Here is a 46,035-nt window from a genome sequence, read left to right on the forward strand (position 1 = left end):
TATTAACCACCGCTCGTTTTTTCTTCATTATAAACAAAAATACCCTATAAGATGACCTTTTTGAAAGTGTCTATCTTATAGGGTACATTTTAAAAAACTGGTTAACCTTATAATACGAAAGCACCCCGTTAGCCATCCATGAAGCGCAAAAATCTGCTCTTCACCACAGAAAATGAAAGATGATTAAGTTCTTTCATGGGAGTACAACAAGATTTCATTTTAATTGTATTCCACAAAATTAACGATATTTTTTTGAAACAACTAATTCAGTAATAGGCATTGTTATCCAAGCAAGTCCAATTACAATAACAAGCGGAATATTCTTTATATCATTCATTGCAGTTACTTTTTCAGACACCATTAGAACAATTAGCATCAAAAACAATAATAAGTAATAGCTTATTTTAGAACTTAAAAGTGTAATATGCTTTTCCATCTCATCTTTTTCGCCCTCATGTTTTCCATCCATTTCACCCCAAGTTAAGGATTGAAATAAGAAACCAATTCCTAAAAAAACAAAGAATAGTGTAGAAGCATTAATTATCTCTTTTGTAATCCACTCATGAATACCATAACCACCAATTGAAATAATAAGAACTACAGAACAAAATATACTAACTTTTTTTACAGTTATCATTTACTCCCATCCCCTTCATACTTAAAAATAAATAATTCTTCAATAGAAAGACCTAAAACATGAGACAAAGTAAATGCCAATTGTAAACTTGGGTCATACTTATCGTTTTCAATAGCATTAATTGTTTGTCTGGACACTTTACATTTTTGTGCAAGTTCTTCTTGTGATAATCCTTTCGTTTTCCGATAAGCTTGAATTTTATTTTTCAATATATTCACCCGCAATATGTAAAGAAGATTTTACATTTAAGATACCATAAATTAGAAATATGTAAAGAGACCTTTACATGAAATTTAAAATAATTCTCATATGCGCTTTAACAAAATGTTAAAGTAACCTGCACCGTTAGTTTAAGTACATTTCTTCACAATCTCCAAAGTAATATTATCACCTAAATTTCCAATAAATAAATCTCACCTTTAAAAATCTATAGAGGTGAGATGTTTTTAATCAAACTTTATTACAAATTATCAATTTTTATTATAAATGATCAAACTTTTTTACAAAGCTACAAACATGTAGCTTTGTAATAAAGTTTGAACTAAAATATCTTATAAAACTGCATATAACGGCATATAAAAAGAATCTATTTTGTAAAAAAGTTTGTTCAAAATAGATTCTTACTTGTTATTTCCAATTTAGTTTTCGTAAAAAAATTTGATTGTTTTCAATCATTTTAACCAGTATATTGATTTCAAATCTTTTTCCAACCACGCATATATTAAATTTGTTACTGGCGTATCTCCATATATGTATGGCATTTGTCAGTACGGCTTAATCCGGATAACAATACCCTTTTTCCATATAGACAAGGCGTAAATGAAGCTTCACACCTGATTTCGTTTTACGGAATTTCGCCCACGGATGATTCGTTAGATTTAAAGGCAATGTACTCGAATCAGCGATTTTTAGTGGTGTCGTTGTTTTTCTTCGTGTTTGAAAGTCTGTTTTTTGATGGATTTGGCCCACTAAATGGTGAAAAATCGCTTGAAAAAAGGCGGTTGGTAGCTGGCTTAACCGACGTCCTAACTGTGAAAAGCTAATCGAGTCTAACTGGGTTGCCTGTTGCAGTTCTTCTAAAAATACGCAATCGCTTAGTGCGCGTAAGCTCTCCGTTTCATGGGGCTGTGCAAATAACAGTAATTTCATAAATGAAGCTGTGTAAAGCTTTTTGGTATAGACGTCTAATTGATAGTGTTTTACCAATTTATCAAATAAATTATCTGAAATCGGTGATAACCATTGTTTAAATAATGTTTTATATGGTATCTTATCCATGTGTTTGTCCCTTATGTTGGATTTGGATTGGTTACTACCGCCAAACCATTATAAAGGATTTTTTTATGGAGAAATATAATTACAGAAAATTCAGACTCTAATTGAAACCTAAGCTATTTTAATGCGACGCTAGTGTCTTGATATAAATGAACAATAGATAACATTAATTCTTTGGGATGTTTATAAAAGGCCATACAAAGATGCCCCCAATTAGATAAGATGAATTTTTTTATTTCATCTGTCTACCTAATTGGGAGCATATCAATAATAGCTGTCTGTTTTCTTAATACGTATAATTAAAACAATAATTACTTTTTAAACAGTTATTTATAGTAGAATTAATAATAACGTTATTGTAAGAAATGGAGTGAATAAAGTTGGGAAGGGAAGAAAAGAAAAGACAAACTAAATTAGCTATAACAAACGCTGCTTTCAAATTATTTTCGGAAAACGGATATGAGTCGACAAAGGTTGAAGATATTGTGAAATTAGCTGGAGTTTCTAAGGGTACTTTTTTTAATTATTTTCCGACAAAAGAGGCAGTCATAGAGGATTTCGAAAGAATTTCAATCTATTCAGAAGCTGAAAAATTAATGAATATCACAAGTCCAGTAGTACCTAAACTACTCTCTTCGTTAATTAATATCGTACATAATTTAAACTATACAAGGTCATTAAGAAGAGCAACTTTAATGGCAACTCTCTCAAGTGCTAATAATTTAAATAATCACATAGATAATATGAATAATCTTCGTGCTTTATTGATTCCAATTTTTAAGCATGGACAAGAAACGGGGGAATTTACACAAAAATTATCCCCTGAAACACTGGCAGACTTAACTATTCAAATGTTTATTGGTGTATTAACCCACTGGTGTCTTGGTGGAGGCGAAGATGATCTTATTACACAACTTATGATGAGTTTTGATGTTTTCTTTAAAGGAATATCTTCATAAAGATCCTGTTGATTTCCAAAGTACTCCTGCGAGAATAGCCTGGGTTATAAAAACTCGCAGGAATGTTGTCAAAGAGAGAATTGGAGACAAGCAGAGAACTAATATATACTCTTCTTATTAAATTTATCGACTAAACTTTGAGAACGTCTATGATTTGTACCAGAGAATAGTAGACTAATAATCGGTAATTTCCGAATAATAAAATACGATATTAAATGGCTAAAGACAATCCCCAATAGTGATGCTAATACGAATTTTATATAGCCTGAAACAGGTACACTAATTAAAATATATTGAATTCCAATTAAAACCGGAATATGAATAATGTAAACACAAAAGGAATTTTTAGCTAGCGTCTCAATCCATTTTGATTTTCTATTTAATTTACGTTGAAATAATTCAATTAAACCAATTGAAAGTCCTGTACATAAAAAGGTCTCATAGATTGCATAAATAAGTGAACTACTATCCCATCCACCCCTTGAATGTGGTACAAACCCAATGACATTTAAAGCAATTAATAAAACCCCTATAAATAACCATAAATTACCAACACCTTTAGGGATATGATAAATCCAGTTACTATTAGCAGCTGTTATTCCCAAAACTACAAATGCTAAATATTGAGGAAAGTGTGCATACTCCATTTGGATAAAACCTAGTACACCAATCCATTCATCAATCGAATAACTTGTTCGAACTAAAAAAGTGATTAACGATACGATAATAACAAATATAAAAATATGTTTATGTGTTGGGGCAATTGAAATTTTTGGTAAATTAATATTTTTAAAAAGATTCATTAATAATAGATATATCAGTGAATAAATAAGAAGATGTTCAATAAACCAAAGATGGCCAAAATTTAGGTCTGGCCAAGATGGTCCTGCCCAATTTAATGGTTTTTCACCAAATCCTAGATAAATATTTTTATAGTATTCATATAACGATAGGTTAGGGTAACCACGAAATTCATTATAATAAAAGTACATTATTAAAGGAATTATTACTATAAATCCAAACAATAAAGGTATACCAATTCTCTTCAACCGATCTTTCAAAAAACCTATATTCCCTTTGTGTTTATACGCAAGAGGAATAAAATAAGCAGAAAGAAAAAAATAAAGACTCATATTAAAGGCAGAGTTTATCCCAAAAAAAACGCCCAAGTCAGAATCGACACCCAAATCTCGTACATACCAAAAACCATTTGACCCGCCATAAGGTTGACCTGCATGGTGGACGATTACAGTGCAAGAAAGAAACACTTTTAAAAAATCCATAAAATGAATACGTGTATTAGACAACTTACATTTCCCCTTTTTTGGAAATAACCACTAAACTATTTATAATACTTTTTAGACTCACGGTCAATATTTATCTTATTATTTTATTGATTAAATTTTAGAATATTTATTTTACAATCATCATTTATGACTACGGGTCAATTTATATATGGTTAATTACGTGGAATTTCACTTTAATATAAAATGTTTAGTGCAAAATAAAAAAGGAGCAGAATGTAACTGGAAATTCTAGCAGTTATGGGTCCTTTAAAACGTAAAAAAATATCATTGTCCGTACCCTTCAAATCTACTAACCTTCTAATTGGCAAAAAAGTCGATTAGGAGGAATGGAAAGGATGCTTACAATGATACAAGCTCATCATATCAAATTTTTGTATGAGGAGAAGGGTTATTCCTTACGGAAAATAGCAAATGAAACGGGACATGATTTTAAAATCGTACAAAAATACGTGGAGCAACAGGATTTTAATCTGAAACTAGAGAAGCGTAAAACCGTGTCAAAAAAGATAGATGTATATAAAGATGAAATCATGGATTGGCTGATAGCGGACTTAGAAATGCCAAAAAAGCAGCGTCATACGGGAAAGCGTGTGTTTGATCGCTTAAAGGAAAAGTGGATCTACATCAAGTTTTTGGACACATCTCGCTTAAGTTTTCTTCTTGGGCAACATCCCGAATGGATTATTCCACATCCCACGTAGCCCGTCAAAGTGAAAAGAGCCATTGACCGCCTACTTGGGATGTAACATCAACTGAACAGGTTGATGCTCGCTTTTATTGTTATTTATTAATTGTAATAACTTATATTCTCCGCAAAACTGGACTTTCTATTTAAATGAACTTAATTTAGGATTATTAGTGCCCCCTCACAATACAGCTGCAAACAATTTACCTTTCTCTATTAATTATGAAGCAAAATAAATCACTAATCATATCATTATCAATATGATTAGTGACTTATTCAAAAACCGCACTTACTTATGATACGGTTCACCGCAATTAATATAAACTTGTATATATAAATATAATCCATTCCTCCACATTCTGGCCCTTTTCATGAAGAAAGACGCTTTCCTTATTTCAGAAAAGCGCCCTTTAATGGAGTTATGTAGGATCATTTATTAGCTCGACTAGTAAAAGAAAAGATGTTTTTCAGGTATTAAAAAATTTACGATAAAATAAATCTCAAGCTATACTGACTTGAATAAAAACAAAAAGGCTGTTCAATCGGAGAACGTTTTGAACAGCACTCTTCTTATTCCCTAAGCCATTTCAGTTTTACATCATCCTCTAAACAACCGAGTTGATCGAAATGGCTTGCTATAATGCCAAAATACATATTTTCATCTACGCTTACATCGACTTTACGTAACGCATCATTAACAATATATGCAGCATCCTCTCCTAGTGCAAAAATTGTGTTGAAGGCACGTACTCGTATATTTTGGTCTAAATCAAACATAGCAAATAACAACTCATCAGTCGGAATAGGCTCACTCAAATGAGCATATGGATCTTCATAAGTAGCACAATAAATTCGCTCTCTTGCCTCCTCAAAGGTATCACCTAGTAATACCCCTCCAGCAAAAATCCCATTATCCGTTTGCGAAAGATTAACCAAATCAATCTCCACAAAGTGCTTATCTTTTACAATATAGTATTTGTCATCTAGGTCTAGCGCAATAACATAATCATCCCACGTAGCGACTTCTCCCGGTTCAATATAAACTGCAGGACGATACAAGTATTTTGCTGTCACATCTTTGAAGAAAATCGTCCATTCAGCATAAGAACTACCAAAACTAGATAAAACTCGTAATGCAAATCTACCTTCGATCTTTATTAGTTCGTCATACACGTAATAGCCTTCAAGATTACCTTCTGTTTGTGCATCATGAAAAACTAACTGCACAATTGACTCGACTGTAAACCCGCCACTCATATCTAATAGAAGCGTAAAATTATTCCCTTTTTGCTCAGCATTTAAAATTTCACCATCATGAAATGATTGTGAAAAAACGGTTTGTGCAGACGGATTAAAGCGTTCAACAATTGCTTCACGCTTTTCATAAATAGCATTACTCTTAGTTGTGAACTGCTCAATTGTCACATTGCACCATTCTTCAAATTCTTCCATTAAAGTATCATTTCGAAATAAAGTTCGTTCAATAATTCCCGACTGAAACTTTTGTGGTAAGACATCTATATACTCGGCTAAACGTCAGCAGAAGAACTAAGCAATTCCACAAGTCAACCATCCGAGTTTACAGATAATATCGTTTATTATGATACTGACAAACAGGATATATTAATCACGGATGAAGTTATTATCAGAACAATCGAGCCAAGTGAGTCTTTACTAAAAAGAACCAATCGTTTAGGCATAAATACACTAAATAATGGCGTATGGGATTTACTTGGATATGAAACGGTTTACTCAAACTCCAGCATTCGGCATTCTACTGGGGGAGATTTTAAAGTAGAAATAGAGCAAACTGATTTCGGTCCAGTTCTTTATCAATTAAGGGAACAAGATCCATATGTTGATGATAATGTAGGGAAACAATATTCAATTTCCGGCTCTAAATATTTCGCATTAGAATATCGAGGTATTTCAGGTTATGTTGATGATGATGGTGTAAAAGGTGCTGCTGAATTTTATATGGCAAAACTAACGCACAAAAGCAATGGATACTTTATGGCTTTTTATGATTAAAAATATAGGCTGTTTTCTCAAAGATTGTTGCTGTTAAAACATAAAGGCAGATTTTATCTACAAAACGTGTAGAATAAATCTGCCTTTTTATTGATGTTTTGTGAATCGAAAATATGCAAATAGATACATATACTTTATTCACATGTTAGGGGAAAATGCACTTTTCTAAAATTCTGGGATAATAGCATTCAAAAAGTAAATTATAATAACGATTATAGCCAGAATAATAAACTCTTTTTTATCGAAATCCTTATTAATCCTGTTTTGGTTTATTTTCCGCCTGTAATTTCCCTGCACCTTTTTTTGTATACTTTTTTTATTTTCTGACATAACCTCGTCCCCTTTTTTTCAATCGTCTTCTTGGATTTTACTTTAATGATAGAAGTTATTACGGTCATTATCTTTATTGCATATAACTAATATTCTGAGCCCTCATAAGCCGTTTAAACCTTACAAAAATTCGAGCGAAGTGTGAACAAAATTACTTAAAATCAATAAAAAAATTTTACTTTAAAAATGAAGTTGTTTCACTAATTACGGCTAAAATCTTATATAATTTCATAGTTGCACCTCTAAATAAAATTATTTACATTCTATATTAATATTATTTACCATCGCAATAAAGTTCTTATTGAACTATCACTCTCTCACGGGAAGCGCTCATGGGAGATTCATCCTACTCAGGTTGCTGCACCAACCTCTAATTTGATTGGCCGTAGAAAGGATGTGGATGTAGTATGGATATTCATAAGGATTCGATTACCACATGTATGGTAATATCCATTTTCTTATAAAAGTCATTTAAAATCTCTTTTGCTATATTTTCATTCAAATATTTATATTTAGTACAATAATCAGCAATCATTTTTCGGTCTGGATATCCACCCTCATAAAATTTCGAAATTAAAGAGTCGTTATTTTTTTGTTGTGTTAGCTCATGTACCTCTATAACTTCTACATTGCTTAAACAAGCCAATGTAGCTCCTTCTGTATTAGCTCGCACCTCTCTTAAAAGATTCTTTGTATTATCTTTTTGCATATTTCTTTATTTTTACTATTGTAACTAATACTGCAACTGTAGAATTAAAAGCTTGCTTCAATCCATATTCTTCATGAAAAAAGTGAATTAATTCGTGCCCTGCAAAAGATTTAAAAGAGTTGATACAGCTGTAAAAAAGAAGGGATTGAATAGACAGAGTGATGTATTGTCGCTTTGCATGGTAAGAAGGTTTATAAACTTTTTAGAAATTGTTTAACAAAAAATTTTAAAAAGTGATTTTTAAACCATTAATTGTATTGTATTACAGTGAATTAACTTATTAATTTAAAAATTCAGAAAAAATTGGAGAAAAATATGAAGAAAATTATTACTATATTGTTTCCAACTCTATTTATTTCTTTAACAGCTTTTGTATCTAATTCTTACGCTTCTGAAATTGATGCTACTAGCTATAGTCAAAAGAAAGAAGTAATTATGGCTAATGACTTTAGCAATGCATCAAACTCTCAAATTATTACAAACTTATCATTCTATAAAAAACAAATTCTTAATTTAACTGATGAAGAGTTTGATAGATTTATGTTTAATGTCGTAAAAGATAATCAAAATAATCTTGATGAGGTTAAAGCAAATTTAGAACTAGTTGGCGTTACTCTAAACATAGATAATAAAGGTGCGGATGTAGGAATTGAACCAGCAGCTATCAAACCTTCTCAAATGACTCTAACAGCTTATTCAACTAAAAAATCAGGAGATTCTTTCTGGAGATTAAATACTAGTTGGACTACTAATGGAGTAAGTGAAGTTTATGCATCAACTATAGACGTAGTATCAATTGAATGGAACGCTAATGATGGTACTTATTATGATGCTGCTGTACCAGGTAGTCCTGTGTCTAAAAGAGATGGTAGTAAAAGTAGTTCTGGTGTCTACCTATTTAACGTAGAAGATGATAAGCTAAATTTTGATTCTTATGCAACTGTGTATATAAATAAAAAAACTAATAATGCTTTAAGTTACGGAACAAAATATATACACACTTATTCGACAGTTAGGTGGTTCAGCAAGCGTTAACTACGAAAAAGGAAATATAACAGGTGGCCTTTCATTTGACGTTAGTATAAGTACTAATCAACAAAAGTGGTCGGTATGGGATGATAATGTATTATACTGGTAAGTAGTTATTAAAGTAAGGTAAATTAATAAGTTAATTCAATCGTAATTGATGATAGAAAGACAATAACCTATGCTTGAGCATTAAGTTATTGTTTTTCTTTTTAAGTAGGAGGGATATTTTGAACAAAAGTCGGTTCATAGTTGTTCTTTTGCTAGTTTTTTTAGTAGTCGGCGTAGGTACTTATACGTATTATCGCTTTAACCCAATAATTAATATTAATACTAAAATAATTGAGCTTGATGAAAAGTCTCAGGGAAAATACAATAATATAGATAAATCTCAGAAAAATAACTTTAAAAAACTAGAATTTACATTAAATATAGATTATTCTGACAATATAGATGATTTAGAAATATACATACCCTATTCATTTCGTGAGCTATTAGGGGAAGACGTTTATTGGAACGGTTCTAGTTATCAAGATAAAGATCCAGAAAAAAATAAGATAGAATATAAAGACGAAATCATTATAAATTATAAGCAGCTTGAAAATAAGGATATCAAAGATTTATTGAGTAAAGGAACAATCACAATAACATGGAAATTGGACGGAAAGAAGAAAAGTAAAACATTTAATCTTGGAGAAACCATTACATTTTCCAAGACATAGAGTGTAGGTGATTGTATTAAAAACCTGGCGGAATGAACGGCGAGTTTTTTTATTTTTTCGTAAACATCTCATTAGAGTATACCCTTTGTAAAGGACATTTTGAAAAAAAGCAGCAACCTTTTGAAGCGGCTGTTTGTATTTTGCAGGCGGTAACCTTTTCAAGTTCCATTGCCCTCGATAATGGTTGTAATACATCATGTTTTTATCCAACAAATAAGAAAACATGATGTTTCTTATCTCTTAATTTAAATGATGTTCTTTCATATCTAAACCATGTTACAACTTTATCTTTGACCGTTTTAATATGTAAAAAGACCAGGTACTCACAATTAAATGAGTGCCTGGTTATTTTTTTACTTCTTCAAGGACTTTATCAAAATTAAAACCTTTAAAGGAAAAATCCTGCATATAACAGGATTTTTAATCAAACTTTTATAAATTATCATTCTAAGATCTAAAAAACAGTTCATCTTTTTTATAAACGATATAACTTTTTTCAAAACGGTACAACTTTCTTACAAACGGTTAAACTTTGTTTTAAAGATACAACAAAAGCCTGTGAGTTATAACTAATCCTGTCACAAAATTTGTATGTATTTACGCCTTTTTATAATATAACTTTGTCATATATTATATTTACATTTGTCATAATCCAGATTAATTATAACAATAGCTGTCACAAACTATTTTTGATAATTCTGGTCATATTCAGCTACTGTCTTTTTAATCAATTGTCCTAGTCCTTTATATATTCCTTGACCACTTTCTAAAGTTTTTACAGACACACCTAGATGTTGACTAAGAATGGTCTTTTCAACTTCCCCATATTCTTTGTAAATTTCTATGATTACCTTTACTAAATTCTTTCTCCGTATTTCTTTTTGTTTAGATTTACTTTTCTTAGCTAAATTTGAAATCTGATCAGCAATATCAGGAAAATTATTCTTTATATATTTTGGAGTTTTTCCAATGAACTCATATATATCATGAGCAAATATTTGCTGCTCACGTTCCTTCTTATCGTTAACAAAAACAGCTATTTGTTCAATAATAGTCGCTTTTTCCTCAATTCTATCTAAAGAAAATTTTGTATATTTTTTATTTATTATTACCTTATTTAATTTATGGTATCTTAAATTTTCTTCCGGAACATTTAATGTAGCTGCAACCTCCTTTAGAGAAATCTCCATATTACTTTTAATTAATTGTTCAATAGTTTCATCTATTTTATGAAATAAACTTTGATGAATAATTTGATTTGTTTTCCTCTTATTTTGTTCTAAGTAAATATACTCTTGTATCTCAGGATGCCAATAGTAATAATACGTTGTAATTCCATCCCACTTAAACAATTTTGATGCTTCTCTAGCTAACATTTGATAACTACGCCAATATGGTTTTAATAAAATAAAGTTCTGTATTAATGTTTCTACATCAACATTCTTTTTATCTAAATCTTTAATATTCTCTTGCTGAAACCTAGCTATATACCCTAGATAATATTGGATTCGATATCTATCTATTTTCAAACGTATACCTATTTGTCTTAGTGAAAGACCACTATGATAAAGTTCTTTAATTTCATTTAATAGTCTATATGAAATATTTATTCCTTCCCATTCGTTATTTTTCTTATGAAAACCCATCTGCACATAACAATTTGTACAAACATAAACAGAGTTATATAAATGAGAATTCAATATATATTTCCCTTTTGAGAAAATCTTCATATCTTTCATTGCACTAGAAGTACCATAATACTTACACCAGTGAGACTCACAAGTCTTATTAATTTTATTTTTTTCTTTTTTATTTTTTATAAATTTGCAAAAAGAAAAAGGAACTTTTTTCAAAAAAACATCTTTTAGTTCAATATTTAAATTTCTTAGTGTATTTAATACAAAACTTAGATTTAATCTTTCATCTTCAATCTTATTTCTCGCTAACATCAATAATTTTTTAGCCTGAGAAGGTATAAAAAACGGGTGTTTTTTGTAATTAACAGTACCCTCTAGAGGTGTTGTAAAAAATAATAATAAAATAGCTATATGATTATGGATTCTCTGAGGATTTTTAAAATAATGAGTTGCTTTTACAATTAAATCCCCAAAGATATAATTCCAATCTCTGAGGATTCTCAACTGTCTTTGTATAAAAACTGTTTCTAATGAGGATTTTACTATATTATCGAATAAATTATTTCCACAATTATCACATTGAAGCTGATTTAAATACTTTCTATTTCTGTATGGCTGATGGTCCCCACAATTAGGACATTGTGACGTAACCATCATTAAGTGTTTTTCACACATCTCAATTTCCTTAACCTGCCACTTCAACTTGTAAACACCGGTTTCTTCAAGGCATTCTCTACAAAAACGTCGGTGTTTAAGCTCAATCTCTTTTCCAAAAATCATTTTACCTGCTGATCCAGGATAAAAAAGACTTACAATTGGTTCAAAAGAGTGTTCTTTTAACTCATTTTCACTTTTGTTTAAAAATCCCCCAAGTTTAGTTATTGAAGCAATATCACTTGGATATAAATCAAACTTATATGCAAACTGCCTATCCACTTTGTATAAATTTCCTTCTTTTACTGATTGCCATAGTTCTGAAATATTTGCTATTCCATTTGCGTTTACAACTCTCATTAAATAGCTTAATAAAGACTCTCCTTCATGTAGTTTCGGTCTTATTGTGAAAGTTTCACTTCCGCACATAAATCCCATCCCTCACATCAATATCTCTTCATAATTTTTCAAAGTACCTAGTTTATATGCAATATACCTTGTCAATTCTTTGTCTATTCTCCATAATACTGTTCTTCCTATTTCTATATATTCATAAAAACCTGTTGCAGATATTTGTTCTGATGATGTGTTTTTAAGATATAGTTCTAACTTATACTTAATATCTTCTCTCAGTCTATCAGTACGAAATCTTCGCTGTTTTTGTTTAACCTGCGCAATATAACTATTACATCCCCAGTTCCTTATTGTTTCAGCTGCTACGTTTAATTTGTTACAGACATTCTTAACGGTGATATCCTCATCATTGTTGAACATATCATCTACGATTTTCTTAACTAATAGAAACATTGTGCTTTTATTTGTAGATTTACTTGTCTCTTTCTTTCGCACATTTTCTTTCATAAATAATTCATTTATTACCTCAATGTGATATCTATACATTAAAAATTCACTATAACTTTCCCATATATTCCATTGTCTAATTTGCTTTATTTTTTGCCCTTCCCTTATGCTATTTATAAATTTCAATAACTTACTTGAATCTAGGGCAATTTCATTTGAGTTTAAGAATACTTTTACGTCCCTACTAGCGAAATAGGCTAAGACTCTTCGTGTTTTATCAATAGACATTTCGAAAATAAAAGATACTTTCTTTAAACTAAGATTATTAATATTTCGTTGCGCTAATTTACTAAAAGCAGAAATAAAATTAGTTCGTTCAATAAGTTGATTGTTATTATCAAATGCATATTCACAACCGCATTCTTTACAAAACAGATAGTACTTTAATTCTGTGTTATCTTTTTTCTTTCTCTTGCTGCTCCCAGTTTTGATAAGTGAACCGCAAATTTTAAAAGATTGACACCAAGGGGCTATACAGAAGACAGTATCGATTTTTTTACTAATTCTAAGATTGTTTTTAAAAGCTTGTGGCACTTCTAATGTTAATAATTGTTTCAAGTTTGCCTTTCTTTCATTTAAAATATTTAACACAATCTTCAAGTGGAGATTCTTATATTTCGTTATTGTACCTCTAACATGTTGAAGCAAAGTCGGTAACGAAGTATGTTTATTTATGTTTTTAGTTATTAAATCTCTATCTAAAACATCTTTAAATTCATTTAATAAAAATAATAACTTTAGCGCTAACTCATTATTCTCTATTCGAAGTAAACTATCTTCTAACAAAAACATCCACGATAGTATATTATTTTTATCTATCTCTTCAATTCCCCCATTTTTATCGATAGATTTTTTCAATAAAAAATCACAATGTGGGCATTTACCAATCGAGTTTATTTCTTCATAGAGAATTACTTCGTTGCAGTTCATACACTTATCAAACAGATTTTTATTGTGCTTTAAACAACCATTAACACCTTCCAACTTCCATATATCTCTATAACAATTTGCTTCATGTAGGCATTCTGGACAATAAAATAACTGCTCTCTAATTAGATCCGTCATGTTTCTTACCCTTGAATTATTATTTCCCGAGAATTTTGAAGTTATCTTCATGAAGGTGCAATTTAATAATTGTGTACTTTCTAAATTAGCTATGTCAGCTAATTTATCAATATCAAGTAGACTAAGTGGATAAAAATCTAACAATTCAATATCACTTCTTTGAAAAAAATGCGAAGTACTTTTACTAAAACTTGAACAAAATTTCAATATATTGAATCCATTGCCATTTGCCAATCTAATTAGAAAACTAGATAGTAATTCATCTTCATAGGGTTTAACTCTTACTGTTAATAATTGTGTTTTCAAAAATATCCCCTTCAAAAGTTTTTAATCTAGTTATTACCTTTTGAAAGGGATATATACATTTCTTTAAATTCCCTCTATATTATCATCAATGAAATCACCTTGAATTATTTTATATGCCTCATCAAGTACATATGGAGATAATATGGCATCATTAAAATCATTGAATGACTCTTGAAAAACTCCTAATAAATCAAATGCTTCTTGAATAATAGGAATTAAATAACCTACTTTTCCTTTGCTCTGATAATGAAGTAATTGAGGTAGTCCAGTTTTCAAATCTCCTAAACCAAATTTTTTAGGATATTTCAATTGTTCTTCTATTTGATTTAAATACTTACAAAATTCTTCATCACATTCTGTAAAACGATCAATGGATTTCGGACGATATCTTGACTTATATTGCTCATCAAGAATTCTTAATTCTTTCGCTTCAGGTGTCCCCATCAAAGCTAATGTAACATTTGTTTTGTTGGCCATATGTTTTATTGCATCCATCGCTGTGATTTTATTAACTGCCGAAGTTTGTATATTATTTATTTCGTCTATGATTACCATTTTGACTTTTTGTCTATCAATTAATTTATAAGCACGTACTTTTAAATCATTTATCTTTGGAACTCCACCTAAACGTGGAGAACCTAATGCATGTATCAGCTCATGATAAAATTCTAATAAAGTAAATGGATGGGGAGTTTCCATATAGATTACTGGTCTAATATCTACTTCCGTACCGTCTTCTTCAGTAATAGTATATTTAGGGTATCTCTTTATATAGTTCTCTGCCAATTTAGTTTTACCTACATTTGAAGATCCTGTAATAAACAGATGTCTAGTTTTCCCTGGTCTCTTCATATGGGAATCCATAACTTTATAAATTGATTCAGCAAAAGGAAGATCTACATTTAAATTCAATACTCTAGCAGCAAAATCAGAAAATGGATTATTGGTTGAACTATTTACCACTATTTCACTTCCTTAATTTTCATCAAAATTAGAATTTTTAATTGCATTTGCCAGTAGTTGTTCATAAGAGAGGTTTTTGCTACTAGTATCTTTTTTTACATCATTTTTATCTATTACCTTAATGTCCAACTCCATTCGTTCAGCTTGTTGTCTAGCTCTTCTATTTGTCTTATACATTTTTGCAATATTTTTATAAAGTACTTCTTTAGCTTTTTGAATTTGCCCTTCTGTAGCAATTTTATTTCTTTTTAGTTCTCCTGTTTCTTTTAAATATTGGTTCAATAGTTTATAAGTATAGGCATTCATTCCTTGTACTGATTCATAAGGAGGAGATACAATATTAACTCGTACATAATCATCTTCATTTGGAGGTTTAATATAAATATATGAAATATCATCAATGTCATATTTCACATTATATTTTATCTCTCGTTTATCTATTAAATTAGATAAATCTTTTGTTCTATATAACCTATTGTCAATCCGAACACCATCTTTGGTATAAGGTTTAAATAATGTTGGTAATATGGATATTTTAAATGCATCTTCATCTTCTGGCTCAATAAATTCTGGTAGTCCACGCATCTTTAATCCCTCGTGAAAACGTGCCATTGGTGAATTACAATCTAGTGGTAACCCCTCATGTTTTTGAAAATGGTAAACGTCCGTTATATACTGAGTTAAAATTTCTTCAATATTTTCAAGAGTCAATAATGCATTTTCTGATGAATCATACTCCCTTTTTTGAAAAATATTACTTTTGGTTGTACCATGTAAGTTATGTAAAACTTTTGTATTAATTGTGCCAAATAACCTTTCAATCGTACCACCATATCTGGGAGTTGCTATAGGTCTAAACCTTATGTTTGACATTAACGTTTCATTGACTAAACGTTTAATCGCTAGGTTATTAAATTCAGATCCATTATCAAATTGTATAATGTTTGGTATACCAAAAATCTCCCAATTATTAAAAGTACCAAATTCTTCTTTGGTATTTTTAAAAAGGACACCATGCTGAATTGCCTTTCTTACTTTATTAGCAGATGGTGGTTCAAAAGAAATATGCATACACCAAACCATTCTTGAATACACATCAATTCCTAAAGTGATCCATGGTCTTCCTTTTACAAGACCACTTTTTTCATCTATTACTTCAATATCCATTCGGGTATGATCAATTTCTACCAGATGTAGCGGATAAAGTGCTTCATTATTGGCAAATCCCCTATTTACTTCTTCATACTTATTTAATGCCTTTTTCCCAATTCTCATTCTTTCTATTACTTTAGACGAAATTCGTTCGAAAATTTTATACATAGTTTCAGGTTTTACTGGTGCTAATCCTTTAATAGAGCATTGAATATTAATTACTTCTATAATATGTGCTTTATTTTTACGCTGCGTTGTTAAATATTCCTTTTCAATTACTTCTTTTATTATTGGTATATATTCATCACTCAACCTAATTTGAATTTGATCTAGTATTATCTCTGGATAATTCGGATGATTAATTATTAAAATTTTATTATCTCTTCGATATTTATATCCTGTTCCTGCTTCAGATATTAACCCTTCTTCACCAAACAAAGGATTTTCAATTGAAACTTTACGATAACTAGATAAATACCTTTTAATTGTCCTTTTAGATATAGAGTTTTTTATTGCCAATCTATCTATTAGAACTTCTTGTTTTAATTTCTCTGGATTTTCATTTTCATTTAATAAATCTTCATAATTCTGATGAAACTCTACTAAGGAAGGGAAATGATTTTGTTTTATTTTTTCTAGTAATAACAAAGGTCTAATAATCCTCAGTCTCTTAGAAACTTCTTCTCTTTTCTTATCATCTAAAGATTCTAAAACTGAAAAATATTCACGACTATCATTTTCAATACTTCTTCTTATTGATTTTCCTGCATGAAAAGATGGATTTGTTATTAACTCAAAATAATTTATTGTTATTGCATCCCCACTTGTATTGTTCCTTTTAAGTTTAACGTTTGGTGGTTCAATGGTTAATATTACATATTTCAAACCATAGTATTCAATCTCGCCATTTAATTTCAGATCACTTAAATTCAAACAATTCACCATCCAATTTTAAATATGGTAAAAGTTCTTCGTTTAACTTTTTTAACCTAACCTCACTATACTGGTTAATCTCCTTTGTAATATCAATCTGTAACTCTCCAACAGCAATAAGATGATAAATGATAGGCATTATTATTAATGGATTAACTTTTGGAGAAAAACTAAAAGCAAGTTCATTTATTGTAACCCCTTCCATATGCTGCACTCGATATATTATTTCAGTTATCCACTCTTCAAACCTCTTTCTTTTACGTATAGCTCCTTGAAGAAATTTAATATTATATAAAATAGTCTGAGGTAGTTTCTTTGGATAGATAACTTTATAATCCCAATCTCTATTTGCTGTATACTCTTGGCACTTTTTATTTATAAGAACAGTTTTTTTTGTTTCTTGTGGAGTCTCTTTAATTTGGAATATAGTTGGCTTACATCCATTAGAAAACACTAAAGCATCAGGGACATGTACCCAATTTTTTAAATCCCCTTCTTTTGAAAGATAAGGAATTTCAATTTCCAATGGCTGTACATAATATTTCTCTACTTCTTTAGCCAACTCTAAGAAAAAATAAAATAAACATTCTCCCATCGATTCATACTCTATAGTCCTTTTCATTTTATTGCTGTAAAAGGAACCTGCAATATGATGTATTTTCCAACTAAATTTATTACTTACATGCCTTTTAGGATAATACTCCATTTCATTTTCTTCCCACGGCTCATTTGATTTATATTTTTTTGACATTGATCCTCCTGTCGTTAGAACATATATCCTCGCACACAATTACAATAGAAAGTATAATTAAAATTATTAACCACACAACATTATAAAGCACGCTTATATAATTATAAGTTTAGTTATATTATAAACAACTTTCAGAAAATTATTCAATAGGGAGAAAATATAATGGAGAAAATAAATGAGCGGATTAAAGATTTAAGAAAATCGCTTAATTTAAATCAGGCTACTTTTGCTAATTCTATAGGCATTTCACAAGCAGCATTAAGTGATTTAGAAAAAGGAAAATCAAAACCATCTATAGAAACTTTAATCGCAATTAGTGAGCATTTTAATGTCTCTATCGACTGGATTGTTAAAGGAGAAAAATACGAGGATATATCTAAACAGAAAGAATTGCCTATTTCATATAGAAAACTTAATAGTACAATAATGCGTATATTACTTGAGGAAAAAGATACCCTTACAGAAGAATTAAATATTCCACTACAGGAAATACATGTTTATTTGAGTATATTTATAGCAAATCTTTATAATTCTCATTCTGTACAGAAAGCTGACGAGAAATATATAATTGCAATGTTAAACATAGTCTCAACAGAAGATAGAGATTATATTTTAAAAATAATTCAAGACATCATACTTTTTAAATATAAATCTAAATTCCAGACACCAGATATTTGTTGATGTTAAAAATAACAACCCATTTATAAATTATTAATTCTTCACTAAAGAACAACGTATTGAACAATATCCATATATTGAAATATTTAATCATTCGGATATCTCTATCTATATGTATATAAGTACTTCGGCGTTGTCTATTCAAAAATGACTAGTGCGGTAACCCTTTTTAGGGAATCTTTCTGAAACATGGGAGGTTCCTTTTTCTGTATTATTTTAGAGAAGAGTGTTGATCCTCAATCTGGACACTTAATAGCAAAGGCCCGCTAATAGAAAAAGACCCTCTCCTTATTCAAGGAAAGCGCCCGATTGCTGAATACCATAAGAGTTTTTAGTTGCTAGTTTAATTGAAGAAAGTTAAATACTATTCTTCATAATTAGGCTGTATATACCCTAACTAAATCGCTTGAGTTACTGCTTCTAACGAAGATGACACATTCAATTTGTCGAATATATGCTGAATATGATTTGAAACTGTACGTTCACTTGTAAAAACAATGGAAGCAACCTCCTTACGCTTATACCCATTAGCTAGCAATTGTAGAATCTGCTTTTCGCTGTCAGTAAATTCTTCCGCAAATCCTGAGGACTTTGGAAAATAGAAAGTACCTTTATTAATCTCTATTTTTGATAGGCTTAAAACGGTTAAACTTTCTTCAAAATGGTGCGACTTTTTCAAAACAGTTCAACTTTGATTTAAACCGACATAAAGAGCTGCTATCAAAATAGCTCCAACAAGCAGTAAATTCAAAAATACCTCTCGAGAGATCGAGGGGTGTTTTTGAATGGTTTTAATACTGAAGTCTTTCTGATCAATTGTTAATGCTTTATTTTTTTACCTCATTTATTATTTCTTTAGCCTATTTTTTTTTGATAACACCATGCAAAAAATCGTGAGCTTATATATTTACATATCGTAATATCGTGATATGATGATATGTATATAAATGATAGTGAGGTGAAGTCGTGACGAAAATTCAATTTGATCAGGTAGATTTATTTAAAGCATTATCTAATGAAGCGAGACTGAAGATTTTATACTGGTTAAAAGATCCTACAACGCATTTTGATACAAAGCGACAAGCGATAGAGGAAATGGATGAAATAGGGGTCTGTGTAAGCCTGATTAGAGATAAGCTTGAGATGAATCAGTCTACTACATCTCAATATTTATCAACTTTACAGCGTGCAGGTCTGGTCGAAGCAAGACGCATCGGAAAGTGGACGTACTATAAACGCAATGAGCAACTGATACATGAGTTAGCAAACTTTATCGAAACGAAGCTATAAATTTTGAGGTAATACTAAAAATCGGAAAAGAGGAACTAGTAATGAAAATTGAAATATGGTCAGATTATGCATGTCCCTACTGTTATATTGGAGAAGCAAGATTGGAAAAAGCAATGAATGAGCTAGGAATTAAAGATCAAGTAAATATTGAAATGAGAAGTTTCGAATTAGACCCTGACGCTAGTTACGAAGTCGTATCCAATACAGAAGATCGTTTCGCAAAAAAATATGGTCTATCTAATAGTGCGGCGGCAGAAAGAATTAGACAAATAGAGCAGTATGGTAAAGGAGAAGGTATTGATTTCAAATATTATACTACACGATATACAAACACAATGGATGCTCATCGCTTAACACATTATGCAGAAAAACAGGGAAATAAAACGATTGCAAAAGATTTATTCAAAGCCTATTTCACTGATAATTTAGAGTTGAGCGATAAAAATGTACTAAAAGAAATTGCTGTAAAAAATGGACTAGATGAAAATGAAGTAGAAAAAGTCTTGAATTCCGATGAATTTGAAAGTGATGTACGTAAAGATGAAAAGCAGGCATATGTAATGGGAGTCCGAGGTGTACCTTACTTCTTGATTAATGGAGAAATGACTTTGAGTGGTGCTCAGCATGTCGAAACATTTAAAATGGCCTTAAAAGAAGCAATGCAGGATGATAGTCAGAATAATGATTTGTCAGGAATGAGCTGTGGTATTGATGGATGTAATTAATAATCGAAGCGTTGTACATCAATTAACAGTAAGAGATGTATTTTATGTAAATGCATTTTTATATATTGATCAGGATACGAAACATGGGTTTTTATTTGATCCCGGTGCAGAAGCAGAAAAAATATTACATGTGATAGAATCCAACGGTTATCATATCGAAAAAATATTATTAACACATGGACATTTTGATCACATAGGTGCAGTCGATAAAATTAGAAATGAATTAAATATTCCTGTTTACATGCACGAACTCGGAAGGGAATATACGCAAAATGCGAGAATGAACTTATCTGCTTTATGCAATAGACATATCATAGTTGATGATGTGCATTATGTACAATCAGGTGAAATATTCGAACTGTCAGCTAATTCAGATTTTAAAGTGACGATGACACATACACCCGGTCATGCAATGGATCAAGTTATGTATTATAATGCACAGGATAATGTAGCGTTTGTTGGTGATACAATCTTTAAAGGTAGTATTGGAACCGCTGAATATGAAGGTGGAAATGAACAGGACCTGATGCAAAGTTTAAATTTGATTCTATCATTGCCAGAGGACGTTGTTTTATATAATGGTCATAGTGGTAAAACAACTGTAGGTGATGAGAAGAAAAGACTCAGCATATAAAGGGTAAGTGACATATTTTCTGTTGAGTACAGGAAATATGTCATTTTATTATTGTTTATTGTAAAAAAGTAGGAACAGAATATAATGTCCATGTTTTAGAGGTCAATTGCTGTTGTTTAGATATTTTTGCACCAAAACCTTTAAAAGTGACTCATGCTATAAATTATAAGCAAAATTAATGAAGAGAATAGAGATGAAATAAGATGATAAATAACTTAGGGCGTATTAATGAATTAGCGAAAAAACAGCGTGAAGAAGGTTTGACAAGTGCTGAACGGATTGAGCAACAAGTATTACGCAAAGACTACTTACGCGAAATTCGCGGACAAGTTCGCGAAACTTTTTCAAAAATGACTGTACTCGATTCACTAGGAAATGATGTAACACCGGATAAATTGCGTAGAGAAAAGGAAATAGATTCACGGGAAGTATAAGCTTAGAAGAAGCACTTACATTCCACGTTAATGGTGATACGCAAATGTGTAGCCGCATGCATTCAATGTAAGCTTTGCAGGATGTGTTGAATCGTTTTTAGTAAATCTTAATATGGCGGGTAATTGTGCATCAAGTGGATCGTCGTGCACAGAAGCTTCGATTGGCCCGTTACTTGTCTTGATGGCAATGTGTGGACATGGTGCTGAAAAATTACGTAATTGAATTCGTTTTAGCTTCGGTTAAGGCTTGACAGAAGAAGATATAAAACAGGCAGTGGAAAAAAAGCTATTGTGAAAAGATTGGTGAATTAAGAAAAGAAAAGGTGACCTTAATGAAAGAAACAAAAGACCCCTCGCAAATACGTGTCGTTGTTGGCATGTCGGGTGGGGTGGATTCTTCGGTTGCTGCGTACCTGTTAAAACAACAAGGCTATGAAGTAATCGGGATTTTTATGAAAAACTGGGATGATACAGACGAAAATGGTGTTTGTACAGCTACAGAAGACTATGATGATGTTATTAAAGTGTGTAACCACATTGGTATTCCATATTATGCAGTTAATTTTGAAAAGCAATACTGGGATAAAGTTTTCACATACTTTTTAGAAGAATATAAAGCAGGCCGCACACCAAATCCAGACGTTATGTGCAATAAGGAAATTAAGTTTAAAGCTTTCCTCGAACATGCGATGAGTCTTGGTGCTGATTATCTGGCAACGGGCCACTATGCACGTATTGATCGGAGTGGTGATGGCGAAGTATTAATGTTTCGTGGTGTCGATGAAAATAAAGACCAAACGTATTTCCTAAATCAATTAACACAGGAGCAGCTTAAACATGTTATGTTCCCAATTGGTGATATTGAGAAAAAAGAAGTGCGTAAAATTGCTGAAGAGGCAGGTCTTGCAACAGCGAAAAAGAAAGATTCAACAGGCATTTGCTTCATTGGCGAACGTAACTTTAAAGAGTTCCTAAGTAAATTCCTACCAGCACAACCTGGAAAAATGGAGACAATGGACGGCGTGGTAATGGGACAACATGACGGGCTAATGTACTATACACTTGGTCAACGTCACGGGCTTGGTATTGGTGGCGACGGTGAGCCATGGTTTGTTCTTGGAAAAGACCTAGAGCGTAATGTATTGCTTGTTGGCCAAGGTTTTCACCATGATGCATTGTATTCTACTTCATTAACAGCAGTGAAAATGAGCTATACTTCGACAAAAAAATTACCTCGTAAATTTTTTTGCACAGCGAAATTCCGTTATCGTCAAACAGATACTCCGGTTGAAGTCGAGATTTTAGAAGATGGCAGTACACATATTACATTTGAAGAACCGGTTCGTGCCATTACACCGGGACAAGCAGTTGTTTTATATGACGGCGAGGTATGTCTTGGTGGCGGTACAATTGATGAAGTGTTTAAAAACAACGAAAAACTAACATATGTAGGATAAACTTGTGAGAAGACTGCTTAGGCAGTCTTTCGCTACGTAGAGGTGTGGAATTGGATATGGATTTTGGTAGGAAAATCCATATTCAAAGTAAGCTTCATTTCTTCGGTATCTTCATCTAGCTCCAGTTGAAATCAGGTGGAGTGCATAATCTGTGCGAACTATCATTTTTTGACGTCGTATTCACTTACTAAAAATAATAAATACTCGCTATTGTAAAAGACAAGGAAGAAGTCTTTTTGGACGTCAAGTTGGGGGCATTATCAGCGGGCGTACCTTTACGGGACATGCTCATGATATTATTGTGTGCAAAAATTAAATACCTTAGCAATTTAAATCAAGCCACACATAAACACCATTATATATCTATTTAAAGGGATATTCTCTTAACATAGGAGGTATAACTAATTGGTTATGAATATAAATTTGAATAACCTTCAAATATTTTTGAAAGTCGCAGAAAAAATGAATATTACAGAGGCGTCTAAAGAGTTATTTATTTCACAGCCAGCAGTCAGTATGGCGGTAAAAAATTTAGAGGAATCCCTGAATATTAAATTGTTTAATAGGGATAAGAAAAATGGACTAACGCTCACTGAAGTGGGAAAAGAAATTCTTATATTAGCGAGACAATTGAAAGGTATTGAGAATAAAATATATCAAGTTGCTAATCGGGAAAATAAACTTCTCAGTGGTAAGGTTAAGATTGGCTCTGTTCCTGCTGCATCAACAAATATTCTACCTGAGCCCATCGCATTATTCATTTCGAAATATCCACTTGTAAATATAGAATTAGCAGAAGGAACCTCAAATCAAATAAAAGAATGGGTGAAGGATCGAACTGTTGATATAGGGATTAGTATATCTCCCTTTGATCCATATGAATTTGAAATACTATACCATGATTATATGGTCGCAATACTTCCTCATAATCATCAATTAAGTCAAGAAAAAATTATTGACCTAGAAAAATATTGTAATGAAATTATTTTTTGCAAAGGAGGACACGAAACCGCCATATCAAACATGTTTCAAAAAAATAATATTGATTTTAAAGAGAATCTAACAGTCCAAAATGTCGAAACTTTAATTACTATGGTCAAAAATAATTTAGGTATAGGTGTTACTTCAAACTTTACACTTTCTTCTGTAGCTCATAATTTACTCGTAAAAGATATTAATCCAAAGATAACTCGTGATATCGGTATAATTGCACACTCATTTGATGAAGTAACACCTGCTACAAAAGAATTTATAAACATCATGAATCAATTTCATAAATCTGAAACTTTTTCTGATCAAGATATTAACTAAAAAGTAAAAATGCAACAAACAGGAAAGGGTTTTAACGAAGGAAATCAAGTTAAGAAGAAAACGCGTGGAAACCCACGCGTTTTCTTCTTTGAACACCTTTCCACAGATTCCTATTTAGACCTTTCCTTGTAATCAGGCGAAGGAACCCCACAAGACCCCGGGGACGGCTCCGTTATTCCAAGGTTCGATTGGCAGCGAGTCTCCGCTCCCTCACTCTATTCACGCTCGATTTTCACTTCGAAAAAGCAGTTAAAATCCGCATCAAACTTGATCGGATTGAGGGAATTAGTTTTACCGAAGGGAGCACACTTATACATAGGCCAATGTTCCATGCGACGACCTCCGGTTGTGGTTCTTGTTTCGCGGAAATTTGTGTTTTCTCCGGCTGCAAAATAACTGGAGGGTACTTCTGTACCTCCCCAGGTCATTTTTCCCTCCGCGAGCCTTAGATTTGTAAATGGTTTGTTTGTCAAATTTTTTTTGCTCCCAAACCTTGGAAAGTTACTCCTTAACTTTAAGTATAATTTTCCCAATATTCTGATTCTCTTCCATATGCGTGTGAGCTTTTCCTACCGTTTCGATAGAAAACGTCGTGTCAATAATAGGCCTTATTTCTCCGCGTTCTAAATAAGGTGTTACGATTTCAGCAAAGTCATGGGTTAAAAGAGCTTTGTATTCATCACTTCTTGGGGTTAGTAATGTCCCTGTTAATTGGATGCACTTTGACATCAAGGTAAATAGGTCTATCTTTTCCAATTCACTTCCGCCCAGTATACCAATAAGGACCCACCGACCTTCTACTTTAATGCTTGCGAGGTTTTTCTCCCAATAATCAGCGCCGATAAAGTCTAAAATCAAGTCTACACCCCTACCATTAGTGGCTTTTAGTATCTCTTCGTCGAATGACTGCTCCTTGTAATTTATAAGTACATCAGCACCAAGTTCTTGGCAGAAGGCAAGCTTTCTTTTAGAACCAGCAGTAACGATAATCTTCGCGTCGCAAAGTTTTTTTGCCAGTTGAATAGCTGCTGTCCCAACTCCACTTGCACCTGCATGAATTAGGACGGTTTCTTGTTTTTGAAGCTTACCGATCCAAAATAACGTTTGGTAAGCAGTTAGGAATACTTCAGGAATGGCGGCCGCTTCTTCAAACGATAAAGACTTAGGAATTTTCATAGCCCGATTAGCTGGCATGACTACATACTCACCGTAACCACCGCCGTTGACGAGACCCATTACCCTATCACCTATAGAAAATGAACTCTCACCGTTGACTTGGACCACTGTACCAGCAATTTCAATGCCTAAGATAGGATTTGTTAAATATCCCATTTTCCCTTCACGCGTTAATATATCTGTGCGATTTACCGCTGCTGCATGAACTCTTATAAGCAATTCTCCCTCTCCAGGTTGGGGATTTGGTAGGTCAACAAGTTCAAGTTGATTTGGACCACCTGCTTTTTTTACTATAACACCTTTCATATTAACATCTCCCTATAGCTCTTGAATTAAGCGATTTTTAGTTCTTGTTTTCACTTTATCTACCCATTTATCTTTCCCTTCTTCAATTCGAATTGAAATTTTAAAAGTAAGAATTTATATATATATTAGTAATGTGTGGTGATAGCTAACATTTTCAAGACACTTTTTTTAGTTTTTTTATTGAAGTTCTTTTAAACCTATAGGTATTCATAAAAATGCTAGTACATATAAAAAATGCTCCGATAATAATATTAAATGTTATCTTCTCCCCAAGTTGTAGCCATCCGAATATAAGACCTAAAATAGGAACAAACATTAATGCCATAGATGCTTTCGAAGCATCCATTTTATTTAGTACCCAATACCAAACTACAAATGTAAAGGCAGTAGAAAATAAACCATTAAATAATGTTGATAAAATTGCTTCATTAGACCACTGGATTGAAGGGTTTGGTTCTAATATTAAAGAGAGAATGAATAAAAATATTGCTCCCATAATAAGTTGCCAGGCAGTCATATGAATGATGTCTTTATTTTTGGAGTTTAGTTTGTTATAAACATTTGCTGATGCCCAACTAAAAGCCGAAATTAATAATAATAACTCTCCAAATACTACTTTTTTATCGAAATTAATAAATTCTATTCCTAAAATAAATAAAAGGCCGATTAGACCAAATATCAATCCAATCATTTTATACATATTAATTTTATCATTTAATTTAAAATGACTAATAATGGTGACAAATATAGGCATTGTGTACACCAAAACAGAAGATTTCCCTGAATCTACAAATTGCATACCATAAGTCATTATTCCCATATAGCCTAAAGGCATTAATAAGCTCATTACCAGATAGGTTTTAAAATTACCTTTACCTATAGAGAGCCTTTTTCTTTGTACTAGGAGGATGATAAATAAAGCAATCGCCCCTATTAATAAACGCAAAGAGGTAAATAAAAATGGGGGTATGTCACTTATGGCTATTTTCATTGTAACCCATGTATATCCCCAAATGAGAGTAACAGAAGTAATGCCTAACAGAACTTTAATCATAATAAAAGCCTCCGCGTTATTATTTTTAATATGTCATTAATAGTATGTTACATCCGTTCATTACTGAAATATATTTTTCACATAAGGTATATAACTAAATGGTTATGACGTATCTCAAATAGGAATAGAAGGGTATCATTATCAATAAAAACTTTTAATTAGCCCATTAAATGCTTTAATGATGTATATTGGGTACAAAAATGAGAGTCAAATGGAAAAGGCTTTACTCAAAATAGATAAATAAGAAAAGGACCAGGAGAGCATTCAGCTATCTTGGTCCTTGTTTGTTCTCTTCTTTTTATTTTTAGTTATAGTAGGAAATCCATACTTCTCTGATTCAGCACGAACGCCTTCTAGTAGTTTCTTTTTCTTTTCATCTGTCATAGTTTTGGCCACCTTTCGTTTGAAATTAGTCTGGCCAATTTACTTTTTTATTATACGTATGACTCCCCTAGCGGCAGCATAATTGAAGATAACTCTAGACCACTAAGTCAGTTACTTAAATTAAAAGCATAAAATGGAGGTGCTCTATGACAACGAAAGGGCAAAGGAAGGTAAGAAGTGATAAGAAGATGGATCTGAAACCTACTCTTACAATCGAGCTGAAGGACGCTATTTATCGGCTATCGTATGTTACCAATACACTAGTTAAAGATGTATCTGCACACCTGTGTGCCGTTGCAATTGATAGTGTTGAAATTATGAAAAGTATAGCTAAACATTTTCAGCGTGACATCCGTAAATAGCACCTTTTATTTAGGTAATACCGCAAATGATAGTGTAGTCTAGACGGAGAAATTCGAATTCATTATAACTTCGAAAATCCGTTTAAAACGCAAATAGAAGACAGTAACCTAGATGGTTAGCTGTCTTCTTTAAAAAGGATTAATTCACTTCTTTTAAAATGAGTTGCGAGACGCACTCGACGTGTTTGGAGTGTATGAACACATTTGGGTTTAATTATATAGTTCTGGTTCCTATTAAGCGTGGTTTTGGGAGGTTTTTAATCATTGTAAGGTAACCTTTCATAAAAGAATGTTATTCAATAATATGGCCCTTTAATGGAGGAAGGCGCATTCCTTATTAAAGAAATGCGCCCGATTGTTTAAGATTACTTTTTCAACTAAGTCCACTGTAATTGAAGTATAGAAACGTTAAAAATTCAGATTTAAGACTTCAATTAGCAACATTGAAATTCGTATTATAAAATGTAAAAAATTTAAATTGTACAATAAATGAGGTAAGAAATATGAATATTGATTATATGTCAGATTTACATTTGGACTTTTATATAGATCCAGAAGGAAATCAGGAAAATTATACGGCTAAAACTCGGGCATTTTTACAAAAGCTCTTACCTGAAAATTTATCAGAAGTGCTTGTACTTGCAGGAGATATTTCACATTTTAATCAGCAATCGTTTGATACACTCCATTTTTTTAGTGAACATTATAAGCAAATCTTCTTTGTTTTTGGTAATCACGATTATTATTTAATTTCAAAGAAGCAACGCCGTAAGTATCATGAAACAAGTAATGAGCGTGAGAAAGAGCTACTAGAAATGGTTACAGCACTGCATAATGTACATGTGTTGCGTGATTTTGCTGTTTTTACTTACAACAGTATTCGATTTGCAGGTTCAACCAGCTGGTATCCGTTAGAAACCTTTGAACAGCAACCCGGATATTATAATCCACTATTAACAGAAAATAGGCTCGTACATATTCAAATGTACAAGCCTATTTGTTGATAAAAATGATATGTTCTCTTACTTATAATTTTATCTAAGTAAATGCTAGTATTCTATCTATTTTAGACAAACTCCTATGAATACTTTTCATATTTGATTCTGCAAGCAATTCTAACATACAATTAACTATATTTTGTGGAATATCAAGCTCACTATCATTTTTGAAATTCAATTTACTTAGATCTTTAAATTGAACATTAGATAGATGATTTATTTTTGAAAAAATATTTATGAAATCTTTATAATAATATTTCATTATCAATAATGTTGAAAATTCTAAAAAAGTAAGATCTATGAAGTCATCTTTATAAATAATTATTAAATCTAATAATTTTTTTAATTCTCTAGGAGAAGTTTTCTTACTAAAAGAAATACTGTTAATCAACACAATAAGTTTAACTATCATTTCATCATCTATTATCTCTGCAAGTATTTCTTTTACATAAGAACTATAGTCAGTATTAATCGGTAATGTTACAAATATATTGATATACTTTTCAACAAATGCAGCACCCAATTTAGTCTGAGTATAACCAGGTTGTTTATAAGGTATCGTTTCCGCTACTACAGGATAAACAATTTCTGGATTAATTGAAAATACAAAGGTGATACCTGGAATATCAATAAAAGCTTCAATTGAAGAGAAAAAATTAATAATTGTTGTATCAGAACATCTATCTAACTCATCGATAATTATTACTAAGCTCTTATTTTTTGAATCAGTTTGTTTTGATATTAAGTCCTTAAAATGATACTCACAATACCAGATGATACTCCTAACAAGCTCGAAGAATCATCAAAATTCTTAATATAATTGGAAAAGAAAGTTGTAACAAAAATAAAAATTGGAACTATAACAGCCCCCCAAAATAATAAACCAGTTTCTTTCCTAATTAAAAGAGATTTATACATGTGCCTTAATTTTTTAAAACGTAATCTTTTATTTGAAAGATACTTATCTGAAATAGAAAGTAACAAAGAATACCAAATTTGTTCTTGATCATCATACTTTGAGGCATTAAATTGGATAACATTGGAATCATCTGTTAGATGCTTTTGAATCAGCCTGAGAAAAGTTGACTTTCCACTTCCCCATTCCCCTAGTAATCCAATACTTAGTTTATCTTTTTTTGTCTGTTGTTCAATTAAATCCGCAATGACTTTTGCTAATTCACTTCTATTAAGGTAGTCGTCATTTAAAGTCTTGGTTGTATTTTTATTTATTTTAACGATATTTTTTTTCAAGAATTCATTTCTTCTGTATGAACCTATTTTTTCATCTAAGATTTTAATTTCTCTTCCAATTTCATTTAATAAATATTGTGGAGAATTCATTTCCCTAATGTATTCTTCTTCTTGGTCAGGATCATAATAATCCTCTTGACTGCCATGCAACGCTTCAATTAAATCGTCTTCTGTTTCTTGAAGTTTCTTTCTTTCCTTTTCTAATTCTTCAATATCGATATTCAAATTTTATATTCCCTCCATAACTAAAATGCATATTTTATTATAACAAAGTCATTGCAAGTATTTGTAAAAAGAAGGTGGAAGATGTAGCTTTAAAATAAAGTTTGCACAAAGATACCTAGTAAAACGTTACTATAGGATTAATATGAAGCAACCATTTTGAAATAAGATAATCAAAATGGTTGCTTCTTTAAGTACTTCAATTGAAAGAATCCAAATAGAGGTGAATTCAAGAAATTCAGTAATTCTTGTATCATTTCTTTTCTTTCTAAATGCAATTATCCCCCCTCTTAGTAACTCTATTAACCTCAGGCAATTTACCTAGCAAAAAAGCATTGGCAAAATCCCTTACCAACGCTTCTTTGTATTTCATTAATATACGTATCATTTGCATATCACAATCTACTACTTTTTAATACGAAATCAGTAGCACCTTATAGAATTTTAATACTATATATATTTAACAATGGCCTTTAATTGTTTTATTTCCAAACACTTTGCAAAGATTAAACGGTGCTTACCTTCTCCTTCAATATAAAGTTCATCTTCTATTGACACCAATATCGGATACCCTACCATTTTGGGATCTGGATTCATTAAAAAAAGCTCAAATTGTGATTTCCCTTTGAACTTATAAAAATTATGTAGTTTCCTTGCCGAGATTTCTAAAGCTTCTAGCCAATTACTAACCTGGTCTGCATCAGGTCTTAACATTCCAATCACTTTATTAACATCTACAATTTCTATCTTTCTTTCTATTTCATCTACTTCAAAATACTTTGCTTTATATGGTAAGGATTCTATTCTCAATTTATCTTCTAGATTTAACTTTAACATTCCCAATTTTTCTTCTAGATTCATATTCATCCTCCTCCATCAAATAACATATCCTAAAATAATTCTAAAAATACAATCCCAAGTATAGCTGATAAAGCTGCCCCCAGTATTAGAGAGATTAGAGCAAATACCCAAAGATCCTTAATTGCATCAAAAATCCCCTGAGGCGTGAATCCGTAGATATGGTACCAATTACTTTTTGTTTTCAAACTTTTATCAATAACTCTTTCAAGTATTGAGTGAAAAATGTCGACTTTTCTAAGTGTTGAACGATGCAATTCAACGTACTTTTGTTCATCAAAAGCCATCGCCTCATCCTTACCACTCAAAAAGTCTTTTTTAGTGATATTATTTAACTCTATTAATTTTTCTAATCGAGGATGATCTGCATAATCGGCATAGATATCTACTAATTTTCTTGCCAAGTCAAATTTTTGTGAATCAGGTATCGAAATAGGTTTTCCTCCCAATACACTAAATCTATGTTCTATGGCTTGAAATCCATAGTTAATATCTCTCATATTCCAGTGAATCCAATTATAGCTTACATGCATTTTAACAAATTTATAAAAATCACCTAGCATAATTTTTTCAAGTTTATCATAATGACTTTCAATTTCTGATAAGTACCCACTTTTTTCTGCAATTTTATGTATCGAAAATGTTTCAGTTTGTCCTGTGTTAAAATACCTAACTGCTATGGAAGTAATTCTAGGTGTTCGTCCATCTTTTATATCATAAAAACTTTCACATGAATAATGGATAATTAATAATTTACCCGAATTATCAACTAAGTTCTGAAGGTCATTTAATGCCTTTTTTCTTTTTATTTGCCTTTGTTTAGTATTAACCATTTTTCACCTCCAAGATATAACCAATAGTATGCCGTGTACGTTGATATTTTTTGGGGATATTTTAAATATAATATAAATCTATATACTTCTTCTTTAATCGATAATAAGCATATTTTTTACCCTTTATAACGGGCTTTATACTTTTTCAACTCTTCAGTACCCTCATAATACTTTGCAAATTTTTTCTAGGTATCCATTATTAAATGTTTCATTACATGATTCTTCATAAATTTTCGCTACCATTCTGAAGTCATTTATACTTTAATTTTAACATAAATATCTATAATTAATATTTACTAACGAAAAATATTGGAATTAATCAAATTAAAAATGCCCCTAAATAATATTAGGGGCATTTTATCTTTAATGGGTATTCAACTTTTTTGTTCAGTACATGACTTTTTTGTAACCTTAACAAAGACCACACTTACAAATGTAGAGTTATGACAAGATTAATTATAGAAACCTTATACAATTTTATAATGATTTTTACCATTTACAATTATTTTGAATAATTCAAAGTGAAAAAAGAAAACCTTGATACAACAAGCATTTTCGCTGTATCAAGGTAAAAATCGATGACATTATTAATTATAATTGAGTGACAAAATTAATTACAAGTTGTGACAAGATTAATTATAACTCACAAAGCCTGTAGCTGCATAAAGTTACTCAACAGTCACCGATTTAGCCAAGTTACGTGGTTTATCCACATCACAGCGACGGTGTAGTGCTGCGTAATAGCTAATTAACTGTAATGGCACTACAGATACAAGTGGTGTTAATAATTCATGAACTTGAGGGATTATTAAACGGTCACCGTCTTCATCTACGCCAGCCATTGCAATAATGCATGGGTATGCTCCACGTGCAGCTACCTCTTTGACATTACCACGGATGTTTAATGCTACTGCTTCTTGTGTGACAATGGCAAACACTGGTGTACCTTCTTCGATTAAGGCAATTGTTCCGTGTTTTAACTCGCCACCTGCGAAGCCTTCTGCTTGGATGTAAGAAATTTCTTTTAGCTTCAAGGCACCCTCAAGGCTTACATAGAAGTCGATGTTACGACCGATGAAGAATGCGTTGCGTGCTATTTTTAAGTAGTCCTCTGCGATATCCTCTAATACATCTTTTGAATCGATAATTGTTTGGATACCATTTGCTGCAATCGCAAGTTCTTGTTTTAAATCGAATTCTAAGCCTTTGCCATTAGCCTTCGCCGTTACATATGCTGTTACAGCAAGTACAGCTACTTGCGCTACATATGCTTTTGTTGAAGCTACTGCAATTTCTGGGCCTGCATGTAATAAAAGCGTATGATCCGCTTCACGTGATAGTGTAGAGCCAGGCACGTTTGTAATTGTTAATGTTGGATAACCAAGCTCTTTAATTTTCACAAGTACTTGACGGCTATCTGCTGTTTCACCTGATTGTGTAATAAAGATAAACAACGGTTTTTCTGAAAGTAATGGCATATTGTAGCCGAACTCACTTGAAATATGAACTTCCACTGGAATACCAGCCATTTTTTCGAAATATTGCTTACCGATTAGACCTGCGTGATAGCTTGTGCCGGCTGCAATAATATATAAACGGTCTGCTGCTTGTAATGCTTCTAAAACATCAGCGTCAATTGTTAATTCACCATTCTCGCCTTCATATGCTTGAATGATTTTACGAATAACCGTTGGCTGCTCATCCATTTCTTTTAACATATAGTGAGGGTACGTACCTTTTTCAATATCGCTCATATCAAGCTCTGCAGTATACGGTGCACGCTCAACTATGGAACCGTCTAATTTTGTAATTTCAACGCTAGCTTTGTGTACGATTACGACCTCTTTATCGTGTAGCTCCACATATTGATCTGTTACCTGTAGCATCGCCATCGCATCTGAAGCTACAACATTGAAGCCTTCACCAACACCTACTAAAAGTGGAGATTTGTTTTTCGCAACGAAAATTGTATCAGCCGTTTCTGCATCTAAAAGAGCTAATGCGTAAGAGCCGTGTAATAAAGATAAAGTTTTACGGAACGCCTCAGCCGTACTTAAACCTTCTTTCACAAATAACTCTACTAATTGCACGATGACCTCTGTGTCTGTATCAGATTTCATCGGAATACCTTTTAAATATGTTTTTTGTAATAAATGATAGTTTTCAATAACCCCATTGTGCACTAGCGTAAAACGTCCTGACGTACTTTGGTGTGGGTGTGCATTCAAACGGTTTGGCACACCATGAGTTGCCCAACGTGTATGACCAATACCCACTTTTGCAGCAACGTCCTCGTCCACTGCGTCACGTAAATCTGCAATACGACCCTTTTCTTTGAAGACTGTTACGCCATCTTCATTACGTACTGCAATACCCGCTGAGTCATAGCCACGGTACTCTAGTTTCTCTAAACCTTTTAATAAGATTTCCTTAGCATCTGATTCACCAATATATCCTACAATTCCACACATAAATTTCTTGTCCTCCGATATTGTCAATTTGACGCAATGACAAACTAGACCTCAACCTATCGATTTTTTTGTGAATGTAAAAGCTATGCTTATTTTTTAAAAAAATAAGCGCAATTAATACATACACATGCTTAGCACTCATTCAGCCATCTGAATAGTAACCATTCGATACATGAGGTTTCTCTATTTATCTATTGCTTTAACTATACCTTCTCCATTTTCTGTACATTCGATCACTCAAATGCTTTCAAAATGAAAAGTGACAATCGGGTATGTCGATTGGGAGGCATCCGCCGAATTTTCGATAAACCTCCACCTCGTCTGCTGAAGATAGTTTCGTCCAATTTCTTCAGCTCAGGCGCTATAATTGTTTTCCGATTTTGCGCTTTCTTCCCTCCTTATGCGCTCTCGTTAAATGATAAGGTTGGACCTCATATTCAACTTCTCCATCATACTCAATCATATGCTGTACGTCAAATTTTCGTTATAAAAAACACCTATTTATCCTACTTTTTAGTGACGAAAAGTAGACAAATAATCTGCTATAAAGGAATATCTAGAAATTCTTATTAAAAATATGATGCTTTCTCTCTTAGATCAGCAACAAATATTTTCTGTTATGGATTTGTTTTGAACAGACCGAAGATTAAAATCCCATTTTTTAATCGCTTGACAAAGCCGCTACTTAGCAATACTATATACAGTACTTAGCAACACTTAGTACAGGTAAAGCTAAGCCTGGGGGTGAGATCGTGGATAATCTGAGTGAAATGCTCAAAGGAGTTTTAGAAGGTATTGTATTAGAAATCATCAGCCGTGGTGAAATTTATGGTTATGAGATTGTCAAATATCTCACGCAAATGGGGTTCGAGGGCATAGCTGAAGGAACTGTTTATGCGTTACTTATGCGGTTAGAAAGAAATCGTCTTGTCAATATTGTCAAAAAACCATCTGAAATGGGTCCACCAAGGAAATTTTATACGCTTAATGAACAAGGGCGAGAAAAATTGATGTCCTTCTGGGCTAAATGGGGTTTTTTAAGTAGTCGTATTGAAATTTTAAGAAATAATGGAGGGAACAAGCATGAGCTTTAGTCGTGAAATGCAGGAGAGAATTAATCGTTTTTCGAAAGAACAATCCCAGAATTATTTGCAGGACGCTGAAATGACTTATATGGAAAAGTTGCGCAAGAAAAGTGGGCAAACTAAACGTAAAATCGACCAGCAGCTGTCCAAGTTTAAAGGGCGTTCCGATCAGGGCCGAGAGGCGCAAGACGACATGATACTATATATGAGCGATTATATGAATGATTTGATGTCACAAGGTTTTACGGAGCAGGAAGCTTTTAATAAGGCTAGCGAGGAATTGAAATTCGCTAGTAACTCTGAGCAATCTGAGGATTTAAATGAACGCTTCCAGCAATATTACGAAAATCGTGATCCCGCAGATTATGAGGCGATCGGGTTATTTTATGGTGGCTTCCTGTTTTTAGGATTAGGTATCGGCGGATTAAGTGGTTTTCTAACTGGCGGTGGATATGAAGCTTTTTTTGACAGAGGCTGGATTGACACGGCAATCGGCGCTGGTGTTGGCATTATCATTGGTATCGGACTTGGGCAAATTACCAATGCTATTATATCGTTGAAAAAAAAGTAGAATTGTTGTAATTAATTTTAACATAAAAGGCACAGGTAAATTCACTTGTGCCTTTTATGCTTAGCCTTCTTTACTCTCCAATAATTTTACAATTTCTCGATTAAATGCAGGTAGATCCTCCGGTGTGCGACTCGTTACTAATTGTTTTTGGCAAACAAACACTTCCTCGTCATGGAATATCGCACCTGCATTTTCTAAATCTACTCGAATTGATTTGTAGCCAGTTGCGTCACGACCATTTAATGTTTTTGCTGTTATGAGTAATTGAGGTCCATGACAAATAGCAAAGGTTGGTTTCATATCGTCCATAAACTCCTTTACAAATGCCACAATACGATCATCTACGCGTAATATATCAGGAGAAAAACCGCCTGGGATGAACAATGCATCAAATTCTGAAGCATTTACCTCATCGATCCCTTTATCAATCTTTACTTTCTCTCCATTCTTACCTTCTACCTCAATGCCTGCTGTCGTATCAATCGTTATTAGTTCATGACCTGCCGCTTCTAATGCTCCTTTTGGACTCGTATATTCAGCGTCCTCAAACATATTGGTAATCACTGTAGCAATTTTAGCCATTGCAATACAACACTCCTTGTCATTGTGACTCTGTACTACTGTTCCCATTCTCTTCGAAAACATTCATTTTTCCGTTGGCAGAGCTTTCAATAATTAAGGTTATGTTTTCTATCCATCACTTTCATTTATACGGAACCAAAAAAATAAAAAACTCGACCTCCTATTAAAGGAAATCGAGTTAACTCTTCATTCAGTAGGTGTTTATCACCCACTATTGAAGAGTTATTATTTATTCTGTTAAGCCCATTTCAGTACGTACAACATCTGCTATACGCTCTACGTAATGTTCGCAGTCTTCCTTTGTCGCCGCTTCCACCATTACTCGTACAAGAGGCTCAGTACCAGAAGGACGCACTAACACGCGACCGTTACCAGCCATATCTGCTTCTACCTCAGCAATCACTGCAGCAACTTTTGCATTTTCCGTCACAGCATGCTTGTCTGTTACACGTACGTTGACTAAACGCTGTGGGAAAATTTTCATTTCAGAAGCAAGCTCTGACAGTTTTTTACCTGTAGATTTCATAATGTTGACAATCTGAATACCAGTTAATAAGCCATCACCAGTTGTGTTAAAGTCTAAGAAAACAATATGACCAGATTGCTCGCCACCTAGATTATAATCATTAGCACGCATTTCTTCCACGACATAACGATCACCTACAGCTGTTTGTACACTATGCATATTATTATCTTCAACAGCTTTATAGAAGCCCATGTTACTCATAACCGTCGAAACGATTGTTTGCTTTTTCAAGCGACCAACTGCATTCAAATGCTTCCCAATGATGAACATAATTTGATCACCATCAACAATTTTACCATTTTCATCTACTGCGATTAAACGATCACCATCGCCATCGAATGCTAAACCAACATCAGCACCCTTTTCTGTGACAAATTTAGCTAACCCTTCTGGATGTGTTGAGCCGACACCGTCATTAATGTTTAAACCTGTTGGTGAGGCACCCATCGTTGAGATATCCGCTTCTAAATCTGCAAATAGGTGTGTAGCTAGTGAAGACGTAGCACCATGCGCACAATCTAATGCTACATGGATGCCATCAAATTCTTCAGTCACTGTTTGTTTTAAGTATTGAATATATTTTTGTCCACCCTCGAAGTAGTCGCTCACAGAACCTAAATCAGCCCCGATTGGACGTGGCAATGTATCTTCTTGTGCATCTAATATTGCTTCGATTTCGGCTTCTTGCGCATCTGTTAGCTTAAAGCCATCAGGACCGAAAAATTTAATACCATTGTCAGCAACTGGGTTATGTGAAGCTGAAATCATGACGCCTGCATTTGCGCTCATAATTCGAGTAAGGTAAGCCACACCTGGTGTCGAAATAACACCAAGACGCATTACCTCTACCCCGATTGATAAAAGACCCGCTACAAGTGCACCTTCAAGCATTTCACCTGAAATACGTGTGTCACGACCAATTAAAACCTTTGGACGGTCAGTTGCATCTTTCGTTAAAACGTAGCCACCTACGCGACCAAGTTTAAATGCAAGCTCCGGTGTTAATTCACTATTCGCGACGCCACGGACGCCATCTGTTCCAAAATATTTACCCATTTTGATTATTCTCTCCTTCAATGCAAGACGGTAGTCACGCTTGTCTACGCTGACAACTAGACCGCTCGTCTGCTTACTTTTGGAAAAGTCTATTTTCGTTCATTCCTTGGTAACTATTAATTTATGCCCCCATGTAATTTATCTGGACTTGTAAATCGGCACAGATAAATTTAGCATAGGGTATTTTGATTTTAGCCTGAGCAACTTTTTTTTGTTAATGTTATCAATTATGCCTCGGCATAATTGTGTCCGGAATCGGCTTTGTGCTTGCACAAAGAATTCCTTTCCGATTTCCGTGACATCCGCCGGAGGCTTTAACTTCTTTCAGCGGATGTTTGTACACCCTCTGAAAAGCAACTAAAACCCGCATTCATCTCACCACCTATAGAGGTGGGAGACTCTGTACCTGTCGCTACGCTTTCGGTACAGAAAATAATTGCTGAAAGAAGTTAAACCCGAAAATGAATACCCTTACCGATAGAGAACGAAATCTCTACTGAATCAAAATAAAATTATAGTCAGTTATTGTTTAAGAATCAATATCTTCTGTTTTCTCAGTAGGCGACGTATTGTTCTCAGAAGGAGTGCTAGAATCCTCCGAAGGGTTCGAAGGAGTAGGTGTAGGAGTAGTAGGAGTAGTCGTTGTTGTTGTTTTTTCCTGCTCTACCTTCGTAATATCTGCTTTCACATTAATTTTTGGTTCAGATATTTTTGTCACACCTTCTGGTAATTTTACATCAAATTCATAAGTTTTTGATTCTGTAATTTTTGACAGGTCAACCTCTAGTGGTATTGCAGCTAAAGCATCTATGATAGACTTTCTACCGTATACTCTCACCTTTGTAGGACTTAATGTTAATTGGTTGACAGTAATACCATTCGCCGCTTTCCCTATTTCCTTCAGCACAACAGGCAACTCTCTGCTGTATGCTCCAATATCTACTTGTACCTTCACAGTTCCCGGTTCAATCGTCACGTCTAACTTATTTAAATCGCGATCTAGTACTTTAACTGCCGCTACCTGTGAGAACGGTTCTTTCAACCCTTGTTCACCCGTTACAGTAGCTTTTACATAGCTAATGCTTTCAATTGCACTTTTGGCACCTGTAACATACACCGTAGCTGGATTAGCAGTCATGCCGTTTAAAATATATCCTTCTTCAATTAAACGATTACTCATCTCAGGATCAACACGGAACTCTTGTGTGACCTTTTCTTCAATGTTTACATTTACAGTTGCAGGGTCTAATGTAACTTGCAATTTATCAGAGATATTTTCGTATTGTAGTTTAACATTATGCTTACCTATAAGTAATTTACTCAAATCCACAAATACAGAAAAATCTTTCGTTGCCTTTGTTTGTAAAACAAGTGGCATTGGACCTTTTATTGTAACATCTACTGTCTTTGGTATCCCTGTTACAATGAGGTTCTTATCGTCATAAAAAACATCTACCGGTACATCGCGAATTACCTCTGTTTGCTCACTCGTTATTGTTTTATTTGTAGGAGATAATTCGGTACGCACGGAGAAAAATAACAACAAGGCTAAAAATAGTGCGATGATTCGTAACACCCATGGGCTATCCATCATTTTATCCATTCTTTTTCCCCCTCCAAGTTAACTTAGAGGCTGCATTTGATTCCTGTGCTGATCCAAACCACATTTTACGTAACAGTTCCTCGAATTCCTCTAAAGAAAGATTCCGATGCAAATTACCATTTAGTGTAATACTAATAGCACCAGTTTCCTCTGATACGACAATAGTAATGGCATCTGTCACTTCACTTAATCCAAGTGCAGCACGGTGGCGTGTCCCAAGCTCTTTTGAGATAAACGGACTCTCAGAAAGCGGTAAATAACAAGCTGCTGCCGATATTTTATCTTTCTGCATGATAACTGCCCCATCATGAAGCGGTGTATTAGGTATAAAAATGTTGATAAGTAACTCAGATGAAATCTCAGCATTTAGACCTATGCCCGTTTCGATATATTCATTTAGACCAGTTTCTTTTTCAATAGAAATTAACGCCCCTATACGACGTTTGGCCATATAACTAACAGATTTCTTCATAGCTTCAACAAGCCTTGTTTGTTCTTCCTCGACTTGACTAATTGAACGCTGGAATAACTTCCCTCTACCAATTTGTTCAAGACCACGTCTTATTTCAGGTTGGAAAATGATAATAATTGCCAAGAAACCGAACTCGATGACTTGTTTTAGCATCCAACCTAACGTTTCTAACCCTAAAAAGTCTGTAACAAGGCGCGCAATAATAATTACGAAAATTCCTTTTAATAATTGGACAGCCTTCGTACCTTTAATGAGGGTTAAAATTTTATAAACAACGTACCATACGAGCAGTACATCTAATAAGTTAATAACAATATTCACAGGTGTTAAATTAGCGAAATGTTCGATAATTTGCACGTGGCATCCCCCACTTTTCATTGCGAATCCATACACATTTAAGTATAGCACATTCTTAACAAATGTAACTTTTTTCAAATAAAAAGTCTACTCAAAAGAGTAGACCTTTCAGCCTCTCACGTGCACTATCTATTAGGACGTATAGAGTGTTATTTAGTTGCTTGCTTCTCCTCGAATGTTACAGCAGATTTCACTGAATTTTTAATCGTATACCAAAGCCATTCGAATACTTCGTCAATTTCTTCTATTTTTCCTGAAACAACTGCCGAAGATGCCATATACTGTCCATTAATAACAGTGACATTGCCATCTACTTCACCCTCAACAATTAAATCACCATTTTTAACAACAATATCGCCTTTTACAACTTCTCCCTTCGGCACAATAACCGTTTGACCTTCAACAACTAGGTTTGGCTGTTTGGTCACGGAGAACTGTTTGTCATCCATGAAACTACCTAGTAAAGTTGCACTCATGAATAGACAAAAAACTGCTGCTGCCACAAAGAATGGATGCCGGCGAATCCACTTTTGCATGCCTACACGACTTTTGGGTTTCGGTAAACGAGCCATCACGGCTTCTTCAAAATACGGAGGCGCTGTAATGTGGGAAGCACTCTTCACAAAGGCGATTGTTTCACTTAATTCCTGCATCAATTGTTTACAATCACTGCATGTATGCAAATGTCGTTTTAACTCTTGCTCATGCTCACGACTAATGTCACCATCTAAATAATCATGGATATAGTCTATTACATGCTCTGGACAAGTATTCATGACGCTTCCCTCCTACAGATTGTTTAATTGCTTACGTAATGCTTCACGTCCGCGGTGAATCCGCGTTTTCACCGTTCCAAGAGGCATATCTAAAATCTCGCTAATTTCCTGTAATGATAATTCTTCAATATATTTCAATACTATAACTGAACGATATTTATCCGGCAAACGTCCAATCTCATATTGAATGCGATCTTGCAATTCCATTTGCTCTATTTGTTCCTCCGGTAGCTGGTCATCTGCTGCGATCTGCGAATACATATCGAGCCCTTCTGTACCAGCTACTTCCGCATCTAAATAGTAATCCGGCTTTTTCTTCCGGATACGGTCTATACAAAGGTTTGTCGCTATGCGATAAAGCCACGTTGAAAATTTTCTTTTTTGATCAAAAGTATGCAAGTTCATATAGGCACGAACAAACGCTTCTTGTGCAATATCCTCAGATTCTTGTTTGTTCCCTAACATCCTATAGCATACTTGGTACAGTTTGTGCTGATAGAGACTCACAATATCTGCAAATGCGTTTTGATCGCCTTTAAGCACTTGTTTTATTTTCTTGTTTACTAACGCATCCATTGTGTTGATTTCTCCACCTTTACAACTGTCTTATACTTTACGGCCCATCGATAAGAAAAGTTTCATTTTGTTATTAATTATAGCAAAAGATTTTTATACATTGTGGCAATAGGCAATTTTTTGTCAAATTTCTTTAAACTAGGGTTTCACCAAATAAGGAGCCCATTAACGCTACCGCAACATCAGCTGTTCTATTCTTTTCATCTAAAATTGGATTAACTTCAACAAATTCAGCAGATGTTAGCATACCTGATTCCTGAAGCATCTCCATCGCCAAATGGCTTTCTCGATATGTAATACCACCAGGTACAGGTGTCCCAACTCCTGGAGTATAAAGTGGGTCTAACCCATCTAAATCAAGTGATAGATGCAAACCATCTACATTACGCTCTTTTAAATAAGCAAGAGCGTCTTCTATTACACGTGTCATTCCAAGACGATCTACCTCGTGCATTGTATACACTTTGATTCCTTGCTGACTTATTAATTCACGTTCTCCTGGATCTACGGAGCGTGCTCCAATAATAATGACGTTTTCAGGTTTAAGTTTTGGTACATCATTACTAATTTTCACTAAGCGTTCATGACCGAGCCCAATGCTAACAGCTAACGGCATACCATGTATATTGCCAGACGGTGTCGTTTCAGGTGTGTTTAGGTCAGCATGCGCGTCAAACCAAATAACACCTAAATTTTTATAATGCTCACCAAGCCCTGCAAGTGTGCCAATAGCAATGCTATGGTCGCCACCAAGTACAAGCGGAAACTCCTTTTGTTCAATTGCTTCATTTACACTGTTTGCTAAGGATGTACTTACATCGATAACTTCTTCTAAATTAAGTAGCTGTTTATCAACAATAGTGCCTTCTTGCTTTTGACTAACACGTATATCCCCTTGATCATGTACTACATGCCCAATAGCTTCTAAGCGTTCTACAACACCTGCGTAACGGATAGCACTTGGCCCCATATCTACCCCTCTGCGAGTTTGCCCATAATCAGTTGGTACCCCAATAATAGAAATATTTAGTTTATTCATCTTTTCATACCCCCTTTAAGTTATAAGACTATTGTAAAGCCTATATCCTCTCTGGCTCAACCTTACAATTTTATGAATATTTATACAATTAAAAAGAATATAAAAAAATCTCCTGCTGTTTTCAGCAAGAGATTAGTATCTGTAGTTAATGTTACACTTTTGAATATGCTTTATTCTATAAAAGTGAGCCATGAAGGACTCGAACCTTCGACCCTCTGATTAAAAGTCAGATGCTCTACCAACTGAGCTAATGGCTCAAAAAATAAAAATGGCTGGGGTACTAGGATTCGAACCTAGGCATGACGGAATCAAAATCCGTTGCCTTACCGCTTGGCTATACCCCAATCATTTATAAAAAAACTGGTGGAGGGGGACGGATTCGAACCGCCGAACCCTAAGGAGCGGATTTACAGTCCGCCGCGTTTAGCCACTTCGCTACCCCTCCGAAATAACACATTATGGTGGAGGATGACGGGCTCGAACCGCCGACCCTCTGCTTGTAAGGCAGATGCTCTCCCAGCTGAGCTAATCCTCCATAGAAACAGGTGTTTATTTCTTCACAGTTTATTTTCTTTTTAAGCCTTTGCATTACTACATTGCTTTAAAAATGGTGACCCCTACGGGATTCGAACCCGTGTTACCGCCGTGAAAGGGCGGTGTCTTAACCGCTTGACCAAGGGGCCATTTCTTATGTCTCAAACAAGACAATATTTATATTAACATTACTTTCTTTTCAATGCAACACTTTTTTATAATTTATTATATGTATAACATCATTATCTTAAAAATGGGCAAAAAAATGGCTCCGAAGGCAGGACTCGAACCTGCGACAACCTGATTAACAGTCAGGTGCTACTACCAACTGAGCTACTTCGGAACAGTACTATTCAATTTGGTTTTTAAAACCTCTTCAATACATTTATTATTATAGCAAGCATTATAAATTATGCAATACTTTTTATGAAAATTATTATATTTTTTGTCGAAACTTTCCTGTATATTAACCAAAAACCTAATAGTTCTCTATTAAATCTAATATTTCTATTTTATGTACAGAATATTCTTGCTGTATATTATTGTAATTGTTAAAATGAAAATAGTTTTATGAATTTTCTATTAAATTTATTTGGGGGGAGGAATGTTCACATGGTAACAAATGATTTAATTGCACCAGAATTTTATAATATTACAGAGGAATTGGAGAAATTTTCCCACGATAGCGATCGTCAAGCAATACGATGGTTAAATACTCAACAGGATCGCAGAACAATTTCCTATGTTGAACTTGTTCAAAAAATGAATCAATACGCGCATGCCTTGACGAAGAAGGGGCTTCAAAAAGGAGATCGCGTATTAGTTATTATTCCACGTCTGCCTGAGGCTTATTTTGTCTTCCTTGGCTGTCTAAAGGCTGGAATTGTTCCTATTTCATGTTCAGAAATGTTACGTGCAAGTGATTTAGAGTATCGTATGGAGCACTCTTCTGCAAGGGCAGTAATTACGTATGAAGCGTTCACTAGTGAGGTAGATCGTATTACTTCTTCAGTAGAGGCTTTAAATAATAAATTGGTTATAGGTACTGTTACAGGTGATTGGACATCTTTAGATAAATTGGCAAGTACACAACCAGATACATTTACTGCTGCTGCTACTAAAAGAGACGATATGGCATTTCTTTCTTATACATCTGGCACCACTGGCAAGCCAAAAGGTGTTGTCCATTCACATGGATGGGGATATGCACATATTAGAACCGCCGCTTCTCAATGGCTTTGTGTACGTGAAGGTGACTTAGTTTGGGCTACTGCAGCTCCAGGGTGGCAAAAATGGATTTGGAGCCCATTTTTATCGACTATTATGCTGGGCGCAACTGCATTTGTATACCACGGAGGATTTGATGCAAAAACATACCTTCAACTGCTTCAAGATGAAAAGGTCAATGTTTTATGCTGTACTCCAACGGAATATCGAATTATGGCGAAGCTTGATAATTTAAAAGACTATAATCTATCATCTCTACGTAGCGCTGTTTCTGCTGGTGAACCATTAAATCGACCAGTTATCGAAACATTTATGAACAACTTTGGTCTTAAAGTGCGCGATGGCTATGGCCAAACGGAAAATACTTTATTAATCGGCACACTTGAACATACTGAGTTACGTCCGGGTTCAATGGGTGTTCCTACCCCAGGCAATATTGTCCGTATTATAGATCATGAAGGCAACGAGGCACCGATTGGAGAAGTTGGAGATATTGCAGTACACAAATCATCTCCTGCTCTATTTAAAGAGTACTATCGTGAGCCTGAACGTACACAAGCTGCCTTCCGTGGAGATTGGTATATTACTGGTGACCAAGCTAAATGCGATGAAGACGGCTATTTCTGGTTTGAAGGTCGAGGAGATGACATCATTATTTCATCAGGCTATACAATTGGACCATTTGAGGTAGAGGATGCTTTAAATAAACATGAGGCTGTCCAAGAATGTGCTGTAGTCGCAGCACCAGATGAAATTAGAGGGCATATTGTTAAAGCCTTTGTCATTTTGCGAGAAAGCTACAGAGATCGTGATGAGGACGAGTTAACAAAAGAACTACAGGAGCACGTTAAAGCATTAACAGCACCTTATAAATATCCTCGTAGTATTGTCTTTATTGATGAACTACCAAAAACAACTTCTGGTAAGATTCGTCGTATAGAGCTACGAGCAGCAACTGTATAAAATATAGTAAAGAGACATTTCACCAATCACTTGGTTGAAATGTCTCCTTTATATATATTGCTATTATTATATTCTTTTGGATATAAAAAAAAGCCACTACTGAGTTTGTCAGCAGCGACTTTTTGCGCCTAGCGACGTCCTACTCTCACAGGGGGAAGCCCCCAACTACCATCGGCGCTAAAGAGCTTAACTTCCGTGTTCGGTATGGGAACGGGTGTGAC

Annotated in this window: 42 protein-coding genes, 6 tRNA genes, 1 rRNA gene and 1 pseudogene; 16 read left to right on the forward strand and 34 right to left on the reverse strand. The window is 33.5% G+C overall.

Annotated elements, in window-relative coordinates; all coding sequences use genetic code 11:
• Positions 1-238: 238 nt before the first annotated feature.
• From ABH968_RS25295 to ABH968_RS25305, 3 genes and pseudogenes are all read right to left on the reverse strand, one after another.
• Positions 239-637 (reverse strand): hypothetical protein, encoded by a 399-nt coding sequence (locus ABH968_RS25295; protein ID WP_370048475.1) that lies wholly within the window; start codon positions 635-637, stop codon positions 239-241.
• Complete coding sequence (locus tag ABH968_RS25300) at positions 634-846, reverse strand: helix-turn-helix transcriptional regulator (protein WP_370048477.1); 213 nt, start codon at positions 844-846, stop codon at positions 634-636. The genes ABH968_RS25295 and ABH968_RS25300 overlap by 4 nt, the downstream gene beginning before the upstream one ends.
• A 568-nt stretch (positions 847-1,414) precedes the next feature.
• Positions 1,415-1,915 (reverse strand): annotated as a pseudogene (locus tag ABH968_RS25305) (DUF4372 domain-containing protein); the annotation flags it as partial.
• A 377-nt stretch (positions 1,916-2,292) separates the two neighbouring features.
• Here ABH968_RS25305 and ABH968_RS25310 point away from each other — a divergent pair.
• Positions 2,293-2,871, forward strand: a complete 579-nt coding sequence (locus ABH968_RS25310; RefSeq protein WP_283870034.1) for a TetR/AcrR family transcriptional regulator — start codon at positions 2,293-2,295, stop codon at positions 2,869-2,871.
• A 98-nt stretch (positions 2,872-2,969) separates the two neighbouring features.
• Here ABH968_RS25310 and ABH968_RS25315 read toward each other — a convergent pair whose 3' ends face one another.
• Positions 2,970-4,178 carry an acyltransferase family protein gene (locus tag ABH968_RS25315; protein WP_370048479.1) on the reverse strand — a complete coding sequence of 403 codons (1,209 nt, stop codon included), beginning with the start codon at positions 4,176-4,178 and terminating at the stop codon, positions 2,970-2,972.
• Positions 4,179-4,513: 335 nt separating this feature from the next.
• On the opposite strand from ABH968_RS25315, the gene ABH968_RS25320 reads away from it, so the two are divergent.
• A complete protein-coding gene (locus tag ABH968_RS25320) occupies positions 4,514-4,879 on the forward strand; it encodes a hypothetical protein (RefSeq protein ID WP_370048532.1) in 366 nt (121 codons plus the stop codon).
• Positions 4,880-5,433: 554 nt separating this feature from the next.
• On the opposite strand, the gene ABH968_RS25325 is transcribed toward ABH968_RS25320, so the two are convergent.
• Both ABH968_RS25325 and ABH968_RS25330 read right to left on the reverse strand, forming a co-directional pair.
• A complete protein-coding gene (locus tag ABH968_RS25325; protein WP_370048525.1) occupies positions 5,434-6,384 on the reverse strand; it encodes a DUF4085 family protein in 951 nt (316 codons plus the stop codon).
• A gap of 1,255 nt (positions 6,385-7,639) precedes the next feature.
• The gene (locus ABH968_RS25330) at positions 7,640-7,933 is read right to left on the reverse strand and encodes a hypothetical protein (RefSeq protein WP_370048481.1); all 294 of its coding nucleotides are present in this window, start codon (positions 7,931-7,933) and stop codon (positions 7,640-7,642) included.
• 315 nt (positions 7,934-8,248) lie between these two features.
• Here ABH968_RS25330 and ABH968_RS25335 point away from each other — a divergent pair, with 315 nt between their 5' ends.
• Together ABH968_RS25335 and ABH968_RS25340 are read left to right on the forward strand one after the other, a co-directional pair.
• A complete protein-coding gene (locus ABH968_RS25335) occupies positions 8,249-8,968 on the forward strand; it encodes a hypothetical protein (protein ID WP_370048483.1) in 720 nt (239 codons plus the stop codon).
• Between the two features lie 221 nt (positions 8,969-9,189).
• Entirely contained in the window at positions 9,190-9,681 is a 492-nt protein-coding gene (locus tag ABH968_RS25340; protein ID WP_370048485.1) for a hypothetical protein, read from the forward strand.
• Between the two features lie 683 nt (positions 9,682-10,364).
• On the opposite strand, the gene ABH968_RS25345 is transcribed toward ABH968_RS25340, so the two are convergent.
• From ABH968_RS25345 to ABH968_RS25365, 5 genes are all read right to left on the reverse strand, one after another.
• The gene (locus ABH968_RS25345) at positions 10,365-12,401 is read right to left on the reverse strand and encodes a TniQ family protein (protein ID WP_370048487.1); all 2,037 of its coding nucleotides are present in this window, start codon (positions 12,399-12,401) and stop codon (positions 10,365-10,367) included.
• A gap of 12 nt (positions 12,402-12,413) precedes the next feature.
• The gene (locus tag ABH968_RS25350; RefSeq protein WP_370048489.1) at positions 12,414-14,204 is read right to left on the reverse strand and encodes a TniQ family protein; all 1,791 of its coding nucleotides are present in this window, start codon (positions 14,202-14,204) and stop codon (positions 12,414-12,416) included.
• Positions 14,205-14,267: 63 nt separating this feature from the next.
• Positions 14,268-15,167 carry a TniB family NTP-binding protein gene (locus ABH968_RS25355; RefSeq protein WP_370048491.1) on the reverse strand — a complete coding sequence of 300 codons (900 nt, stop codon included), beginning with the start codon at positions 15,165-15,167 and terminating at the stop codon, positions 14,268-14,270.
• A gap of 12 nt (positions 15,168-15,179) precedes the next feature.
• Entirely contained in the window at positions 15,180-17,252 is a 2,073-nt protein-coding gene (locus tag ABH968_RS25360; RefSeq protein WP_370048492.1) for a Mu transposase C-terminal domain-containing protein, read from the reverse strand.
• Positions 17,239-18,003 carry a PDDEXK family nuclease gene (locus tag ABH968_RS25365; RefSeq protein ID WP_370048494.1) on the reverse strand — a complete coding sequence of 255 codons (765 nt, stop codon included), beginning with the start codon at positions 18,001-18,003 and terminating at the stop codon, positions 17,239-17,241. Before ABH968_RS25365 ends, ABH968_RS25360 begins: the two co-directional genes overlap by 14 nt.
• 162 nt (positions 18,004-18,165) lie before the next feature.
• Here ABH968_RS25365 and ABH968_RS25370 point away from each other — a divergent pair, with 162 nt between their 5' ends.
• Positions 18,166-18,684 carry a helix-turn-helix domain-containing protein gene (locus tag ABH968_RS25370; RefSeq protein ID WP_370048495.1) on the forward strand — a complete coding sequence of 173 codons (519 nt, stop codon included), beginning with the start codon at positions 18,166-18,168 and terminating at the stop codon, positions 18,682-18,684.
• Positions 18,685-19,078: 394 nt separating this feature from the next.
• Here ABH968_RS25370 and ABH968_RS25375 read toward each other — a convergent pair whose 3' ends face one another.
• Positions 19,079-19,360, reverse strand: coding sequence for a response regulator transcription factor (locus ABH968_RS25375; protein WP_349679764.1), 282 nt, complete (start codon positions 19,358-19,360; stop codon positions 19,079-19,081).
• Positions 19,361-19,656: 296 nt separating this feature from the next.
• Between ABH968_RS25375 and ABH968_RS25380 the strand changes: the two genes are divergently transcribed.
• From ABH968_RS25380 to ABH968_RS25405, 6 genes are all read left to right on the forward strand, one after another.
• On the forward strand, positions 19,657-19,971 hold the full coding sequence (locus ABH968_RS25380; protein ID WP_291754431.1) for an ArsR/SmtB family transcription factor: 315 nt from the start codon (positions 19,657-19,659) through the stop codon (positions 19,969-19,971).
• A 41-nt stretch (positions 19,972-20,012) separates the two neighbouring features.
• Positions 20,013-20,696 (forward strand): DsbA family oxidoreductase, encoded by a 684-nt coding sequence (locus ABH968_RS25385; protein WP_328203623.1) that lies wholly within the window; start codon positions 20,013-20,015, stop codon positions 20,694-20,696.
• A complete protein-coding gene (locus tag ABH968_RS25390) occupies positions 20,683-21,330 on the forward strand; it encodes an MBL fold metallo-hydrolase (protein ID WP_370048527.1) in 648 nt (215 codons plus the stop codon). Before ABH968_RS25385 ends, ABH968_RS25390 begins: the two co-directional genes overlap by 14 nt.
• Positions 21,331-21,533: 203 nt before the next feature.
• Positions 21,534-21,764 carry a DUF896 domain-containing protein gene (locus ABH968_RS25395; RefSeq protein ID WP_038190423.1) on the forward strand — a complete coding sequence of 77 codons (231 nt, stop codon included), beginning with the start codon at positions 21,534-21,536 and terminating at the stop codon, positions 21,762-21,764.
• 332 nt (positions 21,765-22,096) lie between these two features.
• Positions 22,097-23,221, forward strand: coding sequence for a tRNA 2-thiouridine(34) synthase MnmA (gene mnmA / locus ABH968_RS25400; RefSeq protein WP_370048498.1), 1,125 nt, complete (start codon positions 22,097-22,099; stop codon positions 23,219-23,221).
• Between the two features lie 411 nt (positions 23,222-23,632).
• Complete coding sequence (locus tag ABH968_RS25405) at positions 23,633-24,532, forward strand: LysR family transcriptional regulator (RefSeq protein ID WP_370048528.1); 900 nt, start codon at positions 23,633-23,635, stop codon at positions 24,530-24,532.
• Between the two features lie 215 nt (positions 24,533-24,747).
• On the opposite strand, the gene ABH968_RS25410 is transcribed toward ABH968_RS25405, so the two are convergent.
• The 3 genes from ABH968_RS25410 to ABH968_RS25420 form a co-directional block, all read right to left on the reverse strand.
• Complete coding sequence (locus ABH968_RS25410) at positions 24,748-25,005, reverse strand: hypothetical protein (protein WP_328203627.1); 258 nt, start codon at positions 25,003-25,005, stop codon at positions 24,748-24,750.
• 28 nt (positions 25,006-25,033) lie between these two features.
• Positions 25,034-26,014, reverse strand: coding sequence for an NAD(P)H-quinone oxidoreductase (locus ABH968_RS25415; protein ID WP_076065154.1), 981 nt, complete (start codon positions 26,012-26,014; stop codon positions 25,034-25,036).
• Between the two features lie 154 nt (positions 26,015-26,168).
• Positions 26,169-27,068, reverse strand: coding sequence for a DMT family transporter (locus tag ABH968_RS25420; RefSeq protein WP_038190414.1), 900 nt, complete (start codon positions 27,066-27,068; stop codon positions 26,169-26,171).
• A gap of 530 nt (positions 27,069-27,598) precedes the next feature.
• Here ABH968_RS25420 and ABH968_RS25425 point away from each other — a divergent pair.
• Positions 27,599-27,814, forward strand: a complete 216-nt coding sequence (locus ABH968_RS25425) for a hypothetical protein (protein ID WP_107951157.1) — start codon at positions 27,599-27,601, stop codon at positions 27,812-27,814.
• Between the two features lie 503 nt (positions 27,815-28,317).
• Positions 28,318-28,818 carry a metallophosphoesterase gene (locus ABH968_RS25430; protein WP_370048501.1) on the forward strand — a complete coding sequence of 167 codons (501 nt, stop codon included), beginning with the start codon at positions 28,318-28,320 and terminating at the stop codon, positions 28,816-28,818.
• 34 nt (positions 28,819-28,852) lie between these two features.
• On the opposite strand, the gene ABH968_RS25435 is transcribed toward ABH968_RS25430, so the two are convergent.
• The 5 genes from ABH968_RS25435 to glmS form a co-directional block, all read right to left on the reverse strand.
• Positions 28,853-29,590 (reverse strand): P-loop NTPase fold protein, encoded by a 738-nt coding sequence (locus ABH968_RS25435; protein WP_370048530.1) that lies wholly within the window; start codon positions 29,588-29,590, stop codon positions 28,853-28,855.
• The gene (locus tag ABH968_RS25440; protein WP_370048503.1) at positions 29,554-30,288 is read right to left on the reverse strand and encodes a P-loop NTPase fold protein; all 735 of its coding nucleotides are present in this window, start codon (positions 30,286-30,288) and stop codon (positions 29,554-29,556) included. Before ABH968_RS25440 ends, ABH968_RS25435 begins: the two co-directional genes overlap by 37 nt.
• 447 nt (positions 30,289-30,735) lie before the next feature.
• Positions 30,736-31,146, reverse strand: coding sequence for a hypothetical protein (locus ABH968_RS25445; protein ID WP_370048505.1), 411 nt, complete (start codon positions 31,144-31,146; stop codon positions 30,736-30,738).
• 29 nt (positions 31,147-31,175) lie between these two features.
• Positions 31,176-31,976: a hypothetical protein gene (locus ABH968_RS25450; RefSeq protein WP_370048506.1), complete on the reverse strand. Its 801-nt coding sequence runs from the start codon at positions 31,974-31,976 to the stop codon at positions 31,176-31,178.
• 668 nt (positions 31,977-32,644) lie between these two features.
• Positions 32,645-34,447 (reverse strand): glutamine--fructose-6-phosphate transaminase (isomerizing), encoded by a 1,803-nt coding sequence (gene glmS / locus ABH968_RS25455; RefSeq protein ID WP_370048508.1) that lies wholly within the window; start codon positions 34,445-34,447, stop codon positions 32,645-32,647.
• A 752-nt stretch (positions 34,448-35,199) separates the two neighbouring features.
• Here glmS and ABH968_RS25460 point away from each other — a divergent pair.
• On the forward strand, positions 35,200-35,541 hold the full coding sequence (locus ABH968_RS25460; protein ID WP_370048510.1) for a PadR family transcriptional regulator: 342 nt from the start codon (positions 35,200-35,202) through the stop codon (positions 35,539-35,541).
• Complete coding sequence (locus ABH968_RS25465) at positions 35,531-36,103, forward strand: hypothetical protein (RefSeq protein ID WP_370048511.1); 573 nt, start codon at positions 35,531-35,533, stop codon at positions 36,101-36,103. The genes ABH968_RS25460 and ABH968_RS25465 overlap by 11 nt, the downstream gene beginning before the upstream one ends.
• A gap of 60 nt (positions 36,104-36,163) precedes the next feature.
• On the opposite strand, the gene ABH968_RS25470 is transcribed toward ABH968_RS25465, so the two are convergent.
• The 13 genes from ABH968_RS25470 to ABH968_RS25530 all read right to left on the reverse strand — a co-directional run bounded on the left by ABH968_RS25470 (position 36,164) and on the right by ABH968_RS25530 (position 43,967).
• Entirely contained in the window at positions 36,164-36,685 is a 522-nt protein-coding gene (locus ABH968_RS25470) for a type 1 glutamine amidotransferase domain-containing protein (protein ID WP_370048512.1), read from the reverse strand.
• Positions 36,686-36,914: 229 nt separating this feature from the next.
• Positions 36,915-38,267: a phosphoglucosamine mutase gene (gene glmM / locus ABH968_RS25475; protein ID WP_370048513.1), complete on the reverse strand. Its 1,353-nt coding sequence runs from the start codon at positions 38,265-38,267 to the stop codon at positions 36,915-36,917.
• Positions 38,268-38,796: 529 nt separating this feature from the next.
• A complete protein-coding gene (locus ABH968_RS25480) occupies positions 38,797-39,870 on the reverse strand; it encodes a CdaR family protein (RefSeq protein WP_370048514.1) in 1,074 nt (357 codons plus the stop codon).
• On the reverse strand, positions 39,863-40,699 hold the full coding sequence (gene cdaA / locus ABH968_RS25485; RefSeq protein WP_370048516.1) for a diadenylate cyclase CdaA: 837 nt from the start codon (positions 40,697-40,699) through the stop codon (positions 39,863-39,865). The genes ABH968_RS25480 and cdaA overlap by 8 nt, the downstream gene beginning before the upstream one ends.
• Before the next feature lie 149 nt (positions 40,700-40,848).
• Positions 40,849-41,475 carry a zf-HC2 domain-containing protein gene (locus ABH968_RS25490; protein ID WP_370048518.1) on the reverse strand — a complete coding sequence of 209 codons (627 nt, stop codon included), beginning with the start codon at positions 41,473-41,475 and terminating at the stop codon, positions 40,849-40,851.
• Between the two features lie 12 nt (positions 41,476-41,487).
• Positions 41,488-42,051, reverse strand: coding sequence for an RNA polymerase sigma factor SigW (gene sigW, locus ABH968_RS25495; RefSeq protein WP_370048520.1), 564 nt, complete (start codon positions 42,049-42,051; stop codon positions 41,488-41,490).
• Positions 42,052-42,184: 133 nt separating this feature from the next.
• Positions 42,185-43,090: an arginase gene (gene rocF, locus ABH968_RS25500; protein WP_370048521.1), complete on the reverse strand. Its 906-nt coding sequence runs from the start codon at positions 43,088-43,090 to the stop codon at positions 42,185-42,187.
• A 184-nt stretch (positions 43,091-43,274) separates the two neighbouring features.
• Positions 43,275-43,347, reverse strand: a tRNA-Lys gene (locus ABH968_RS25505).
• Between the two features lie 12 nt (positions 43,348-43,359).
• Positions 43,360-43,434, reverse strand: a tRNA-Gln gene (locus ABH968_RS25510).
• A 17-nt stretch (positions 43,435-43,451) separates the two neighbouring features.
• A tRNA-Tyr gene (locus ABH968_RS25515) sits at positions 43,452-43,535 on the reverse strand.
• Positions 43,536-43,549: 14 nt separating this feature from the next.
• Positions 43,550-43,625 (reverse strand) — tRNA-Val (locus tag ABH968_RS25520).
• 73 nt (positions 43,626-43,698) lie between these two features.
• Positions 43,699-43,773 (reverse strand) — tRNA-Glu (locus tag ABH968_RS25525).
• Positions 43,774-43,890: 117 nt separating this feature from the next.
• Positions 43,891-43,967, reverse strand: a tRNA-Asn gene (locus ABH968_RS25530).
• 269 nt (positions 43,968-44,236) lie between these two features.
• On the opposite strand from ABH968_RS25530, the gene mbcS reads away from it, so the two are divergent.
• Positions 44,237-45,814 (forward strand): acyl-CoA synthetase MbcS, encoded by a 1,578-nt coding sequence (mbcS, locus tag ABH968_RS25535; RefSeq protein ID WP_370048523.1) that lies wholly within the window; start codon positions 44,237-44,239, stop codon positions 45,812-45,814.
• Between the two features lie 126 nt (positions 45,815-45,940).
• Here mbcS and rrf read toward each other — a convergent pair.
• A 5S ribosomal RNA gene (gene rrf, locus ABH968_RS25540) occupies positions 45,941-46,035 on the reverse strand; the annotation flags it as partial.

It is taken from the genome of Lysinibacillus sp. RC79, assembly GCF_041262405.1.
In the GTDB taxonomy this organism is placed as follows: Bacteria; Bacillota; Bacilli; order Bacillales_A; family Planococcaceae; genus Lysinibacillus.

What these genes read in the sequence shown, in the direction of transcription:
- ABH968_RS25405 (WP_370048528.1), top strand. Translation starts at nt 23,633, where the DNA reads ATGAATATAAATTTGAATAACCTTCAAATATTTTTGAAAGTCGCAGAA.
- ABH968_RS25425 (WP_107951157.1), top strand. Translation starts at nt 27,599, where the DNA reads ATGACAACGAAAGGGCAAAGGAAGGTAAGAAGTGATAAGAAGATGGAT.
- ABH968_RS25390 (WP_370048527.1), top strand. Translation starts at nt 20,683, where the DNA reads ATGGATGTAATTAATAATCGAAGCGTTGTACATCAATTAACAGTAAGA.
- glmM (WP_370048513.1), bottom strand. Translation starts at nt 38,267, where the DNA reads ATGGGTAAATATTTTGGAACAGATGGCGTCCGTGGCGTCGCGAATAGT.
- ABH968_RS25385 (WP_328203623.1), top strand. Translation starts at nt 20,013, where the DNA reads ATGAAAATTGAAATATGGTCAGATTATGCATGTCCCTACTGTTATATT.
- ABH968_RS25320 (WP_370048532.1), top strand. Translation starts at nt 4,514, where the DNA reads ATGCTTACAATGATACAAGCTCATCATATCAAATTTTTGTATGAGGAG.
- mbcS (WP_370048523.1), top strand. Translation starts at nt 44,237, where the DNA reads ATGGTAACAAATGATTTAATTGCACCAGAATTTTATAATATTACAGAG.
- ABH968_RS25345 (WP_370048487.1), bottom strand. Translation starts at nt 12,401, where the DNA reads ATGTGCGGAAGTGAAACTTTCACAATAAGACCGAAACTACATGAAGGA.
- ABH968_RS25490 (WP_370048518.1), bottom strand. Translation starts at nt 41,475, where the DNA reads ATGAATACTTGTCCAGAGCATGTAATAGACTATATCCATGATTATTTA.
- ABH968_RS25295 (WP_370048475.1), bottom strand. Translation starts at nt 637, where the DNA reads ATGATAACTGTAAAAAAAGTTAGTATATTTTGTTCTGTAGTTCTTATT.
- ABH968_RS25335 (WP_370048483.1), top strand. Translation starts at nt 8,249, where the DNA reads ATGAAGAAAATTATTACTATATTGTTTCCAACTCTATTTATTTCTTTA.
- mnmA (WP_370048498.1), top strand. Translation starts at nt 22,097, where the DNA reads ATGAAAGAAACAAAAGACCCCTCGCAAATACGTGTCGTTGTTGGCATG.
- ABH968_RS25395 (WP_038190423.1), top strand. Translation starts at nt 21,534, where the DNA reads ATGATAAATAACTTAGGGCGTATTAATGAATTAGCGAAAAAACAGCGT.
- ABH968_RS25370 (WP_370048495.1), top strand. Translation starts at nt 18,166, where the DNA reads ATGGAGAAAATAAATGAGCGGATTAAAGATTTAAGAAAATCGCTTAAT.
- sigW (WP_370048520.1), bottom strand. Translation starts at nt 42,051, where the DNA reads ATGGATGCGTTAGTAAACAAGAAAATAAAACAAGTGCTTAAAGGCGAT.
- ABH968_RS25445 (WP_370048505.1), bottom strand. Translation starts at nt 31,146, where the DNA reads ATGAATCTAGAAGAAAAATTGGGAATGTTAAAGTTAAATCTAGAAGAT.
- ABH968_RS25420 (WP_038190414.1), bottom strand. Translation starts at nt 27,068, where the DNA reads ATGATTAAAGTTCTGTTAGGCATTACTTCTGTTACTCTCATTTGGGGA.
- ABH968_RS25430 (WP_370048501.1), top strand. Translation starts at nt 28,318, where the DNA reads ATGAATATTGATTATATGTCAGATTTACATTTGGACTTTTATATAGAT.
- ABH968_RS25450 (WP_370048506.1), bottom strand. Translation starts at nt 31,976, where the DNA reads ATGGTTAATACTAAACAAAGGCAAATAAAAAGAAAAAAGGCATTAAAT.
- ABH968_RS25470 (WP_370048512.1), bottom strand. Translation starts at nt 36,685, where the DNA reads ATGGCTAAAATTGCTACAGTGATTACCAATATGTTTGAGGACGCTGAA.
- ABH968_RS25480 (WP_370048514.1), bottom strand. Translation starts at nt 39,870, where the DNA reads ATGGATAAAATGATGGATAGCCCATGGGTGTTACGAATCATCGCACTA.
- rocF (WP_370048521.1), bottom strand. Translation starts at nt 43,090, where the DNA reads ATGAATAAACTAAATATTTCTATTATTGGGGTACCAACTGATTATGGG.
- ABH968_RS25365 (WP_370048494.1), bottom strand. Translation starts at nt 18,003, where the DNA reads ATGTCAAAAAAATATAAATCAAATGAGCCGTGGGAAGAAAATGAAATG.
- ABH968_RS25465 (WP_370048511.1), top strand. Translation starts at nt 35,531, where the DNA reads ATGAGCTTTAGTCGTGAAATGCAGGAGAGAATTAATCGTTTTTCGAAA.
- ABH968_RS25415 (WP_076065154.1), bottom strand. Translation starts at nt 26,014, where the DNA reads ATGAAAGGTGTTATAGTAAAAAAAGCAGGTGGTCCAAATCAACTTGAA.
- glmS (WP_370048508.1), bottom strand. Translation starts at nt 34,447, where the DNA reads ATGTGTGGAATTGTAGGATATATTGGTGAATCAGATGCTAAGGAAATC.
- ABH968_RS25330 (WP_370048481.1), bottom strand. Translation starts at nt 7,933, where the DNA reads ATGCAAAAAGATAATACAAAGAATCTTTTAAGAGAGGTGCGAGCTAAT.